We start from the raw sequence: 57,671 nt of genomic DNA, 5'->3' as shown, positions 1-57,671 counted from the left end.
GGAAGCAACAAAACAAGTTGGACTTGAAATTCCGTTAGTAGTACGTCTTGAAGGTACGAACGTTGATTTAGGTAAGAAAATATTAAACGAATCTGGCTTAAATATTACTTCAGCTGATTCAATGGCTGACGGTGCTGAAAAAATCGTTTCCATGGTGAAGTAAGTAATTGTTGATTAGAGAAAACGTATGAAGATTGCGTAGAAAGGACGGACGAAAATGAGTGTATATGTTAATAAAGATACAAAAGTAATTGTCCAAGGAATCACTGGTGGTACAGCACGATTCCACACAAAACAAATGCTTGAATATGGTACAAAAATCGTTGGTGGTGTTACTCCGAAAAAAGGCGGTACTGAGGTAGAAGGTGTACCTGTATTTAACACAGTAAAAGAAGCTGTTGATCAAACAGGTGCTACTGCATCCGTAATTTATGTTCCAGCACCATTTGCAGCAGATGCAATTCTAGAAGCTGTTGATGCAGAACTTGATCTTGCAATTTGTATTACTGAGCATATTCCAGTTATGGATATGGTTAAAGTTAAGCGCTATATGCAAGGCAAGAAAACACGTCTTGTCGGACCAAACTGTCCTGGTGTTATAACTCCAGAAGAATGTAAAATTGGTATTATGCCTGGTTATATTCATAAAAAAGGCCATATCGGTGTTGTTTCTCGTTCAGGAACATTAACATATGAAGCGGTACATCAATTATCAGAAGCAGGTTATGGTCAGTCAACTGCTGTAGGTATTGGTGGAGACCCTGTTAATGGAACAGACTTTATCGATGTATTATCTGCATTCAATGAAGATCCTGATACAGAAGCAGTTATCATGATTGGTGAAATCGGTGGTACTGCTGAGGAAGAAGCAGCTGAATGGGTTAAAGCTAACATGAAAAAGCCTGTAGTAGGATTCATCGGTGGCGCTACTGCACCTCCAGGAAAACGTATGGGTCACGCTGGTGCAATCATTTCAGGTGGTAAAGGTACTGCAGATGAAAAAATCCGTGTAATGAACGAATGCGGAATTAAAGTTGCAGAAACACCAGCTGTGATGGGTGAAACAATGATTAGCGTGTTAAAAGAAAACAATTTACAAGATAAATGTAAAACACATTAATTTTAATTGGAACTCAATAGCGATATTGAGTTCCTAATACTATATAAGGAGTGTTATTTATTGCAAGAATTACGGAAACGAATTATTCATTTACACCGTTGTAGAGGTATAACTAGGCGGACTATTTTGCGTTTACTAACGTATGACACAACACTTTCTTCCATCTACAATTTATCTTCATCTCAAATAAGCAATCGATTATCCATTCCCCAAAAACATGCTACTTCGCTTTACAATGATCTACATAACCAATCCCTCATAAATGAAATTTCACATGATATTGCCACCCAAACTATCCTAACAATAGTTGACGATATTTATCCTACTGTGTTAAAAACAATTAAAGACCCGCCAATTGTGCTTTACGCACTAGGTGACGTATCATTACTCCAACAAACACCAACTTTAAGTGTAATTGGCACAAGGTTTCCGACACGTAATGCACAGAAAAAAATGAATCTTATTTTGCCTTCTTTAATAAAAGAGGGTTGGATAATTGTAAGCGGAATGGCAAAAGGAATCGATAGCTATGCCCATCATTTTGCATTAACGAATAATGGGAAAACTATCGCTGTCTTAGGTGGTGGATTTCACCACATCTATCCAAAGCAAAACACCACTTTGTTTGACCAAATAAGTAAAAAAGGCTTAGTATTATCTGAGTACCCACCAAGTCAACCACCAACAAGATTTCACTTTCCAGAACGTAATCGTATTATAAGCGGGTTAAGTTTCGGAACACTCGTCATTGAAGCAAAAGAGAAAAGTGGTACACTTATTACCGTTGACCAAGCACTGGATCAAGGTAGGGAAGTATACGCAATACCTGATTGCCCAACTGTTCCTGAATCAATAGGATGCAATCGAATGATTCAAGATGGAGCAAAGATGGTTCTTGGACCAGACGATATTAAGGAAGACTGGAATCAATATAGACCTAGTTGGATAAAATAAACGGTTAGATATTTTTTAATAAATAAAAGTTCATTTAACCCCAAAACAGCAGCATGTATATCCAATTAGAAAAAAATAGAAATAGCATGTTTGACAAATAGACGGTATATATTTACTATTAGTGAAGATTTCTACTTAAAAACTAAAGACCTCATTTTTAGGAGGATGAATGAATGTCAGATTATCTCGTAATCGTTGAGTCGCCTGCAAAGGCAAAGACGATTGAACGATATTTAGGAAAAAAATATAAAGTAAAAGCATCAATGGGACATGTCATTGACTTACCAAAGAGCCAAATGGGTGTTGATGCAGAAGATAATTTCAAACCAAAATATATTACTATTCGTGGTAAAGGTGATGTATTAAAAACGTTAAAAACTGCAGCTAAAAAAGCAAAGAAAGTATATCTAGCAGCCGACCCCGATCGTGAGGGGGAAGCAATTGCATGGCATCTTGCACACAGTCTTAATATTGATGAAAATTCACAATGTCGAGTGGTTTTTAATGAGATTACGAAGGATGCAATAAAAGAGTCATTTAAAAACCCAAGATCCATAAATACAGATTTAGTTAATGCTCAACAAGCTAGAAGAATTTTAGACCGTTTAGTTGGATACAACATCAGTCCACTATTATGGAAAAAAGTTAAAAAAGGGCTAAGTGCAGGACGAGTTCAATCTGTAGCCGTAAAAATGATTATCGATCGTGAAAACGAAATTGAAAACTTTAAACCGGAAGAATACTGGTCTATTGAAACAAGTTTTTCGAAAGATAAAGACACTTTTGAGGGTTCTTTTTACGGAATTAATAATAAAAAGGCTGATTTGAAAAGTGAAGATGAAGTAAAGCAAGTATTAGAGAAAATCAAAGGTAAAAAGTTTTCTGTTGAAAAGGTTAACAAACGAGAACGAAAACGTAATCCTGCGTTACCATTCACCACTTCTTCTATTCAACAAGAGGCTGCAAGGAAATTGAATTTTCGTGCCAAGAAAACGATGATGGTTGCACAACAGTTATATGAAGGTATTGATTTAGGTAAAAAAGCTGGCGGAATTACTGGTTTAATTACCTATATGCGTACAGATTCAACACGTATATCTGATACAGCTAAAACAGAAGCGAAAGATTTTATAGAAGAAAACCACGGCAAAAAGTATGTTGGCCAATCAAAATCATCTAAACAAAAAAGTGGTGCACAGGACGCCCATGAGGCAATTCGCCCAACGTCTGTTATGCGCGATCCGAAATCGATAAAAACCATTTTATCGAAGGATCAATATAAGCTGTATAAATTAATTTGGGAACGTTTTGTCGCTAGTCAAATGGCTCCTGCGATAATGGATACAATGACTGTTCATTTATTGAATAATGGGATTGAGTTTAGAGCAACAGGTTCTAAAATAAAATTTAAGGGTTTTATGTCCGTTTATATAGAAGGATCAGATGATAATAAAAAAGAAGACAATAAATATTTACCAGCATTAGAAGAAGGTATGGAAGTTACGGCAAATGAAATTATTCCAAACCAGCACTTTACACAGCCACCTCCGAGGTATACGGAAGCACGTTTAGTTAAAACGATGGAGGAACAAGGAATAGGAAGACCGTCAACGTACGCTCCTACTTTAGACACAATACAACGAAGAGGGTATGTAAGTATTGACAATAAACGGTTTATCCCTACCGAATTAGGAAGTATCGTTATTGAATCTCTTCAAGAATTTTTCCCAGAAATAATTGATGTTGATTTCACAGTTAAAATGGAGGATGGTCTCGACTCAATTGAAGAGGGCGAGAATGACTGGATTTCCATTCTAGCGGATTTTTATGTAGATTTTAAGAAGCGTTTAGAAGTTGCTGAAGAAGAGATGGAAAAAATTGAAATCAAGGATGAACCAGCAGGAATTGATTGTGAAAAATGTGGTCATGAAATGGTTTATAAAATGGGACGCTACGGTAAATTTCTTGCATGCTCCAACTTTCCTGATTGCCGAAACACAAAACCGATTTTGAAAGAAATTGGTGTGAAATGTCCGAAATGTAACGAAGGAAATGTAGTGGAGCGTAAGTCCAAAAAACGTCGTACGTTCTATGGATGTGATCGTTTTCCAGAGTGTGACTTTGTATCATGGGACAAACCGATTTCTAGACCTTGTCCAAAATGTGAATCATTATTGGTTGAAAAGAAAAGTAAAAAAGAAACGCAAATACAATGTACAAATTGTGACTATAAGGAAAAAACACAAAACTAACGAATTCAAAGAGAACTGTCCGTGTAATGGCAGTTCTCTTTTTCTATCTAAACTACAAATGTTTTATCGTTTATGAAAAGGGTAGATAACCAATGTAAAGGAGGCATAAATGATGAATGAAAAACAACAGTATTTTGTAACAGTAGATACGGAAGAGATTCGTAAAATGTCTATTCCTGATAGTGGTATTGAATATGAAATAATTGCAAGTCCCGATGAAATTAAAGAGATTGAAATGTTATTTATAGAAAAGAGAAAAAATGCAAAACATGCTGTTGAATATCTTAGTAAGCCATTTGATGAATGGGGTGCTGATGATGAACGAACAGATTATGACCGCCATTTATTAAAAATTTATGAAAGAATATATCAACTTGGCACTAATCAAACAAGAGATAAATTGAAGGAAATAGGGTTATTTCACTAAAACTTTGTCAATAAATAGAAGAACTCCCTTTCACATATCGGTAATTTTTATATTTTTTTTGAATAACTGATTAGTTGTTTATTGACTAATATATTCGGAAAAGATATAATTACGATTTGGTAAGCATAATTACTTGACAGTGGTGGAGGGGAGTTAATTTATGGCCAGTTACGTGTCTCCCGCTCTTTTTAAAACATTCACTAAATGTTCACGATAAAAGATTACAGAAAATACATGAATATTTCGAAGCGTATAATACGTTTTAGAACAAAGGTCAATTCTGAATTTTATTACAATTTTGTTAAATTTATTGCGTTACAATTTAGATTGTGATATGATTTATTCGCTGATTAGCGGGGTGACGTATTGGACCTATATTCAAAACATAAAGAAGCATTTACCGAATACTTACAAATTGAAAAAAATGCATCAGCATATACTGTGAAATATTATCTGAATGATCTGGAAACTTTTTACAAATTTTTGAACAGTGAAGCGATTAAAGACTTGTCAGAAGTTGATCATCAATTAATACGAGTTTTCTTGACAAGATTATACGATCGAAAATTAAGTAGAAGAACTGTTTCGAGGTTACTTTCAAGTTTGCGAAGCTTCTATCGTTTTCTTGAGCGAGAAGGCAAGGTTGAAAACAATCCATTTTTACACGTAACACAACCAAAGACAGCTAGACCAATACCGGGATTTATCTATCAAGAAGAGCTAAAAAAATTGTTTGAGGTTAGTGACTTAAGCGATCCTTTAGGTCAGCGGAATCAGGCATTGCTTGAAACTCTATATGCTACTGGAATACGTGTTAGCGAATGCCAGGCATTAACCATTCAGGACATTGATTTTACTATTGGTACCATGCTGGTGCATGGAAAAGGTAGAAAAGAACGATATGTTCCTTTTGGACGATTTGCAGAAATTGCATTAGAAACATACTTGAATGAAGGTAGAAGTGTGTTACTAGAAAAAAGTAAGGATTCATCTAATGCTGTTTTTTTAAATGCAAGAGGAGGACCCTTAACTGTAAGAGGAGTTCGCTTAATACTGACAAAAATGGTTGAAAAGGCATCGTTAACAATACATGTGCATCCACACAAATTACGTCACACTTTTGCTACACATATGTTAAATGAGGGAGCAGATCTGAGGACCGTACAGGAACTATTAGGTCATGAAAGTCTTTCATCAACTCAAATATATACACATGTTACAAAGGATCAATTACGAAATGTGTATATGAAGGCTCACCCTAGAGCCAACAATTAATTTTTAGGTTATGAGGTGATGCAGGTGTCAAATGAGATGCATGCAACAACAATCTTTGCCGTTTCTCATAAAGGACAATGTGCAATGAGTGGAGATGGTCAAGTTACGTTAGGAAATGCAGTAGTAATGAAACATAAAGCACGCAAAGTCCGTACATTATTTAATGGTCAAGTACTAGCGGGTTTTGCTGGATCTGTAGCAGATGCTTTTACACTTTTTGAGAAATTTGAGAGTAAGCTGGAAGCTTTTAACGGTAACTTAGCAAGAGCATCAGTAGAGTTGGCAAAAGAATGGCGTAGTGACAAGGTTCTGCGTAAACTTGAGGCAATGTTAATAGTGATGAATAAGGAAAATATGTTTCTCGTTTCTGGGACTGGAGAAGTAATTGAGCCAGACGATGGAATATTAGCCATTGGATCAGGTGGAAATTATGCTTTGAGTGCAGGTCGATCATTAGTACGTTATGCTGACCATTTAACAGCTAAAGAAATTGCACATGCAGCACTCACAATTGCTGGTGAAATATGTGTTTATACGAATGATCAAATAACGCTAGAGGTACTTGAGTAGTAAGGGAGGCCTATGTTTATGGGTAATGATTTTACTCCAAGACAGATTGTTGAGCAGCTCGATCAATATATTGTTGGGCAACAGCAAGCTAAAAAATCTGTAGCAGTCGCACTGCGCAATCGTTATCGTCGGATGAAATTAGAAGATGCGATGAAAGATGAAATTGTACCGAAGAATATTTTAATGATGGGTCCTACAGGTGTAGGTAAGACAGAAATTGCTAGAAGATTAGCTAAACTAGTTGGAGCTCCTTTCGTTAAGATCGAGGCTACAAAATTTACCGAAGTTGGTTATGTCGGTCGCGATGTAGAATCAATGGTACGAGATTTAGTGGAAATGGCAATTCGAATGGTGAAAGAAGAGAAAATGCACGAGGTAAAAGAAAAAGCTGAAGAAGCAGCTAATAAAAAGCTTGTGCAGCTATTAGTACCACAAGTCAAAAAAAATTCATCAACGAAGAATCCATTTGAGATGCTTTTTTCCAATCAGACTTCTTCAGACGAAGAAGATAAAGAAGAAACCGTTGATGAGGAAATCAAAAATAAAAGGCAACGGACTGAACAGATGCTTGCTCTCGGTGAATTAGAGGATCATATCGTACAGGTGGATATTGAAGAAACACCACCATCAATGTTTGATATGTTACAAGGTTCGGGTATGGAACAGATGGGTATGAATATGCAAGATGCCTTTGGGCAATTCATGCCAAAAAAGAAGAAAAAACGTAAATTGCCCGTAGCTGAAGCAAGAAAGGTACTAACTCAACAAGAGGCGCAAAAACTAGTTGATATGGAGGAAGTCGCACAAGAAGCAATTTTACGTGCAGAACAATCCGGTATCATTTTTGTCGATGAGATCGATAAAATTGCAGCTAAACAAGATAATTCAGCTAATGTCTCACGTGAAGGTGTACAACGCGATATTTTGCCAATAGTAGAAGGATCTACAGTGGTAACAAAGCATGGACCAGTTAAAACGGATCATATGTTATTCATTGCTGCTGGAGCATTTCATATGGCAAAACCGTCAGATTTAATTCCAGAACTTCAAGGAAGATTCCCAATACGTGTAGAATTAGAAAAATTAACCATTGATGATTTCAGAAGAATTTTATTGGAACCATCCAATGCTTTGTTAAAGCAATATCAAGCAATGATGAAAACAGAAGGTATAAATGTCATCTTTACCGACGAAGCTGTAAATAAACTAGCGGAAGTTGCGTATGAGGTGAACCAAGAAACAGATAATATTGGCGCACGTCGCTTACACACGATATTAGAGAAGTTATTGGAGGATTTATCTTTTGAAGCTCCAGACATTACGATGGAAAAAATTGAAATTACGTCGGAATATGTCGATAAAAAACTAAGTTCTATTGTGAAGAATAGGGATTTAAGCCAATTTATACTATAAATTAAACCATTGAATGGAGGATTTTTATTATGGAACTTTTAAATCGTGCAAGAAAAATTAATGCTATGCTACAAAAAGCAACTGGAAAATCGGTGGATTTTAATGAAATGTCTGCATCACTTAGAGATGTAATCAAAGGTAATGTATTCATCTTGAGTCGCCGTGGTAAACTTTTAGGGTTTGCTATTAATCAGGAGATTGAAAACGATCGAATGAAGTCTATGTTGGAAGAAAGACAATTCCCGGAAGAATATACACAAGGATTATTTTCAATCTATGAAACAACTGCTAACTTAGATATTAATAGCTCGTTTACAGCATTCCCTGTTGAGAATAAGGAATTGTTCCAAAACGGTCTAACAACTATCGTTCCAATTATTGGTGGCGGAGACCGTCTAGGTACATTGATTTTAAGTAGATTGGAAGAAAGCTTTAGCGATGACGATTTACTTTTAGCTGAATACGGTGCTACAGTAGTTGGAATGGAAATTTTACATGAAAAAACGGAAGAAATTGAAATCGAAGCTCGTAGTAAAGCAGTTGTACAAATGGCAATTAGCTCATTATCTTATAGTGAACTAGAAGCTATTGATCATATTTTTGAAGAACTAAACGGTAACGAAGGATTACTCGTTGCAAGTAAAATTGCTGATCGCGTAGGTATTACACGTTCTGTTATCGTAAATGCACTTCGTAAATTAGAAAGTGCTGGTGTAATTGAATCACGTTCTTTAGGTATGAAAGGTACGTATATTAAAGTACTTAACAGTAAGTTCCTAGTTGAATTAGAAAAATTACGTTCAAGATAATAAGAGAAATAACAGCATAAAGTCCCTAGCGTGTTAGGGGTAAAACAGACTTAATAAATAATAAAAGAATCAAAAAGGGCACGATGCTCTTTTTGATTCTTTTTTTTTGTAAAGACTAACTTGCTTTAAGAGTTCCAATAGGGATAATGGAAAGTAATCTATTTGACTGCTATACAGTTGAAGTATATTTCGAACTAATGAAAATTCATGATTATGGTAACAGCAACGTTAATTTCTGCTGCGGCCAAGGCTAGTTAAAGTAACATTTTCGAGCGTACTGGATAGATTTCATGTAGGGTGTCAGCTAGCGGAGTTAACGGACACACGATTCCTTATCTAGGTAAAATAAGGGTAAATGTGGTTGTTATCGGACTCAGGATTCCTTATTTGGATAAAAATCGTTTAAAATCATGTTTTTTAACTGAATAAGGCATCGTGTGTCCGTTACCCCTCAAAATAAAGGTAAAAAAGGTAAATAAGGAATCCTCAGTCCGATACCAAGCAGTGTCCTTGGCGTACTATTCGTTCAGAATGTCTAGTTCGCAGTTTACGCATAAATAGACTTGTGACAATCAGGTTTTACTTATGTACACGAAACTCGGTTATATTTTAATGGAGTTAGTTACTAGATAGTTAATTTTTGAAAAAGATACCTGTAGAATCACTTATTCAATAGCTTTCCTGTGTTAAATATCTGAAAAAATAGGTACTAAGTCCTGAATAATATTAACTATTTTGATTTCCCAAGTCGTAATGTGTCGAAATTTCATAGACATTAGACGTACTATAATTTACAATATTCGTAAGTGGTAGTAAAAAAGTGTCCGTCACAATAATAATATTTTTATAAGGAGGGATTACATGGGTTTATTTGGAGGAACGATTCAGACATTAGAACAATCGCTAGATTATGCAACAGCTAAAAATCGGGTGATTTCAGCAAATATTGCTAATGTGGATACACCAAATTATAAAGCAAAAGAAGTTCTTTTCAAAAACGTGCTGAATGATGCCATGTCCAACTCTTTGGAAGCAAAACGAACAAACCCGAAACATCTACCTTTTTCATCTGAGCCACTGAATCAGGGGTTCAGAGTAGTATCACAAAATAATACGATGTATAACCATAATGGAAATAATGTTGATATCGATAAAGAGATGGCTGAACTTGCAAAAAACCAAATCTATTATCAAGGGTTAGTTGATAGAATAAATGGGAAATTCAGTAGCTTACAAACTGTAATTAGAGGAGGTAGATAACAGTGTCGATTTTTAGTGCCTTAAATACTAGTGCTAGTGCTTTAACTGCGCAAAGATTACGTATGGATGTTGTCGCGTCTAATATTGCAAATGCCAATACAACAAGAGCAACTGTTAATGAAAATGGTGATGTAGAACCGTACAGAAGAAAAATGGTCGTATTTGAACCAAAAGAAGGAAGCTTTCAATCTTTTCTTCATAAAGCAACCAATGAATCATCTGCAGTAAATAGCGGCGTAAAAGTAACCAAAATTGTTGAAGATGATTCCCCGTTTAAGCTAGTTTATGATCCAACGCATCCAGATGCAAACGAGGAAGGATTTGTACAATTACCAAATGTCGATCCATTAAAAGAAATGGTAGATTTAATGAGTGCTACTCGTTCATACGAAGCAAATGTTACAGCAATTAACGCAACAAAAAGTATGTTATTAAAGGCTTTAGAGATAGGAAAATAGCTTAAAGAGGTGAACACAACATGCCACAATCAATTAATGGTATAGCCAATTCTATATTACCCGTAAATTCAAATGTTAAACAAATTTCACCAGGTGAAGCGCAAGCATCATTTGCAAATACGTTAAAATCAGCAATTGAAAATGTGAACAAAACACAACTTAAATCTAGTCAAATGACGACAGCTTTTGCGAGAGGTGAAGTTGAGAACCTTCATGATGTAATGATTGCATCCCAGAAGGCAAGCATTACTCTTGAGACAACCGTCCAAGTTCAAAAAAAGGTAATTGACGCGTACAACGAAATAATGCGTATGCAAGTGTAATCATTTTTAACTGTAGGTCCTAACACGTACTATTATTTTTATTGGAGTTTGGCGGGGGAATATATGAAAGAAAAAATATTGAAATTTAGAGATTCAGCTAAATCGTTTTGGGTTAAGCGATCAAAAAGTCAAAAGGGTATTTTTTTAGGCTCACTCGCAATTATTGTTTTCTTAATGATTGGCTTGTCTTATTTATCTAGTAAATCGAATTTAGTACCATTATATAACAATTTATCTTTACAAGAAGTTGGCCAGATTAAAGCAGAATTAGATGCAAGAGGAATCGAATATGCGCTAGAAGATGGAGGAACTACAATTACTGTTCCTGAGGAACAAGTAAATAATCTTTTAGTAGATTTAGCTGGTCAGGGTATTCCAAATAGCGGTAATATCGATTATTCCTATTTTAGTCAAAATGCATCTTGGGGAATCACTGATAATGAATTTAGCATGATAAAACTAGATGCTATGCAAACTGAGCTCGCAAATTTAATTAAAGGTGTACAGGGAATTGAAGATGCAAAAGTGATGATTAATATGCCGAAGGATCCAGTTTTTGTTAGCGATTCTACACAGCAGGCAAGCGCATCCATTGTAATTAATACCCAGCCTGGTCATGAGTTTCAGGGAAATCAAATAGAAACGCTTTACCACTTAGTTTCAAAGGCTGTTCCAAAGTTACCACCGGAAAACATCGTAATTATGAACCAGTACTTTGAATACTTCGATCGTAATGCTCAAAATCCAGTCAATAATCAAGATGCTTATACATATCAACAATCGGTAAAAGAAGATATTGAAAAAGACATTAGAAGAAGATTGCAACAAATGTTAGGTACAATGGTCGGTCCTGAAAATGTGATTGTGTCCGTTACATCTGATGTTGATTTTACAAAAGAAAATCGTGTAGAAGAAATTGTGGAACCAGTCAATTTGGAAACAATGGAAGGGTTGCCTGTTAGTATCGAGACGGTTCATGAAACGTACTCGGGAAATCCAGATTTTGCCGGCGGAGTTGCTGGAACTGGTGAAGAGGAACCGCCAGGATATGTAGCTGAAGATGGTGGCAACGGTGAATACGAACTCGTAAAAGAAACCATTAACAACGAATACAACAAAATACGAAAAGAAATCGTAGAAAGTCCTTATAAAATCAGAGATTTGGGAATCCAAGTTGCTGTAAATAATGTAAAAAGTCGTGAAGGCGATGAGGTTCAATATTTATCCGCTGCCGAAGTAACAGCTGTAGAAGATGGGATTTCTTCCATCCTTAGTTCCATTATCACTACTTCTATTGATGCCGAATACGGAGAAGTTCAACCAGAAGAAAAGGTTTCAATCGTCTTCCAAGAATTTAGTGAAAGTGCAAAACTTCCTGAAACAACTACACCAGTTATTCCATTATGGATGTACATTGCAGGTGGAATTTTATTACTAATTATAATCGTTCTGATTGTAATGTTAATGCGTAATAGAAAGGAAGCTGAGGAAGAAATCGAGGAAGAAGAAAAAGTAACCGAAGAAACCATCGAGATACCAGAAATGGAAAAAGAAAAGGATTCAGAGTCAGTTATCCGTAGAAAACAATTAGAAAAAATGGCAAAAGATAAACCAGAAGAATTTGCGAAGTTATTACGCAGTTGGATAGCGGAGGATTAGGAGGAATTTATTGTGGCACGTACTAAAGGAGCACTTACTGGCAAACAAAGAGCAGCAATTTTATTAATCTCCCTCGGTCCTGATGTATCCGCGCAAGTATACAAGCACTTATCTGAGGAAGAAATAGAAAAATTAAGCTTAGAAATATCCTCAGTTAAAAAGGTAGAGTCCAAGCTTAAAGAGGATGTACTAGAACAATTTCATCAAATTGCACTAGCACAGGATTTTATTTCGCAAGGCGGTATTGGTTACGCTAAAACGGTACTGGAAAAGGCATTCGGAAAGCAAGAAGCCTCAAGCATCATTAATAGGCTTACATCGTCTGTACAAGTTAGACCATTTGACTTTGCTAGAAATGCTGATCCACAGCAAGTTTTGAACTTTATACAAAGTGAGCACCCACAGACAATTGCTCTAGTGCTATCGTACCTTGACCCTGAACAAGCTGGTCAAATACTATCTGCTTTACCACAGGAAATGCAAGCAGATATCGCCAAACGGATTGCAACAATGGATTCGACTTCACCTGAAATCATCAGTCAGGTAGAACAAGTACTTGAACGTAATATCTCTTCTTCTTTAACAGAGGATTATACGCAAACTGGTGGTATTCAATCGGTTGTAGAAGTTTTAAATGGGGTAGATCGAAGCACAGAAAGAACAATTTTGGATGCTTTAGAGATTCAAGATCCAGAACTTGCAGACGAAATTAAAAAGCGCATGTTTGTCTTTGAAGATATTGTTATTCTAGACAATCGAGCGATACAACGAGTCATTCGCGAAGTTGAGAATGAAGATTTAAGACTTTCACTTAAGGTGTCGAGTGATGAAGTGAAAGACATCGTATTTAAGAATATGTCACAGCGCATGGCAGAAACCTTCAAGGATGAAATGGAATATATGGGGCCAGTTCGATTACGTGACGTAGAAGAAGCACAATCAAGAATTGTGGCAGTGATTCGTAGGTTAGAAGAAATCGGAGAGATTGTAATTGCACGTGGTGGAGGTGACGACATCATTGTCTAGTGGATATGCACCCTATGTTAATCAAAAACAGATTAAGATTAGGCCGATTGAAAATATTCGAAAAGAACCAATTGAAGAGTTTACTACTGAAACTATTGATCTTGAATTAATAAACAAACAAACAGAGTTAAAGAAAATTAAGCAAGAATTACTCGATGTCCAGCAGGAACATGAAGCTAGTTTAAAACAAACGATGGAAAAGATTGAACTCGAAAAAAAGAAATGGGAAGAAGAAAAGAAGCAACTAATTTCAGAAACAAAGCAACAAGCATACAACGAAGGTTTTTCAGCTGGTGAAAAGGCAAGTTTAGACCACTATGCGGAACTGATAAAACAGACGAATCAAATAGTCGATTCCGCAACGGAAGATTATCATTCTACTATTGAAAATAGTGAGGATACAATCCTAACGCTTGCTATTAAATCAGCTGAGAAAATAATCCAAATAAAATTAGAAGAAAAGCCTGAATTATTTTCACAAATTGTAAAATCAGCTATAAAAGATATCAAAGAACAATCCACAATAGCCATATATTTACATCCTGAAAATTACCAGCTCGTGTTAGATCAGAAAGATGAATTAGCAAGATTACTAGATTCAAATTCAAAATTGACGATTTTTGTGAAAGAAGGCTTGGCTGAAAATAGTTGCCTCATTGAACATCCGCTTGGTCAAGTTGATGCAAGTATTGATACCCAGCTAAAGCAATTACGAGCTATTCTACATGAAGTTAATATGGAGAATAAAGAATGAATATTGAGCAATATATAGACACTATCGAAAGTGCAAATATATTTAAACGATTTGGTAAAGTATTACGTGTTGTGGGCTTAATGATTGAATCTAGAGGGCCTGAGGCAAATATCGGAGAAGTATGTTATATCCATAGTTCAACTACAACGAATAAAAAAATTCTAGCAGAGGTAGTAGGTTTTAATAATGAAAAAATTATTCTAATGCCATATTCATCTGTTAGTGAGTTAGGCCCAGGTTGTCTAGTAGAATCAACGGGAAAACCGTTAACGATAAAAATAGGTCGTGGTTTGATCGGAAAAGTGATTGATTCAATAGGAAAACCGTTGGATGAATCAAGTTTACCGAAGGGATTATCAAACTTTGCAACAGAGCAAGACCCACCTAATCCACTTACTCGTCCAAGGATAACAGAACCTATTCAAGTAGGAGTGAAAGCAATTGATTCACTTTTAACGGTGGGAAAAGGGCAACGAATTGGAATATTTGCTGGAAGCGGTGTTGGTAAAAGTACATTGCTTGGAATGATAGCACGAAATAGTGATGCTGATATCAATGTCATTGCATTAATAGGTGAACGGGGTAGAGAGGTACGAGAGTTTATTGAAAAAGATTTAGGCGAAGAAGGATTGAGGAAATCAATCGTTATCGTAGCTACATCCGATCAACCTGCATTAATGCGTATTAAAGGAGCATATACCGCTACAGCGATAAGCGAATATTTTAGAGATTTGGGTTATCAGGTTAATTTAATGATGGATTCCGTCACAAGGGTTGCGATGGCTCAACGAGAAGTAGGATTGGCTACAGGGGAACCACCAACAACAAAAGGGTACACGCCATCAGTCTTTGCTACACTACCGAAACTGCTTGAACGAACAGGTACAAGTGCAAATGGAACGACTACAGCGTTTTATACGGTTCTTGTTGATGGTGATGATATGAATGAACCGATAGCCGATACAGTTAGAGGAATACTTGATGGACATTTTGTCTTAGATCGTAAATTAGCTGAACAAGGCCAATTTCCAGCAATTAATGTTCTAAAATCTATTAGCCGTGTAATGACACAAATAGCAACTAAGGAACATTTAGCTGCAGCCCAACAAGTAAGGTCCCTGCTAGCTACTTATGAAGAAAATAGTGAACTAATTCAAATAGGTGCATATAAACGTGGTACTGACCGTGAGATTGATAGATCCATTGCTTATTTTCCAAAAATACAAGGTTTTTTAAAACAAGATATTTTGGAGGATTCATCAATAGAAGATTCTATTAATGAAATGCAAAACTTACTTGCAGGAGGCGTTGGTTAATGGCAGAAATCGCAGCTTTATCAAAAATTTTAACTGTTAGAGAAAGAGAAAAGCACGATGCCCAAAAAGACTACCATCAATCAATCGAATACTTTGAAGGACTTGCTACCAAATTGTATACCTTACTTAAAAAGAAAGAGAAAGCAGAAGAGGAGCGTGAAAGTTATTTACAACACACGATTCCTATTGACAAAATTAGAGAACAAATTGCGTATATAGAATCACTCAACAATCAAATTTTACAGTTACAGCATCAAGTACAATCTGCTAGAACTGAAATGGAATCTAAACAAGTAAAACTAACTGACGCCCATGTTGAAGTTAAAAAGTACGAGAAAATTATTACATATCGTAAAAAGGAACATGAAGAGATACGTCAAAAGCATGAAAAAATGTCAATGGATGAAATTTCTGTACAGCAATTTTTAAAAAACAGGTGAAGTTAATGGCCAAAAAACCAAATGATCAAACGAAAAAAAAATCAAACCCTATTCTTTGGTTTCTTTTTGCAATAGTTGTCCCATTAATTGTTGCAATTACCATCACAATTATTATTTTTTCTGTAGCTGGCTTCAACGTTATAGACTTTGTAAAAAATACTGGAAATAATATCCCAGTTATATCATCCGTAATTAAGACAGATAAAGAAAAAACGGATCAGCGTACAGAAGAAACATACAAGGGGAAAATTGCAAAGAAAGAAGAAGAAATTGAAAAATTAGAGACAGAGGTTGCTAACTTAGAATCAACTGTTGATGAGTTAGAACAAGAAATTGTAAAGCTGGAAAATCGAGATGAGCCAACTGAAAATAATGAACAAGCAGAAAATCAAGAAGATAAAGAGAAAAATAGTCAATTAACATCAATGATTGCCTCTTATGAACAAATGGATCCAGAGCAAACAGCTTTAATATTACAAGATCTAGAAGAAGGCGTAGCAATCGCAATATTAAAGGGGTTATCCGAAGACGTTCGGGCTGGGGTTTTTGAAGCACTAGACCCTGAAAAGGCTGCTCAATATACAAAGGCATACATAGATAGCCGTGAATAATTTAATTTTAAGGTTTAATAGTCGATACACAGCGTAAGTTATTGATGCGAACTTGAAAACGAGGATTTCTATGAAACAACCTCTTATTAAACAGTTTGAAAGGGGGTGAAAAAATGAATGTAGTAGGAATGCCAACCATATTTATGCAAGGTGGTTCGTCCATTACTCGTAAAAAAGTACCAACCGAACTAGCAAATGTGTTTCAAGGACTTATACAAAATATGACACTTGAAACTAAATCGAATAGTAACGTGGGTCAGGAAATAATTCCTGAAAACACGGAAAAGTTACTATCTGGACTTTTAGAAGAATTGCCTCCTGAATTGAAAGATCAACTGATTCTTTCGTTAAAGAAAAATGGACAAATTGACGAAGTATTGGAAGGACTAAACTTGGAGGAAGCACTGGTTCAACAACTGAAGGGTGCATTAGCAAAAATAAAGTTGTCTGAAGCTGAAAGTCCGATGCAATTTGTTTCTATCGCACACTCACCCGAAATAATTTCTACAGTTGTTACAGTAGACGAAAATATAGTGCAAACGAAAATGGCTGCTATTCAAAACAAAGGAACATCGCTCTTAGCTACAGTGACCGATCAAAAAAGTATGACAAAGGTAGCACCTGAAATTCAAAAACTGCTAGAACAATGGGTTAAACTTGAAAACAAATTGGTAGCCGGCAAGGATGGTTCTGTACAAACTAATAATGGTGATAGTGTTAAGACTACAAAAGCAGAATCAATTTGGCGTGATTTAGTTAACGCTTTTCAAAAAAGAAATCAGTTTGTAGTATCTCAACAGTATAACGTAAATGCAAAGGTAACGAGTTCAGATATAGCAAAATGGATTGGTCAATCAGTTGCTAAACAATCGTCCTTAGAAAATATTACGATTAATCAAGTAGGGCAATCAACAGTACCTATGTCTAAGGTTGAACAGTATGTTATTCATGTAAATCAAAATCAAAGCACGCAACATGCGGGTCAACAGTTGGTTGATAAATTTCAAGAAGTGATGAAAACAAGTAAATTTCTTTCCCTAAATAATGGAACTTCGCAGCTTTCAATAGCACTTAGACCAGCTAATTTAGGCGACATGATGGTTAAGCTTACCCAAGTAAATGGTGAGATGACAGTGAAAATTATCGTGGCGTCAGCTGCAGCAAGAGAAATGCTTGAATCAAACATGCATCAGTTGAAGCATATGTTTTCACCGCAACAGGTTGTAATTGAAAAACAAGATATACAAACCCAACAGCTTCAAAATATGCAACAGGAGAGAGAACAACAATCAATGAAAAATGGTGACCAACAGCAATCAGAGCATTTTGATCAAGACGAACAAAAGCAATCGAATGACGATTTTGAAAAGCAATTTCATGAGATTTTAATGAACGAGAAAGTGTAGGTGAAAAAGTTGACGAAGATAGACCCATCGTACTATTTACAGAACCTGCCCGAGACGAGACAGCCTAGCCCAAAGCTTGGGAAAGATGATTTTTTACAGATTTTAATGGTACAGCTAAAAAATCAAGACCCGACAAATCCGATGAATGATAGAGAATTTATATCACAAATGGCAACATTTTCTTCATTAGAGCAAATGATGAATATGACACAATCAATAGACACGTTGGTACAAAGTCAGTTGGTTTCTCCAGTAATTAAATACAGTCATATGATTGGAAAAGAAGTAACCTATCAAAATTATGATGAAGAAACCGGAGAAAAGCTAAACATTGAATCTAGTAAAGTTATCTCTGTAAGCCAACAGGATGGATGGGCCATTTTGGAACTAGAAAATGGTAAAAAGGTGTATGCTGATGCGATATTAGAAATTAGCGCTCCAAGTGCAGATGAAGCATCGAGTGAAACAAGCACAACAAATGGAGTTGAAGGGCCAGATAAGTCAGAAGGAAGTGAATAATATGGATCATCGTATCCATCAAACACAAGCCCATGCCTTGCAATTTCCTACTGTCAATAAGCCGACTAAACAATCTCCAGTAACTACTAACTTTAAAGATGTGTTGGCCGAAGCTCAAACAATTAAAGTAAGCAAGCATGCTAAAGAGCGATTACAGGAAAGAAACATTACGATAAACGATAAGCAATGGCAGGCTATAACAGAAAAGATGGTTGAAGCAAAGAAGAAAGGTATAACGGATTCACTTGTTATTACAAAAAATGCAGCACTACTTGTTAGTACAAAAAATCAAACAGTGGTAACTGCCATGAATCGCGATGAAGCTACGAATAAAATTTTCACGAATATTAATGGAACAATACTAATTAATGAATAGGCTGGACCCTTTTGGGAGGCCATTACAGCTGTTGACTGACAGATACAGCTAACTACTTTTAACCAATGAAGGGATGAATGATTATGTTACGTTCAATGTATGCAGGGATTTCAGGTATGAAAGGTTTTCAAACCAAATTAGATGTAATTGGTAACAATATTGCAAACGTTAATACAGTAGGTTTTAAGAAAGGTAGAGTTACATTTCAGGATATGATGAGTCAAACAATGTCAGGAGCACAGGGACCAACTGCTACTCGTGGAGGGATAAACGCTCAACAGGTAGGGCTTGGATCACAAGTTGGTTCGATTGATAATGTGCATACACAAGGATTTCGTCAAACAACAGGACGACCACTAGATTTAGCATTAGAAGGGGACGGAATGTTTGCATTAGACGCTAACGGTACAACGATGTACACCCGTGCTGGCAACTTCTATTTAGATAGCTCAGGAGATATAGTCAATGCAGATGGTTACTATTTGATGGGTACTGGTTCTGCTAAAATTAACATTCCTGAGGATGCACAAAGTTTTAACATACAAACGAATGGAACTGTAACATATATTGATGCCAATGGTGACACAGCTACTGCAGGACAGATTCAACTTGCAAACTTTTCTAATCCTGGCGGTCTTCAAAAAGCTGGTAGTAATTTATTCCTTAACTCAGAAAACGCTGGAGGTATAGATGCAGATGGTGATGGTGTGCCTGACTTAATTGCTCCTGAATCAAATGGTACTGCCTCTTTAGTAAGTGGATCACTTGAAATGTCAAACGTTGATCTTGCATCAGCATTCACTGAAATGATTGTTGCACAGCGTGGATTCCAAGCAAATACTAGAATTATCACAACATCCGATGAAATACTTCAAGAGTTAGTAAATCTAAAACGATAGATGAGGAGGTAGGGGATGTTGCACTGTGATGATTAGGGCACATCCCCCCAGCCTATTATGATTCAATTAACTAGATTAAATAATGATGTGTTTACGTTGAATGCAATAATGATTGAACAAATTCAATCACACCCTGATACCACGATTACGTTAATCAATGGGAAAAAGATTGTTGTTAAAGAGCCAGAGAAAGAAGTAGCGGGTTTAGTTACTAGCTTTTATCGTAAGTTAGGAATACGAGAATGTATAAAAGAGGTTGGTGATGTAAATGAGTAGTGGATTAGTTAAAACAATGGTCACTTCATTAGTCATTATCTTGCTTGCCGGAGTAACCGCACTTGTTATTGTGTTGAATGTATCTAGTGATGATAAAAAAGCAAATGGTCAATCTATTGATGAAATGGTGGAGCATTCCTATCAAACTTCTGAACTTACTACAGATTTAAAGGATGGAAGCTTTGTTCGTATCCAATTTCAAATTGTGACGGATAGTGAAGAGGCAAAAGAAGAAGCTGTTAAAAGAGAGTTTCAATTAAAGAATATCCTAATTAAAGAGCTTGCAACAATGAAGGCAGAAGACTTTAAATCTGGACTTGGAGATTTAGAAGATGTTGTTCAATTAAAATTAAATGAAGTAATGACTACTGGTAAGATTACGGAAGTTTATACAATTAGTAAGATATTACAATAATATCAATTACTCCATTGTGGAGGTGAGGGTTTTACGTGGAAGAGGTATTGTCACAAAATGAAATTGATGCACTACTCTCAGCAATATCATCAGGAGAGATGGACGCTGATGAATTAAAAAAAGAAGAAAAAGAGAAGAAAGTACGCGTTTATGATTTTAAACGGGCCCTTCGCTTCTCTAAGGATCAAATCAGAAGCTTGACAAGGATCCATGAAAATTACGCCCGTTTGTTAACAACTTTCTTTTCTGCTCAACTAAGGACATACGTAAATATTTCTGTTGCGTCTGTTGACCAAATACCTTATGAAGAATTTATCCGTTCTGTACCTAAGATGACGGTTTTAAATATTTACAGCGTGTCACCTTTAGAAGGTAGAATACTAATGGAAGTAAATCCAAATATTGCGTATGGCATGCTAGACAGAATCCTTGGTGGTAAAGGCAACAGTGTGAACAAAGTAGATAACCTAACAGAAATTGAAACACTACTGATGTCACAGTTATTTGAAAAGGCAATCGTAAATTTACAGGATGCATGGTCCTCGTTGGTTGAAATAGACCCCGTGCTTGAGGACTTTGAGGTTAACCCTCAATTTTTACAAATGGTTTCACCAAATGAAACAGTGGTAATTGTATCTTTAACTACGACGATCGGTGAAACTAGTGGCCTCATCAATATTTGTATTCCACATATTGTTTTAGAGCCAATTATACCGAAGCTTTCTGTTCATTATTGGATGCAAACAAAAACGAAAAATAGAGATCCAGAGACGTACAATAAGCTTACTGAAAATATTAAACTTGCAAAAGTAGAAGCAAAAACTTTACTTGGACAAGCCAATATTAATATCGAGCAATTTTTAAATCTAAAAAACAATGATATTATCGGTTTGGATCAGGCGATAGATGAACCACTGGTACTTGAAATTAACAACGAACCTAAATTCTACGTTCAGCCTGGAAAAATAAGAAACAAACTATCTGTACAAGTATTAGAAGAAATTGAGGGGGGAAACAGGGATGATGAATGATGGCATGCTTTCCCAAGATGAAATAGATGCACTATTAAAAGTAGGCTCAGACAATGATGATGTAGATTCGAACGAGGATATTGATACTTCTACTTATTTAACAACTATTGAAGAGGATACTCTTGGGGAAATTGGTAATATTTCATTTGGTAGCTCAGCAACGACTCTTTCTACTCTTTTAAATCAAAAAGTAGAGATTACAACACCATCAGTTTCCGTGATAAAAAAGGAAGACATAACCGATGAATTTACATACAATCATGTAAGTGTTGAGGTCAAATATGTAGAAGGTTTTATTGGTCAAAACGTTTTTGTTATTAAATCTGAAGATGCATCAATCATCTCAGATATTATGCTAGGTGGAGATGGAACAAATCCATCTGAGGAGTTAAATGATATCCACATTAGTGCTGTTCAAGAAGCGATGAATCAGATGATGGGTGCAGCAGCAACTAGTATGTCTACTATTTTTAATAAGAAAGTGGATATTTCACCACCGATTATTCGACAACATAGTTCGACTCATAATGAAAGTGAATTAGAAAGTAGTGATTCTGTTTTTGCAAAAGTATCCTTTCAATTAAAGGTTGGTACGTTAATTGATTCCAATATTATGCAATTAATTCCAATACCTTTTGCAAATGAGCTTGTACATGAGCTCACGAGCAATTCACAAGAGGAAACGAGCAACGAAGAGGCAGCAGCAGCCGTCGAGCAGGTAGATAAGCCGGTCGAAGTTGATCACTCCACTAGTGATGGAAATGCACATCAATCAACGCAACAGTACCTAGGAGAAAATGTAAATCAGACGTCAAACAATGTACATGAAGCTACGTTCTCGACATTCGAACAAGTCGAACTAAGTAAAAATGAGCAACGAAATCTAGATTTACTCTTGGATATTCCGCTGAAGGTTACTGTTGAACTTGGTCGTACGAAACGAACCATTAAAGATATTTTGGATTTATCATCGGGATCCATAATTGAATTGGATAAATTAGCTGGTGAGCCTGTAGATATACTGGTTAATGAAAAACTGGTCGCTAAAGGTGAAGTAGTAGTAATCGAGGAGAATTTCGGTGTTCGTGTCACAGATATTATTAGCCAATCAGAAAGACTAATGAAACTTAAATAAAAAAGTAATGGGGGATATAAAAATGGGACAACGTATTTTGATCGTAGATGATGCAGCATTTATGCGTATGATGATTAAGGATATTTTAACGAAAAACGGTTTTGAGGTAGTTGGTGAAGCACAAGATGGCGCAGAAGCAATTGAAAAGTATAACGAACTATCACCGGATTTAGTAACGATGGATATAACGATGCCAGAAATGGATGGGATCACTTCTTTAAAGAAAATTAAAGAGGCAAATCCTCAAGCTAAAATAATTATGTGTTCAGCAATGGGGCAGCAAGCTATGGTAATTGATGCGATTCAATCTGGTGCTAAAGATTTTATTGTTAAACCATTCCAGGCTGACCGAGTAATTGAAGCAATACAAAAGGCTTTAGATTAAGAAACGAGTGAATATGTTGGTAAAAAAATTATTAGTTTGTATACTCCTATTTTTTGTAGGACTTGGATTAATGACTGATACTACTTCTGCGGCACCGAACGCTAAAGAATGTATAGAAGGCAAAGTTGAATGCGATGAATTAGAAAACAACTCCAATGAATCGAATGTAGAAGCTGTCGGGAGCGACAATGGGTCTTTACTTTTTGATTTAGTGAAAATGGTATTTGCTTTGATTCTCGTTTTAGCACTTATTTATTTGCTATTAAAATTCTTAAATAAACGTAACAAACTATTTAATCAGGTTAAGGCGTTGGAAAACATCGGTGGAATTTCAGTCGGTCAAAACAAATCAATACAAATTATTCGAATTGGAAAACGAGTGTATGTAGTTGGTGTTGGTGATAGTGTTGAACTGCTACAGGAAATAACAAGTGAAGAAGAAAAGGAAGAATTATTACATATTAACCAGACAAATCAACTTTCAGCTGGTTCCTTAACTTCTTTGTTTTCACAAAAAAAAGAAGCTGATCGTACAAACCAATCAACAATGGATTTTAAAAAATTGTTTTCTACTGAGCTTGATAAACTAAAAAATGGTCGACAGAAAATAATAGATCACCATAAGCGAAAAGGTGATAAGCATGAATGAATTCGTAAATATGTTTTCAGAATCAGATCCTTCATCTGTAGCAACGTCGGTAAAATTATTATTACTACTAACCGTTCTATCATTAGCGCCAAGCATTCTAATTTTAATGACTAGTTTTACACGGATAATTATTGTACTTTCATTTGTTCGAACTTCACTGGCAACGCAACAAATGCCGCCAAACCAAGTTCTAATTGGTCTAGCTTTGTTTTTAACGTTTTTTATAATGGCACCAACGTTCCAGGAAGTTCATGAAGAGGCGTTACAACCACTCTTTAATGAAGAAATAACACTTGATGAGGCTTACGATCGTGCAAGTGCCCCAATGAAAGAATTTATGGCAGCTCATACAAGGCAAAAGGATTTAGCGCTGTTTATGAATTATGCTGAAATGGAAAAACCAGAATCAGTCCAGGATATTCCGATAACAACGCTTGTACCAGCGTATGCAATCAGTGAGCTGAAAACCGCCTTTCAAATGGGTTTTATGATTTTCGTACCATTTCTCATAATTGATATGGCTGTTGCTAGTGTCCTCATGTCGATGGGGATGATGATGTTACCACCAGTTATGATTTCATTGCCATTTAAAATATTACTTTTCGTATTAGTAGATGGCTGGTACCTTATTACTCATTCATTACTTGAGGGATTCTAATGCACAGTTTAAATTACAATTCGGAAGTTTTCTTCTTTGAAGGAGTGGTCTTATATGAGTAGTGAATTTGTATTAACATTGGCAGAAAAAGGCGTTTATACGATATTACTTATTTCTGGCCCGTTGCTTATATTAGCATTGGCAATAGGATTGTTAGTAAGTATCTTTCAGGCAACGACACAAATCCAGGAACAAACACTTGCATTTATTCCAAAGATTGTAGCAGTTTTCGTAGGATTAATATTTTTTGGTCCATGGATGCTGACCAAAATGGTAGAATTTACTGCTGATTTATTTCAAAACTTAAATCAGTTTGTTGGGTAAACCATGTTAGATATTATCAATTTAGCAAGTATACCTGTTTTTTTACTAATTTTGGTACGTGTAACAGCCTTTTTCGTAGCCTTACCACTTTTTTCGTATAAAACGATTCCGACACCGTTTAAAATAGGTTTCAGTTTTTTTCTTTCATTTATTATGTTTTATACAGTGGACACCCCAGCTATTCCAGTCGATGGTACCTATATTTTATTAGTCGCAAAGGAAGCGATAGTTGGATTATTTATCGGACTACTCGCCTATATTATTCTAGCTGCAATACAAATTGCAGGAGGATTAATCGATTTTCAAATGGGTTTTGCTATTGCAAACGTTATTGATCCCCAAACGGGGGCACAAAGCCCTTTAACCGGACAATATTTTTATATAATCGCTTTATTATTTTTATTATCGGTCAATGGACACCATTTGTTAATAGATGGAATTTTTTATAGCTATAATTTAATTCCTCTTGATACGTTTGTTCCGTTTCAGAATAGTTCGATAGCTTACTTTATTATTGACACGTTCAATCAAATGTTTTTAATTGCTTTTCAAATGGCACTTCCAATCGTAGGATGTTTATTTCTTGTTGACGTGGCCCTTGGAATTATTGCACGTACCGTACCACAACTGAATGTTTTTGTCGTAGGATTACCGTTAAAGATATTGGTTAGTTTTGTTGCCATTTTAATTTTTCTAAGTTTATATGTTGTATTGGTAAAAACCTTATTTGAAACTACTTTTGACGCCATGCACAATCTGATGAAATTAATGGGAGGAGCTTAACGTGCAATTAAAATTAGACCTTCAATTTTTTTCAGGTGAAAAAACAGAAAAAGCAACTCCCAAGAAACGACAGGATTCTAGAAAAAAGGGACAAGTAGCAAAAAGCCAAGATATTAATACCGCATTTTTATTATTTTTTTGCTTTTTATTATTATTAATATTCGGTGGCGCAATGGGGACAAGTTTAGAAGCTCTATATAAAACATCATTTACCGAATACATACATTGGGATCTTACCGAAAAAAGTGTTCATCAGGTTTTTGTTGAGGGAACAATCGAGATGGCCAAAATCATTGCACCGATTATGGGTATTGCGATGATCGCTGGAGTTGCAGCTAATTTTGCGCAAATTGGCTTCCTTTTTACAGCAGAGCCGTTGAAAATGGATCTTAAAAAACTTGATCCCATTCAAGGAGCTAAGAGGATATTCGCATTACGCGCTTTAGTTGAATTATTGAAGTCTCTATTAAAAATCGTATTTATTGGAGCAATTACATTTTGGGTAATTTGGTTTTATAAAGATGACATGATGATGCTTTCCTTCAAAACGGTAGAAAGCGGTTTAGCTTTCTTTGGCGAAATAACAGTTATTATGGGAATTGCAGCCGCATTTGCTTTGTTATTTATAGCTGTCTTTGATTATGCCTATCAAAAATATGATTTTGAAAAAAGTATTAAAATGTCAAAACAAGACATCAAAGATGAGTACAAGAATATTGAAGGTGACCCTTTAATTAAGTCAAAAATAAAAGAGAAACAACGACAAATGGCTATGCGAAGAATGATGAGTGAGGTACCGACTGCAGATGTAGTTATCACGAACCCTACGCATTATGCTATTGCGATAAAATATGATGAAAGTAAGTCTACTGCACCGATTGTTGTTGCAAAAGGTACCGATCATCTAGCACATAGAATTAAAGAAATTGCTAAAAACAATGGAGTTATTACAGTAGAGAATAGACCATTAGCTCGAGCGCTGTATGGCGCGATTGATATTGGAAACAGTATCCCTGAAGAATTTTATCAGGCGGTAGCTGAAGTTCTAGCATATGTATATCGTCTCGAGAAAAAAGTTTAGCAATTATAGGATTTAAGGAGTGACATCCATGAAAGCACGTGATTTATCTGTATTGTTAGGTGTAATTCTAATAATTGCAATGTTAGTTGTTCCATTACCTGGATGGCTATTAAGTATTCTAATTTTAATAAATATTAGTTTAGCACTTATTGTTATTTTAGTATCAATGAATACGCAAGAAGCGCTACAATTTTCTATTTTTCCATCCCTATTATTGCTACTTACTTTGTTTCGATTGGCGTTAAATGTCTCGACGACAAGAGCAATCTTGTCCGAAGGTCACGCTGGAGGAGTGGTTGAGACCTTTGGTTCATTCGTTATTGGTGGTAATCCATTGGTTGGTTTTGTTGTATTTATTATTTTGGTTATCATTCAATTTTTAGTTATTACAAAAGGGGCGGAACGTGTTTCAGAAGTTGCAGCTAGATTCTCTTTAGATGCTATGCCAGGAAAACAAATGAGTATTGACGCGGATTTAAATGCTGGGTTAATTTCCGAACATCAGGCTAAAGAACGTCGTGAAAAAGTTGAAAATGAAGCGGATTTCCATGGAGCAATGGATGGAGCTAGTAAATTCGTCAAAGGTGACGCTATTGCGGGAATCATAATCGTTATTATTAATATAATATTTGGACTAATTATAGGTATGGTTCAGATGGGGATGTCGTTTCAAGAATCGCTTAATACGTTTATGCGTTTAACAGTTGGCGATGGATTGGTATCGCAAATTCCAGCACTATTAATCGCTACTGCCACTGGGATAATTGTGACCAGGGCAACGTCAAAAGGTAATTTAGGTAGTGATGTATCTGGTCAATTATTACAATATCCAAAACTACTCTTTATTGCAGCTGGTACTATTTTCTTACTCGGATTAACACCGATAAACTTTTTACTTACTACCTCTATTGCTGGATTCTTAGCATTAAGTGGTTATTTATTGCTGAAACAAAGCGAACAACCTGAGGAACCAGATACGGAAGAACAAGAGCAGACGGAAAGCTCTGCGATGAAATCACCTGAAAATGTTGTGAATCTATTAAATATGGATCCAATCGAATTTGAGTTTGGCTATGCTTTAATCCCATTAGTCGATGCAAGTCAGGGGGGTGACCTGCTTGATCGCGTAATTATGATTCGTCGCCAGTTAGCTATTGAGCTAGGGATTGTTATTCCTGTGGTTCGGATACGAGATAACATTCAATTAAATCCGAATGAATACCGCCTAAAAATAAAAGGGAATGAAGTTGCTACAGGAGAGCTTTTACTTGATCATTATTTGGCAATGACGCCAGGGATTGACGATGATGATGGTTTAGATGGTATTGACACGAAAGAGCCGGCATTCGGACTACCTGCTAAATGGATTAGCGAAGATGTTAAAGATGAGGCAGAATTATCAGGTTTCACGGTGGTTGATCCGCCGTCAGTCGTATCGACACATGTGACGGAAGTTATTAAAAAGCATGCACATATTTTACTTGGTCGCCAAGAAACAAAACAATTAATCGATCATCTAAAAGAAAGCTATCCAATTTTAGTAGAGGAAGTGACACCAGAGCCTTTATCTTTTGGGGATGTGCAAAAAGTGTTGGGTAAATTGTTGCGAGAAAATGTATCAATTCGTAATCTACCAGTTATTTTTGAGACACTTGCGGACTTTGCAAAAATGACGAATGATACGGAATTACTAGCTGAATATGCAAGGCAAGCATTATCACCGCAAATTACAAAGCAATATATAGGCGATGATATGTCATTAAAAGTGATTACTGTATCAGGTGCAGTAGAAAAAATGATTGCAGAAAATATTCAACAGACAGAACACGGTAATTATTTAGCTTTAGACCCTGATTCTCAACAGTTGATTATTAAAATGATTCATGAGGAAGTAGAACGAATGATGCTTCAAGAGGATACAGCGATATTATTATGTTCACCTGCAATCCGAATGTATATGAAACAATTAGTTGAACGATTCTTACCGCAGGTGGTTGTGTTGTCTTATAACGAACTAGAACCGCATGTTCAGGTACAAAGTGTAGGGGTGGTGAATGTAGCATGAGAGTGAAAAAATACGTAGCAGCAACGATGCCAGAGGCAATGAATCAAATTCGAAAAGAACTTGGTAAAGATGCAGTTATTTTAAATTCCAAAGAAGTACGTAATGGGAAGTTTTTTGGCCTTTTTAAGAAAAGAAATATTGAAGTTATTGCTGCATTAGATCCTGAACCTACTAAACCTAAACCTATAAACGACAAAATAAAACGTAATGTAGAGCATCAAAAAACTGGCTCAGAACGTTCTACGATTGATACTAATGTTTTAAACGAAATTAAACAGTTAAAAAAACTAGTTGAGGTTCAAAATCGACAAGGGCAGTCTAAATTCAGTCCTCCATATGAAATTGCTTTTCAGCACCTCGTGGAACAAGAGGTAGATGAATCGTTTGCAACTGAAATTATGGAAGTTGTATTAAAGAACCATGTAGGAAAAGATGGCCAGATTGAACAGAGTACTATTTTTACTGACGTGAAAAATGAAATAGCTAAGAGATTAAAGGACCTTTCATTTGAAGGTGTATCCTTTGATAAAAGAATTATCCACTTTGTAGGTCCAACGGGTGTTGGTAAAACAACAACACTAGCAAAAATTGCTGCAGAAAGCATGCTGAAAAAGAACAAAAAAGTTGCTTTTATTACAGCAGACACGTACCGGATTGCTGCGATTGAACAGTTAAAAACGTATGCGAAAATTCTCGATGTTCCTTTAGAGGTTGCTTATAATATTGACGATTATAAAGCAGCTGTAGAAAAATTCCATCATTATGACTTGATCTTAGTAGATACAGCTGGACGAAATTTTCGAGATGAACGATATGTAACTGATTTAAAAAATAGTATCAATTTTAATGATGACATTGAAACGTACCTAGTGTTATCTCTGACTTCAAAACCAAAAGATTTACAAAAAATTAGTGACCAATTTAAACATATTCCAATAAAAGAATTTATTTTCACCAAAATTGATGAAACGCGTCAATACGGTAGTATGTTAAATCTAGCATTATTGAATCAACGAGGAATTGCTTATATGACTAATGGTCAAGATGTACCGGATGATTTAGTAAAACCATCACCCGAGAAAATTAGTGAATTTATAGTTGGTGAATACCGAGATGAATGATCAAGCTATGAGTCTTCGTCGGAAATTACAGGTATCGAAGGATCCTAGGCAGGCTAAAACGATAGCGGTGGTCAGTGGAAAAGGCGGGGTTGGTAAATCTAATTTTGCTTTAAATTTTTCACTTGAACTAGTAAAGACTGATAAAAAGGTATTGTTAATTGACTTAGATGTAGGAATGGGGAATATTGATATTCTGCTCGGTCTTAACGCTTCTAAAACAATTGTAGACATGTTTGAACATCGATATAAAATACATGAAATTGTTGAAAAAGGCCCTAATGGTCTAGCATATATTGCTGCTGGAAGCGGGCTCTCCAATTTATTTACGATGGATTCAACGCACAGGGAGTATTTCTTGGATCAGTATAACGAATTGGTTCAAGAATATGATTATATTATTTTTGATATGGGAGCCGGGGCAACTCAAGAGAGTTTGTTTTTCATCATATCTTCGGATGAATGTATCGTTATTACTACTCCAGAGCCGACTTCAATAACAGATGCATATGGAATGATTAAACATATCGTAAACAATCACGGAAAAATGCCGATATATGTAGTAATGAATCGTACACTTTCCTACAAAAGTGGAAAAAAATCCTTAGACCGATTTCAGCGTGTTATTTCACAGTTTTTACAAATAGAAGTGAAACATATGGGTGTCTTGCCTGATGACCGTTTAGTATCAACAGCTGTAATCAGACAAATACCATATACACTCTTAAATGAACACGCGGCAATATCAAAGGGTATGAAGCAAATCGTTAAAGACTATTTACAGCATAAAGAAGTGAATAGTGGAAAACCATCATCATTTGTGCAGAAATTAAAGCAATTATTTATTGAGAGGTGAACCAGATGTCCCCAATCAGAGTTCTAGTAATAGATGATTCAGCTTTTATGCGCAAAATGATTTCTGATTTATTGTCTAGTCATTCTCAAATAGATGTAATTGCCACTGCTAGAAATGGTGAAGAAGGACTAAGAAAAATAGAAGCGCTAAAGCCAGATCTAGTAACACTGGACGTCGAAATGCCTGTTATGGATGGCATTTCAACTTTGCAAAAAGTTATGGAAATAAATCCAATACCAGTAATAATGTTGTCTAGTGTTACAGCAGAAGGCTCGTCTAAAACGATCCAAGCAATATCAAATGGGGCAGTTGATTTTGTACAAAAACCATCAGGCTCTATTTCATTGGATATAGAAAAAATTAAGGACGAATTAATATCCAAAGTTATAGTTGCCTCGGAAGCATTAATTTCTAAAAATGTAAATCAGCCGATTTCTAGTAGACCACTAAAAATGGAACAACCAAACAAACTTCGGCACGCTCATTCCTTAATTGCAATCGGAACCTCAACTGGTGGGCCAAGAGCTTTACAGCGAGTTCTGACGGACTTGCCAGATGATTTTACCACACCGATTGTTGTGGTTCAGCATATGCCCCCGGGATTTACTAAATCACTAGCTGACCGGCTAAATACATTGACAAAAATACATATTAAAGAAGCGGTACATGGAGAAATTATTCAAAAATCTACTGTGTATATTGCACCAGGTAACTATCATTTGAAAGTAAGAAGAGTTGGCACCTCTCTTGCAATAGAACTTACACAAGAAACTGAACGTAACGGTCACAGACCATCAGTTGATGTATTACTTGAATCAGTTGCTGAAGTAACAAATGTCAATAAGACCGCTGTTATATTAACGGGTATGGGAAGTGACGGGGCCAAAGGACTTACATACCTAAAAGAAAAAGATCCAAATTCAATGGTTATAGCGGAAAATGAAAAATCTTCAATTGTATTCGGGATGCCGAAAGCTGCAGTGAAGACAAACACCGTAAATCATATTGTTCATTTACATCAGGTAGGAGAAATGATTTCTTTTTTAGATAAAAATTCAGGGGGGAAGTAAAATGGATACAACACAATATCTTGATGTTTTTATTGACGAAAGTAACGAACATCTTGAATCCATGTATAAGCAGTTATTGGCACTAGAGAAAAATCCAACCGAAAAGGCCATAATTGGTGAGATTTTTCGTTCAGCGCATACACTTAAAGGTATGTCTGCAACAATGGGTTTTTCAGATTTAGCGAACTTAACACATCAATTGGAAAACGTATTTGATGGGATTAGATACGACAAAATTAACATCAAAACAGAAACCATGGATGTACTATTCGAAGCAGTCGATCATCTCAACGCTATTGTCGAGAGTATCGGAGGAGGCGGTGACGGGAAACGAGATGTTGCTGCAGTTATCAACAGTTTAATTCAAATCGAGAATGGTGATCAGGTAACGCTTAATGAACAATCAGAAACACCGAACAAATCTATGAATAATGCACTTTTATCAATAGAATCACTGGATGAATTTGAATTATCCATTTTAGGAGAGTCTGCCGAAAGAGGTTTTTCAAATTATGAAATAACGGTCCAATTAAGAGAAGATTGTTTACTAAAAGGCGCTCGAGTATTTATGATATTTGAAGTACTAGAAAAACTAGGAGAAGTAATCAAATCGGAACCAGCTGTTAGTGATTTAGAAGAAGAGAATTTCGAATATTCTTTCACTCTTATGTTTATTTCAAGATCCAAGCAAGAAGATATCGAAGCAAGTATTAATAAAGTATCAGAAGTAGAGAAAATTATCGTTAACCCGTTTTCTGTTAAGGAATTTAAAGAAAAACAACAAGAAATAAGTAATTCCAAACCAGAGGCTCAAAATAGCGCTAGTTCATCTACTGAGAAGTCTGAATCAACTACTGTTGCTAAAAAGAACGGTTCGAATAAAACTATTCGAGTAAATATTGAACGCTTGGATATTCTGATGAATTTATTTGAAGAACTCGTTATTGATCGGGGTAGACTAGAACAGATTTCTTCTGAGTTACATCATAATGATTTACAAGATACAGTGGAAAGAATGTCAAGGGTTTCGAGTGATTTACAAAATATAATTTTGACAATGCGAATGGTTCCTGTAGATCAAGTGTTTAACCGTTTTCCTAGAATGATTAGACAGCTAGCTCGTGATCTTGGAAAAGACGTAGAAATAGACATAATTGGAGCGGAAACTGAATTGGACCGCACTGTTATCGACGAGATTGGTGATCCATTAGTACATCTAATTAGGAATGCGATGGACCATGGTATCGAAATGCCAAATGATCGAAAGAAAAAAGGAAAGCCAGAACAAGGAACCATCAAATTGCAAGCATATCATAGTGGGAATCATGTATTTATTGAAATATCAGATGATGGTGCGGGTATTAATAAAGAAAAAGTATTACAGAAAGCTATCTCTAACGGGGTTATTACAGAAAATCAAGCAGAGTCGTTAACCAATCAACAAGTATACGAACTGATTATGGCCAGTGGTTTTTCCACAGCCGAAACAATTTCAGACCTCTCTGGTCGTGGCGTAGGGTTAGATGTCGTAAAAAACACAATTGAATCGCTTGGGGGAAATATTTCAATTGATGCACAGCTAGATAAAGGTTCTACATTTTCTATTCAACTACCATTAACTTTATCCATTATGTCTGTTCTTCTAGTTGAATTACGAAATGAAAAATATGCAATACCATTATCTTCAATTATCGAAACAGCAATCATTCATAAGGATCAAATCATGCAAGCCCACAATAAAAAAGTTATTGATTTTCGCGGACGAGTTGTTCCATTAGCATTTTTGAACAATGTATTTGAAGTTCCAAACGAAGATCAAAATGATACAGACTATTATTCAATAGTTATTGTGAAAAAAGGTGACAAAACGGCTGGATTAGTTGTTGATTCATTTATTGGTCAACAAGAAGTAGTTTTAAAATCTTTGGGTAACTATTTATCAAATGTATTTGCGATTTCTGGAGCAACAATTCTAGGAGACGGGCAAGTTGCACTTATTATTGATAGTAATGCGCTAGTTAAATAAAAGTTGTTAGACGTTCTCAGTTGAAGGAAATTGCGAAATAGTGAAAATTAAGTTTAGCGACGACCGCTACGGAAAAACACTGCGCTTTCCGTGGGCAGCTGATGAGCCTCCTCGAGCTTACGCTCTGCGGGGTCTCATCTAGGCTTCTGCTCCCACAGGAGTCTCCGTGTTTTTCCTCCGCTGGGGTTGTGCTACATAACTCTTAATTCTTTTGTATGGAGCTTGATAAAATGTTATAATTATCCGCTGTTTCGGCAGTTGATTGGAGCGGAGGGCAGTCGACTCCTGCGGGATTAATAGGCATAGGTGAGACCCCGCAGGACGTCAGTCCGAGGAGGCTCACCAGCCGCCCGCGGAAATCAACGTTGCTGTTACCCTAACATGAATTTTCACTAGTTCGCACTTTACGGATACTAAGAAAGTAGCGAAATTAAAATATGCGGACATCAGATACCTTATTTGAACAAAATTATAGTGAAAGTTGTTGTTTGCGGACACAGGAGACCTTATTTAGTAAAAAAAGCCTGATTTTAACCTGTTTTTACTTAAATAAGGCATCCTCAGTCCGTTTAGCCAATATAACGCACCCGAAAAGTAAAAATAAGGGCATCTGAGTCCGCGACAGAGTAATGACCGGCCAACATGTTACGCCGCAATTCTAGTCAACTGCTAATAGAATCAATTAAATTTAAGAGCAAAATAAAATAATTAATTCCAGGAGGTAAAAGATATGGAAAATCAAACGGTAGTGGATAAAAAGGTAATTGTGTTTCAGTTAAATGATGAAGAATATGCAGTATCAGTTCAACAAGTAGGTTCAATTGAGCGGATGCAGCCGATTACTCGGGTGCCGCAAACAGCGGATTTTGTAAAAGGTGTTATTAATTTGCGCGGAGTTGTTACGCCAATAATCGATTTACGTGTTCGTTTTGGAATAGAACCAATAGGTTTTCAAGATTCAACACGAATTATTATTGTTTATTTAGGTGATTTGGAAGTAGGGTTAATTGTAGATGCTGCAAATGACGTAATTGATATACCAGAATCATCAATCGAGCCTGCTCCTGAAGTTGTAGGAACAGTGGATGTTGATTACATTGAAGGAGTTGCGAAGCTAGAAAACCGCTTACTCATATTGTTAGATCTTCAAAAGGTTTTATCTCATGAGGAAGTTGATGCGTTACGTAGTGTGGAAGGATAATTAACATGGATTTTAAAAATGGTTTATCCAGTGTTCAAATGGATGTATTACGGGAGATTGGAAATATTGGTGCTGGCAATGCTGCTACCTCCATGTCCAAACTTCTGAATAAGAAAATAGATATGCACGTTCCATCAGTGAAAATAATCCCTTTTGATGAAGTGATGGATATGATCGGTGGACCAGAAAACTTAATTGTTGCTGTCATGATACGTATTCAAGGTAATGCTCCTGGCACCGTATTTTTCATCTTAACCATTAAAGAAGCAGAAAACTTAGTAAGGCAAATTATTTCAGATTCTGATTTCTCGTTCTTTGGACCTGAACCTCCAAACGATCTTGCAATATCTGCATTACAAGAGATAGGAAATATTCTGGCAGGAACTTACTTGTCTGCGTTATCTGATTTTACCAATATTAATATGCAACCTTCCGTACCATCATTAAGTGTGGATATGGCGGGAGCTATTTTAACATTTGGATTACTAGAACTTTCACAAGTTATGGATTATGCAATTATCATCGATACTACAATTAATGAGATAGACTCATCTACTGGTGTGAACGGAAAGTTCTTCTTACTCCCTGATCCAGAGTCGTTTGAACAAATATTTCAAGCATTAGGAATAAAAGACAATGAATGAAGTACAAACAATTATAAAAGTTGGTATAGCAGATCTGAAATTAGTAAAAGCACCTGATAGTATTCGTACGTCAGGTTTGGGTTCATGTGTTGGCGTAGTGATCTATGATCTTCATAAAAAGCTTGCTGGTCTTGCACATGTCATGTTGCCGGACTCAGCTTTAGGTAAAAAAGATTCGTTAAATATATACAAGTATGCTGATACAGCCGTAGATAGTTTAGTGCTTCAGCTATGTAATGCCGGAGGTAGAAAAAATTCCTTTCAAGCAAAAATGGCAGGGGGAGCACAAATGTTTGAATTTACAACATCCTCTAACATGATGCGAATTGGACCGAGAAATGTTGAAGCAGTAGAGTCTAAATTAAAATTTCATGGAATTCCAATTATTTCATCGGATGTTGGTGGTAATTCCGGGAGAACCATTGAATTTGATCCTGTTTCAGGTAAACTAAAAGTAAGGACGATTCATCAAGGAGAGTCTTTTATTTAATCGTAAAACAGCTAATGATAAGGTTAGACATTTCTTGAAATTGAACTAGGAGAGGAGCACATAATATGAATACTGATAATTCTCCTCTAGAGGAACAGTTATGGGAAAATTGGTTAACAAATCAAGATCGTGAAGCTGCTAATGAACTTATTAAGAATTACTTATATTTGGTAAACTTTCATCTTGAACGTATCGCAAGTCACTTGCCTAAAAATGTAAGTAAAGACGACTTACGAAGTTTTGGGCTAATGGGTTTGTATGATGCCCTTAAAAAGTTCGAACCCTCACGTGATTTAAAATTTGATACGTATGCGTCATTTCGTATTAGGGGTGCTATTATTGATGGACTCAGAAAAGAAGATTGGCTACCTCGTTCTATTCGTGAAAAAACGAAAAAAATAGAACAAGCTACACAGCTCCTAGAACAAAAACACCAACGAAAGCCAACTTCAAGTGAAATTGCTGGGAAGGTGAATATGACAGCACAAGAAGTGGAAACGCATATTAAAGATTCACTTTTTGCAAATATACTATCGATAGAAGAAAAACCAAAAGACGGATTTAGTGACCATAAGGAAGGAATAGGATATTCGATTGCAGATGATACAACAGTATCGCCTGATGGTCATCTATTATCAAATGAACTAAATAAAGAATTAGCTACTAGTATCAAATCGTTAAACGAAAATGAGCAAATGGTGATTAGTTTATTTTATAATGAAGAATTAACGCTGACCGAAATTGGACAAGTCCTTAACCTAACAACGTCACGGATTTCGCAAATACATAAGAAAGCAATATTTAAACTTAAAAATACATTAGAAAAAATCCAGGCGTAGTACAGGAACTGGATACTAAAAGGGGAATTAACATGGAACAATTACAAACGTTTTTTCACACCAAAGTTAGTGATGACAATTTGGTTGCTCGTTTGTATTGTTCATCCGAATATACAGAGGACGCCCAAATAAACGAGAAAGAGTTCTACCAGTTTTTATTGAAAAATAAGATTGATTTTGGAATTGATCAAGAAATGGTTCAACTAGTTTTAACCAATCCAGATAAATCACTATTTCCGATTACTATAGCTAAGGGAACTTCGCCAATTCATGGTGTTGATGGCTGGGTTGAATATGCATTAAATTTTAGTAATGAAATCGTTCGAACCCCAGATTGGAACTTTCGTGATGTTATGAAGATACCATCCGTCATAACCGGACAAAAGATTGCAACAATTCATTTACCGACAAAAGGGCAATCAGGGAAAAGCGTATTTGGGAAGGAAATTCCGGCTCAATCAGGAAAGCCAGTACCAATGAGGTATGGTAAAAATGTCGTATTTAACAAAGATGATAATTCCGTATACGCGACTACAGATGGTCAAATTAGTGTAGCTAATGGTGCAATTCAAGTTCATGCTATTTTTGAAGTAAATGATAGTCTTTCTATGAAGGATGGTAACCTTGATTTTATAGGAACTATCATTATCAAAGGTGATGTTCCAACCGGATATAAAGTAAAGGCTGTTGGTGATATTAAAATATTTGGAATGGTAGAAGCAGCAACAATTGAAGCAGGCGGATCGATTTTCATATCAGAAGGCTTAGCTGGTATGCAAAAAGGTTTTTTAAAAGCTGAAGAGAATATTCATATAGGCTATATTAATCAAGGAAATGTTAATGTTGGAAAAGATTTATATGTGGAAAACTCAATCTTACATAGTAAATGTAACGTTGGTAGCCACGTATTCTGTCAACGAGGAAGTATAATAGGTGGAAATTTATCGATTGGTAAGACAGCTGAAGCTAAAGATGTAGGTAACCGGTTAAATAGCAAAACGGAAATAGCTTTCGGAATAAATAAAACTTTAGACGATAAAGCTATTCAGCTTAAACATAAAAAGGATGAACTAGAAGCTACATTAGCTAAATTGATAATTCTTGGTGATAAACTAAATAACGAGAATCAACAAAATCCTGCAATTAAGAAAACGTTAGTAAAGCAGCGTACATCTTATGAAAAAACGCGTGCTGAATTAAAGATAATCGATCAGCAACTTTCGCTTATTGATTCTAAAATAGGGGAAATAGAAGAAGCATCTCTAAAAGTAAATCGACAACTTTATCCGAGTGTTACAATTTCATTCGGTAAATATCAAAGAAATATTGACAGTACACACAACTACGTCCAGGCTAAATTAGAAAAAAATGAAATTGTTATTCATTCACTATAAATTTTATTTATGAGGGATGTGGGGCTAGTGAGTTGGAAATCAATAGAAATGCAAGTTGCTTTACCACGCACACAAGACGCTGGTAAGATACAAGATCAAATGATGAAACAAAATCAAACACTACAAGAAGCTCTAGCCACCAATCAAATAAAAGAGATGGATAAAAACCGTAAACGAGTTAATGAGTCAGATGAAACCACACATGTAAACAACTCCAAGGATGAAAATCAATCAAGTAACAACAGTGAAAAACAACGGTCAAAGAAGGAGAAAGAACCAGCAATTGACCACCCATACCTCGGTAATCATATCGATTTTAACGGATAGAAGGGATTAAATGACATCATTTTTATTAATCATTAGTTTTCTATTACACATAGTTGCTTTCGTTGCAATTTATCAATTATACAAACAATCTCAACTTCCTAAACAGGAAGATTCCTCACAGGATATGATTGAAATTTTTGAAATGTACTTGAATGAACTAAAAGAAGAAAACAAAAGATTGGAAAGAGTTTTACTTGAAAGAGAAGAAAAAAAGCAAGTTTTTAAACCCGAACCAGTAAATGTGGAAGTGGAACAAGAACCGTCTGTGAAAGAATACCAGGCTCCAACTGCCACTGATGAAGTTCAGTATGAAACCTCATTACAAGCCCAAATTCTTCAATTGCACAGTCAAGGTCTATCTAATGAAGAAATTGCTCGTAAATTAGATAGTGGAAAAACGGAAGTGGACTTAATTGTCAAATTACATGCAAAAAAATAGTATTAACACTTGCTACCAATTAAGGCTTATGATATATTTATTGATGGTGAAAATACTGTGCTCACCGTTTAGGTGAGTAAGTCTAACCACGCACGTTTGTCGATTTATATAGGTGGTGCCATTTGGTCCTTGTATAAAAATGACACAAACGGAGGAAAAAAACCATTAGGAGGAATTTAGAATGTCAGTAATTTCTATGAAGCAATTACTAGAAGCTGGTGTACATTTCGGACATCAGACTCGCCGTTGGAATCCAAAGATGAAAAAATACATCTTTACAGAGCGTAACGGCATTTATATCATCGACCTACAGAAAACCGTTAAGAAGGTTGATGAAGCGTACAAGTATGTGAAAGAGATCGCAGCTGACGGAGGTACAGTACTTTTCGTTGGAACGAAAAAGCAAGCACAAGATTCTGTTCGTGACGAAGCAACTCGTTCTGGTATGTACTACGTAAACCAACGTTGGTTAGGTGGTACACTAACAAACTTCCAAACAATCCGTAAACGTATTCAACGTCTAAAAGACATTGAGCGTATGGAAGAGGATGGAACATTTGATGTTCTTCCAAAAAAAGAAGTTGTTAACCTATTAAAAGAAAAAGATCGCTTAATGAAATTCTTGGGTGGTATTAAAGAAATGAAGAAGCTACCTGATGCAATGTTCGTTATCGATCCACGTAAAGAGCGTATCGCAATCGCTGAAGCGCATAAATTAAACATCCCTATCATCGGAATTGTAGATACTAACTGTGATCCAGATGAAATTGATTACGTTATCCCTGCAAACGATGATGCAATCCGTGCTGTTAAACTTCTTACATCTAAAATGGCAGATGCTATCTTAGAAGTTAAGCAAGGTGAAGAAACAGAGGCTGCAGCAGAAGAAGAAAAAGCTTTAGAAACGGTAGAAGCAGATAAAGAATAGGCATGTATAAACGAGGTGATAAGGGGATAAGCCTTTTATCACCTTTTTTTCAGAGATATTTTTGAATAACTATTTTTTAGGAGGATTAAAATGGCAATTACTGCTCAATTAGTTAAAGAGTTACGTGAAAAAACAGGTGCTGGTATGATGGATTGTAAAAAAGCACTTACTGAAACTGATGGTAATATTGAACAAGCAATCGACTACCTTCGTGAAAAAGGTGTAGCTAAGGCTGCTAAAAAATCAGATCGTATTGCTGCTGAAGGTTTAACACATATTGAAGTGGACAACAATACTGCAGTACTTATCGAAGTGAACTGTGAGACTGACTTCGTTACAAAGAACGATCAATTTAAAGCACTATTGTCGAAACTAGGAAAACATATCATTTCGCAAAATCCTGCTAACGTAGAAGAAGCATTACAACAGAATATGGATGGCGAAACCGATACTGTTGAATCATATATTAATGGTGTTGTAGCTAAAATTGGCGAAAAAATATCATTACGTCGTTTCGCATTGCTTTCTAAGACAGATAACGATGCATTTGGCGAATACCTTCACATGGGTGGCCGCATTGGCGTTTTAACATTACTTGAGGGCACGACTGATGAACAGGCAGCTAAAGATGTAGCTATGCATGTTGCTGCTGTAAACCCACGTTATGTTTCACGTGATGCTGTTTCTGAGGAAGAAGTTAGCCGTGAGCGTGAAGTACTAAAAACACAAGCTTTAAACGAAGGAAAGCCTGAAAACATCGTAGAAAAAATGGTAGAAGGTCGTTTAGGCAAATTCTTTGAAGAAATTTGTTTACTAGAGCAAAACTTTGTTAAAGACCCAGATCAAAAAATTAAAAAGTTTGTTGCTGATAAAGGCGCTACTGTTCAAACTTTCGTACGATATGAAGTTGGCGAAGGTATGGAAAAGCGTGAAGATAACTTTGCAGAAGAAGTTAGAAACCAAATCAATAATAAATAGTGAAACTAGATAGGGGACACATGTTGTTCCCTTTTTCTCGAGAATTTTGATAAGGTTAAAAAAATTAATTTCCTATGGAGGTTATTATGACAGCAGCTCGTTACAGTAGAATTGTATTGAAATTAAGCGGTGAAGCCTTAAGTGGTGAACAAGGTTATGGACTGGACCCGAAAGTAGTTCAATCCATAGCGGAACAAATTAAAGAAGTCGCTGATCTAGGTGTTGAAGTTGCTGTGGTCGTAGGTGGCGGAAACATCTGGCGTGGTAAGGTCGGAAGTGAAATGGGCATGGATCGTGCTAATGCCGATTACATGGGAATGTTGGCAACAGTAATGAATTCATTGGCGCTTCAAGATAGTTTAGAGAATATCGGAATTCAAACGAGAGTTCAAACTTCAATTGAAATGCGTCAGGTAGCAGAGCCTTATATTCGCAGAAAGGCAATACGTCATTTAGAGAAAAAGCGTGTAGTAATCTTTGCGGCGGGTACAGGTAATCCGTATTTTTCAACTGACACTACCGCAGCGTTACGTGCAGCAGAGATTGAAGCTGAAGTTATATTAATGGCAAAAAATAATGTAGATGGCGTATATAATGATGATCCTAAGCTAAATAAGGCTGCAACTAAATATGAGAACCTATCCTATTTAGATATGTTAAACGAAGGATTAGGTGTAATGGATTCTACTGCTTCTTCGCTTTGTATGGATAACGATATACCACTTGTGGTATTCTCAATAACAGAAGAGGGTAATATTAAACGAGTTGTTCAAGGTGAAGTAATTGGAACTACAATAAGGGGGAAATAAGCATGTCAGATGCGATTATGAATCAAACACGTGAAAAAATGACACAAGCTGTACAAGCATTTTCAAAAAATTTAGCTACTGTAAGAGCTGGAAGAGCAAATCCATCATTACTTGACAGTGTTTATGTTGAATACTATGGTGCTTCTACTCCATTGAATCAGTTAGCAACAGTATCTGCACCAGAAGCTAGAATGTTAGTAATTACACCATTTGATAAATCTTCAGTAGGGGATATCGAAAAAGCAATCCAAAAGGCTGACTTAGGTGTATCACCTTCCAACGATGGTAATATTATTCGTATTGCAATTCCTGCACTTACAGAAGAACGTCGTAAGGATTTAGTTAAGGTTGTAGGAAAATATGCGGAAGAAGCTCGTGTACAAGTTAGAAATATTCGCCGTGATGCTAATGATCAATTAAAAAAAGCGGAAAAAAATGGTGAATTAACAGAAGACGAACTCCGAAATGCGCAAGATAGCGTTCAAAAAGAAACAGATTCAAGCATTAACGAAGTAGATCAAATAGCTAAAAACAAAGAAAAAGAAATATTAGAAGTGTAACAGCCGAGAGTTATTGATTAACGAAAAAGCCCGTTTGTAGTCGGTCATCATTTAGTAATGCAGGTTTCCTGAACTTGATCTACGAAGGCAGGGAAGTTGCACTAAATGCTGTTTGCAGCAACGGGCGTAACTTCGGGTATCACCCCCTAAATTTTAGGGGGTTTTTGTTTTTTCCCTAAATCGGTATAATATTATATAGATAATCATGATATAATGGAAACTTAGCATATATATACTTGAGACAATCATATAATTCTTTTATCCGACATATTGATGAAAATGGAAAGGATTGTATATACACAATCAATCGTATTCGGAGGACAAATTATGTCAATGAAACTTCCTTTTTTTAAAAATAAACAAGAAGATACAGATCATTCGATAGAAATTGAAACAACGAATGTACCAAAACATGTAGCAATCATAATGGATGGTAATGGACGATGGGCAAAGAAACGTGGCCTCCCAAGAATTGCCGGACATAAGGAAGGCATGAATGTTGTTAAGGAAATAGTGCGGTCTGCTACTAATTTTAAGGTAGAAATCCTTACACTTTACGCTTTCTCAACCGAAAATTGGAAACGACCTAAATCCGAAGTAGAATTTTTGATGAAATTGCCGAAGGAGTTTTTACATACCTTTTTACCAGAACTCATTGAGAAAAATGTTCGAATTGAAACGATTGGAGAATTTAATGGCTTACCAGTTCATACAAAAGAAGCCATCCAATACGCCAAAGAACAAACAAAGGATAATGATGGCTTATTATTAAACTTTGCTTTAAACTATGGTAGTAGATTTGAAATTATGCGAGCAATGAAACAAGTGTATCAAGATATGGAAAACGACGAGATATCGATTGATCAATTGGATGAAGAAGCCTTTTCAAAATACTTATATACGAATGGCTTATCAGATCCTGATTTGTTAATTCGTACTAGTGGTGAGCAACGACTAAGCAACTTTTTGTTATGGCAATTGGCTTATGCGGAATTTTGGTTTACGGATGTATTATGGCCAGATTTTAGTGAAGAAATATTTAAGAGAGCCCTCCATGATTATCAACAGCGAAAAAGACGCTACGGAGGTATTTAAGGTGTTGAACAATAGATGAAGCAACGAATTCAAACAGCAATTTTAGCATTAATTGTTTTTGTACCATTAGTTTATATTGGTGGTATACCATTTTCTATTTTGGTTTATATAATGGCTACTTTAGCGTTAATTGAACTACTTAGGATGAGAAAAGTAGGAAAATATTCAATACCGGCAGTATTAGCAATTGGTGTATTATGGCTATTGCTACCATCATTTGATTTTGATATTGTACCAATTGTTTGGTTTTCGAAATCCGAAATTGTGATGATGTTCGTGATGGTTTTATTATCTTATACTGTACTAGTTAAGAATAAGTTCACGTTCGAAGATGCCGGGTTTATCTTATTATCAACATTATTTGTCGCAATGGGTTTCTTTTATTTAATTGAGACAAGAGATGGAAGTGACTTACCGGGACTAATAAACATTCTATATGTCTTATTGATCATTTGGGCAACTGATACTGGCGCTTACTTTTGTGGACGAGCATTTGGAAAAAGAAAACTATGGCCAATGATTAGCCCTAATAAAACAATTGAAGGAGCACTTGGAGGAATATTACTTTCAGTTGTAATAGGTGTAATTTTTCAACTTGTTACTGACTTTCGGGATTCAACGCTAATCGTAATCGTAGTAACCGTACTCGTTTCGATTTTTGGTCAAATTGGTGACTTAGTTGAATCAGCATTTAAACGACATTATGGTGTAAAGGATTCAGGTGATATTCTTCCAGGTCACGGGGGAATTTTAGATAGGTTAGATAGTTTAATATTTGTGTTACCATTACTCCACTTCATTACATTTTATCAGTAACAGTAACACATTCTCTTTTACTGAATGAAAGACTAATTAAAAGTTAATTTTAACTGACGTAGGAAATTTGGAAAATAAATCAACCTATTTACTTAAAGGAAGGTGCTTTATTTGACCACGGTTATAGCGTTTATATTTATGTTTGGATTACTTGTGTTCATTCACGAGTTAGGTCATTTAATATTTGCAAAACGAGCGGGGATGTTGGCACGTGAATTTGCAATTGGTTTTGGACCGAAGATTTTTGCTTTCACAAAAAATGAAACGGTATATACGATACGATTACTTCCAATCGGTGGATATGTTCGGGTGGCTGGTGAGGATCCTGAAATAGTCGAACTAAAACCAGGTCATCATATCGGTCTTGAGTTTAACAATGAAGGAAACGTAAATAAAATTATTGTTAACAATAAGTCAAAACATCCTAACGCACGTGTAATTGAAGTAGAACGTGCTGATTTAGACCACGATTTAATAATTGAAGGTTATGAAATTGATGAAGAAGAACGTCTACAGTTTTCTGTGGATAGAAAAGCATTTTTCGTAATGGATGAAAAAGAAACACAGATAGCACCATATGACCGCCAGTTTGCATCAAAAAGTATTGGAAAGCGAGCAATGCAACTATTTGCAGGTCCAATGATGAACTTCGCTTTAGCCATAGTTATCTTTTTTCTACTGGGCTTAATACAAGGTGTCCCTGTTAAAGAGGCTTTGATTGACGAGGTAGTCCCGAATAGCCCTGCGGCAGAAGCCGGTTTTCAAGACGGTGATGAAGTAGTTGAAATCGAAGGAAATTCTATAAGTACATGGGAAGAGTTTACAATGGTTGTCCGCAAAAATCCGGAAGATTCTCTCTCAATGAATGTTGAAAGAAATGGTGAGATTGTAAACATCACGGTTGTTCCAGCTGAACAAAAAACGCGCCAAGGCACAATAGGACAAATTGGTGTAAGTCACGCTTTTGAGAAGAACTTCATGAGTATCGCTAAATATGGATTTACACAAACCTATGAGTTCACCAAACTCATCTTGACGAACTTAGGAATGTTAGTAACTGGTCAGTTATCAATGGATGCATTGTCTGGACCAGTCGGTATATATAGTGCAACAGATCAGGTTGTCCAAACAGGCATAATGAATTTCTTCATGTGGACAGCGATACTAAGTATTAACCTTGGGATTGTCAATTTAGTTCCATTACCTGCTTTAGATGGTGGACGCCTACTTTTTGTAGGAATTGAAGCAGTTCGTGGAAAACCAATTGATCCACAAAAAGAGGGTATTGTTCATTTTATTGGCTTCGCGTTACTAATGTTATTAATGATTGTCGTAACATGGAACGATATTCAACGTTTATTTTTATAACATCAGAAGGTATAAATTATGGTAGACCTTATAAGTGCAACTAAGGCTTTCGCCATAAATACTTGACGATAAGCCAAGTTTTCTAATAGATTTCAATGAAAGCAAGCCTATAGGAAAACGAAATCCCTTGTCGTTATCAGGCAAGGGATTTCCGTTACAAAAATTTGTATGCTGTACTAGGGGGAGTCGACATGGATATTTCAAAAAAAGAAAAGATGAGCGTATTATTAAAACAGCTACAAATATCTGATGATGATATAACTAATTATTTTAAGGAAAGTCAGTTGCTTCGTCTTGAAGTATTTAAACAAACAAAGAAATGGCATTTTCATATACAACTTGAAAAGATGCTACCAGTAGAAGTTTATCAAGTATTAACTACAAAACTAAAGGAATCTTTCCGTCAAATTGCTGAAGTTGATTGGACGATTTATACCAATAATAAAGAAACAACAGATACATATATTTGTGCTTATTGGCAAGATTTTCTACATTCGATAGTTAATATTTCACCTGCCTATAAAGACCTTATTCACAATCAAATGCCTACTATAAAAAACAATAAGTTAGTAATCAATGCTAGGAATGAAGCCGAGGCTGCTGCATTGCGGAAACGATTAGAATCTGCCTTTCAGACATATTGCAGTAAAATTGGTAGTAGAGGATATCAGTTAGACATCATTGTTAAAACAGAAGATAAGGATTTGCAGGAATTTCGTAATCAAAAAGCAAAAGAAGATCAGGAATTAATACTGAAAACGGTAATGGAAAAAGAGAAACGCGCGAAAAAAGAGTTGGAGAGTGCTCAAGCGAAACCATTTGCAATCGGCTACAACATACCGGACGAACCAATGGAAATGGAATTAATTCAAGAAGAGGAAAGAAGAGTTACTGTACAAGGTTATGTGTTTTTTGTCGAAATCCGTAAGTTGCGTTCAGGACGCAGTTTATTGATCGCAAAAGCAACAGATTATACCGACTCTTTATCAATCAAAATGTTCTCTAAAAATGATGAAGATGTTGAGAAGTTTGAACAATTGAAAAAGGGTATGTGGGTGAAAGCACGGGGAAGTATTCAAACGGATATGTATACGAACGAGCTTGGAATGATGGCTAATGATATCTTAGAGGTGAAGGTTGAAACTAAAGTAGATACAGCGCCTGCGGATGAAAAACGTGTCGAATTGCATGCCCATACAACAATGAGTCAAATGGATGCAGTAGTTTCTCCGAGTAGATTGGTTGAACAAGCAGCTAAATGGGGACATAAAGCTATTGCGATTACTGATCATGCTGGTGTACAAGCTTATCCTGATGCTCATGCTGCAGGTAAAAAGAATGGTATTAAAATAATTTATGGTGTTGAGGCAAACTTAGTAGATGATGGTGTACCGATTGCATACAATGAACGCGATCTTGAATTAGAGGATGCAACATATGTCGTATTTGACGTTGAGACAACTGGATTATCTGCCGTTTATGATACAATCATCGAACTTGCTGGTGTGAAAATTAAAAATGGAGAAATCATCGATCGGTTTGAATCGTTTGCTAATCCACATCATCCATTATCTGAAACAACCATTGAACTTACAGGTATAACCGATGATATGGTTCGAAATGCTCCAGAAGTTGATGATGTATTAAAAGATTTCAGCGAATGGGCCAAAGACGATATATTAGTTGCCCATAATGCAAGCTTTGATATGGGATTTTTGAATGAAGGCTATAAAAAAATTAATATGGATAAGGCATCAAATCCAGTTGTTGATACACTTGAATTAGCGCGATTTTTGTTTCCTGAACTTAAGAATCATCGATTAAATACACTTTGTAAAAAGCTCGATATTGAGTTAACACAACATCACCGTGCGATTTATGATGCGGAAGCAACTAGTTATTTACTATGGAAAATGGTTCAGGAACTGTTGAAAAAAGACATTACGAATCATAATCATTTAAATAAGCATATGGGTGAAGGTAATGCATATCAGCGTTCTCGCCCACAACATTGTATTTTACTTGCGAAAAATCAGGAAGGCTTAAAAAACATATACAAATTAGTATCACATGCGCACGTAGATTATTTTTATCGTGTACCGAGAATACCTAGATCTAAGCTTCAAAAGTTACGAGAAGGAATATTGGTTGGTTCTGCCTGTGATAAGGGTGAAGTATTTGAAACAATGATGCAAAAGTCAAAAGAAGAAGCGGAAAAAGTTGCGGAATTCTATGATTACATTGAGGTTCAACCACCTTCTAATTATTATCATTTGATTGAAAAAGAGCTCGTACAAAACGAAGCACAAATTTTTGATATTATTTCAAATCTGGTTGAAATGGGAAATCGAATGGGTAAGCCAGTCGTTGCCACCGGAAATGTTCATTACGTAAATGAGCACGAAAAGTTGTATCGACAAATACTTATTTCTTCACAGAATGGTAATCCATTAGCTAGACAAACTTTACCAGATACGCCATTTAGAACGACCAACGAGATGATGGATTGTTTTCATTTCTTAAATGATGAAACAAAGCATGCTATTGTTGTTGAAAATACAAATAAATTGGCCGATTCAATTGATGAACTATCACCAGTAAAGGATGATTTGTTCACACCAACCATTGAGGGTGCAGATCAAGAAATTAGAGACCTAAGCTACAATCGAGCAAAATCAATCTATGGTGATGATTTACCAGAAATTGTAGTGGAAAGGCTAGAAAAAGAGCTAACCAGTATTATTGGACATGGTTTCGCTGTTATCTATCTCATTTCTCACAAACTAGTAAAAAAATCATTAGACGATGGATACCTAGTAGGTTCAAGGGGTTCAGTTGGATCATCTTTTGTAGCAACGATGACTGAAATTACCGAGGTGAATCCTTTACCACCACACTATGTTTGTAAAGAATGTTATTATCATGAATTCATTACCGATGGATCCGCGGGTAGTGGGTTTGATTTACCAGATAAATTTTGTCCACATTGTCAAACGGAGTTGACAAAAGATGGTCAAGATATTCCGTTTGAAACATTTTTAGGTTTCAAAGGAGATAAAGTACCTGATATTGACTTGAACTTCTCAGGTGAATACCAACCAAAGGCACATAATTATACGAAGGAATTGTTTGGAGAAGATAATGTATATCGTGCAGGAACAATTGGAACGATTGCGGAAAAAACAGCATATGGCTATGTAAAAGGATATGCTTCAGATAAACAACTAGTTTATAAAAACGCCGAAGTTGATCGATTGGTGCAAGGTTGTACTGGTGTCAAGCGGACAACGGGTCAGCATCCTGGTGGAATTATCGTAGTTCCTGATGACAAAGAAATATTTGATTTTACACCAATTCAATTCCCTGCAGATGATCGTAATAGCGAATGGCGAACAACACACTTTGATTTCCATTCCATTCACGATAATTTATTGAAGCTTGATATACTAGGACACGATGATCCAACCGTAATACGCATGTTGCAGGATTTGAGTGGCATTGATCCAAAAACAATACCAACCGATGATGAAGGTGTTATGAAATTATTTTCTGGTACTGAATCTATTGGTGTTAGCGAAGAACAAATTAACTGTAAAACCGGTACACTCGGAGTTCCGGAGTTTGGTACCAAGTTTGTTAGACAAATGCTTGAAGATACAAAACCAAAGACATTCGCTGAGCTCGTAATTATTTCTGGATTATCTCACGGAACAGATGTATGGCTAGGCAATGCACAAGAGCTCATTAATGATGGTATCTGTACGCTTCCGGATGTTATTGGCTGTCGAGATGATATTATGGTTTACTTGATGCATAAAGGTTTAGACGCGTCATTAGCATTTAAAATTATGGAGTTCGTTCGTAAAGGTAAAGGTTTGCAAGATGAATGGATTTCTGAAATGAAAAAACATGGTGTGCCTGATTGGTATATCGAGTCATGTAAAAAAATTAAGTATATGTTCCCTAAAGCACATGCTGCTGCTTACGTGCTGATGGCAGTTAGAATCGCATATTTTAAAGTTCATTATCCAATATTTTTCTACGCAGCTTACTTTACTGTACGTGCTGGCGACTTTGACCTAGATACGATGGTAAAAGGATCTGAAGCAATTCGTAAACGAGTTGAGGGAATTGCCGTAAAAGGCAACGATGCAAGTCCAAAAGAAAAAGGGTTAATGACCGTACTTGAAATTGCTTTAGAAATGAATGAACGTGGACTGAAATTTCAACGGGTTGATTTATATAAATCTAGCGCAACTGAATTTATTGTTGATGGTGATACCCTCATTCCGCCATTTAACGCTGTGGATGGCTTAGGTACGAACGCAGCGATAAATATTGTGAAGGCTCGAGAACAAGGAGAGTTTTTGTCAAAAGAAGATCTAAGAGAACGAAGCAAAATTTCAAAGACAGTACTAGAATACCTTGATAATCACGGCTGCTTAGAAGGCATGGCCGAAAAAAATCAGTTATCATTATTTTAGGTTTTGCTTGTTAATCTCGTAATTGAAGTAAACTGCGAACTAGTGAAAATTTAAGATTAGCGCCGACCGCTACGGAAAAACACTGCGCTTTCCGTGGGCAGCTGATGAGCCTCCTCGAGCTTACGCTCTGCGGGGTCTCATCTAGGCTTCTGCTCCCACAGGACAAGGAAAGCTGCCCCGAATAGGCATCGCACGAAGAAAAAGCGCTTTTCTTTTTCGAGGAGTCTCCGTGTTTTTCCTCCGCTAATGTAGTGCTGTAAATTCCCCTTAGTTTTACGTACTATTTGATTAAATACAATACACTTACTAATTGGATTTTTGATTGGAGCGTAGGACAGTCGACTCCTGCGGGAAAAGCACGAGTCTGAAGGCCCCGCAGAGTGGTTTTCTCGAGGAGACTGAAGCCGTGCCCTAAGGTGCGCGACTGTCCGGAGCGGAAATCAATATAGCACTAACTTAGTTCGCAGTATACTTACATTGTGTCAAAAACAATATTGCTTTCGCATCATTTTTGTCATATGGGAAGAACAACCTAAGCTCAATAAATGAAACGTACGATTCTTGCGTAATGTAATAAGATGTGGTATAGTTTTAATTGGTAAGAAATACGAACGGTGAAAAGAGTGGGAGATTCCCACTCTTTCTTCATACTACCAACCCGCTTTTAGAAATCCCCTTGCCTTGTTTAATGGCAAGGGGTTTGTTTTGAACTAGTTAAAATGAAAATTGGTAGAATGGTTCATAATAAGTACTACTACAACTGAATAGAGGAGGATTGTTTTGAGTTCCCAAGTTATTAAAAATACAGAAGAATTATTACAACCAATACTTGAAGAGAAAAACCTAGAATTAGTTGATGTAGAATATGTAAAGGAAGGTAAGAATTGGTTCCTACGAGTCTACATTGATAAAGAGGGTGGCATTGATATTGCTGAGTGTGGAGAAGTTTCGGAACGTCTGAGTGAAAAGTTGGACGAAGCAGATCCCATTAAGGACGCTTATTTCCTTGAGGTTTCCTCACCAGGAGTAGAACGACCACTAAAAACAGAAGCAGATTTTGAAAAAAATGTACAAAAAAATGTGTATGTTAAGCTATATGAACCTATAGATGGCGAGAAGGAATATGAAGGTACCTTAACAAACTTCGTAGATCATGTAGCCCATATCGAGTACAAGATAAAAACTCGAAAGAAAATTGTTGAAATACCGTTCAGTAAAATAGCAAAAGCAAGAATTGCTGTTACGTTATAAAGGGGGAAAAGAATAGTGAACAGTCAGTTGTTTGACGCGATTGATTACTTAGAGAAGGAAAAAGGTATCAATAAAGAAGTACTATTAGAGGCGTTAGAAGCAGCGTTGATTTCAGCATATAAGAAAAATTTTAAGTCTGCATCAAACGTAAGAGTTGATTTAGATGAGAAAGCAGGAACAATGCGGGTATTTTCACGAAAAACCGTTGTAGAAGAAGTTGAAGATATTCAAGAAGAAATTTCAATCGATGAGGCAAAAGAAATTGACCCTAATTACGAAATAGAAGATGTAATAGAATTAGAAGTCACGCCAAAAGATTTTGGGAGAATTGCTGCCCAAGCTGCTAAGCAAGTAGTAACACAACGCGTGCGTGAAGCAGAACGAGGCGTTATTTTTAGTGAATATGCTGACCGTGAAGAAGATGTGATGACTGGTATTATTCAGCGTATTGATCCACGGTTCGTCTATGTCAACCTTGGAAAAATTGAAGCAAAATTGCCTGAATCAGAACAAATGTCTGTAGAAGAATACTATGTTCATGATCGCCTAAAAGTTTTTGTTACAAAGGTTGAGAATACAAGTAAAGGACCACAAATCTATATTTCTAGATCGCATCCAGGTCTCTTAAAGCGTTTGTTTGAAATGGAAGTACCTGAAATTTATGATGGAACGGTTGAAATTAAATCTGTTGCTCGTGAAGCTGGTGATCGCTCAAAGATTTCTGTATTTGCAAGTGATCCCGAAATAGATCCAGTTGGTTCTTGTGTTGGTCAGCGAGGGCAACGTGTTCAAGCAATTGTAAATGAATTAAAAGGTGAAAAAATTGATGTTGTGGAATGGTCAGAGGACCCAGTGGTTTACGTTTCAAATGCACTAAGTCCTTCTAAGGTTGTAAAAGTTCTCGTTGACGAAGAGGCGAAAGCTACAACTGTAATTGTTCCTGATTATCAATTGTCACTTGCGATCGGTAAACGTGGACAAAATGCCCGGTTAGCTGCAAAACTTACTGGATGGAAAATTGATATAAAAAGTGAGTCTGAAGCAATTGAAGAAGGCTTGCTGAATAACGAAACAGAAACGAGCAGTACTTATTCTGACGAAGATGAAGACTTGTTTGAATAAGGAGGATATCCAATGGCTCAAACTAGAAAAATTCCTTTACGTAAATGTGTCGTAACAAATGAAATGAAACCTAAAAAAGAATTAATTCGTGTCGTTCGAAACAAAGACGGGGAAGTTTTTGTTGACGAAACTGGAAAGAAAAATGGTCGCGGGGCATATTTATCGAAAGATCTATCTGTAATTGAGAAAGCAGAAAAAAATAATGTGCTAAACCGTCACCTTAACACCCAGGTTGATACAGCAGTATTTGATCAACTGAAGGATGTTGTAACAGGAAAAAGAAATGAAAAATAATTATTTAAATATGATAGGTCTAGCTTATAATGCTAGAAAATGCTCGCTTGGTGAAGAAGTAATTAAAGATATTAAAAAAAAGCGGGCAAAATTAGTATTAATGGCAAATGATACTGGACCGCAAACACGAAAAAAAATTACGGACAAATGTATCACTTATAATGTACCTTTACGAATAGTAGATGATCGCGAAGTGTTATCACATGCTATTGGTAAATCAGAAAGAGTAGCTATTGCAATTTTAGATGCAGGTTTTGCCGCTAAGATAAAGTCGTTACTCGATAATTAAATTCGGGGGTGAACGTATGACTAAAATGCGCGTATATGAATATGCAAAAGAAAAAAATACATCAAGCAAAGAAGTCATTCAAAAATTAAAGGAATTAAACGTAGAAGTATCTAATCACATGTCAACAATTTCTGATGATGTGAAAGTAAAGTTAGATGAAATGTTTAATCCTAAAAAAGAATCTACATCTGTGAAAAACAACAACACTGAGAATAAAAATAATAAAAAGCAAGAGAATAAAGGAAAACCTTCAAACAAGCAATCAAATCAAAAGAATAACCGAAACAATCAAAATAAACAGCGAAATAAAAAAGGTAACACGAATAAACCAGCTCCTAAACAACAGCCTGTAGCTGCGAAAGAAACTCCTAAAGAGATTAAATACAGTGAAACACTCACAGTTAATGACCTTGCAGAGAAACTGAACAAGGAAGCTGCAGAGATTATTAAGAAATTAATGGGTCTTGGGGTTATGGCAACAAAAAATCAAGATCTAGACGATGATGCTGTTGAGTTGATTTGCGAAGAATTCGGAGTTTCGGTTGAAAAAGAAATCATCCTAGAGGATACTGATTTTGATAAGTATATTCAGGAAGATAATGAATCAGAATTAGTGGAACGTCCGGCAGTTGTTACCATCATGGGCCACGTTGACCACGGTAAAACTACTCTACTTGATTCCATTCGCCATACAAAAGTGACAGAAGGCGAAGCTGGTGGGATTACACAGCATATTGGTGCATACCAAGTAGAAAACGAAGGAAAAAGAGTAACATTCCTTGACACTCCTGGTCACGCTGCTTTCACTAGTATGCGATCAAGAGGAGCACAGGTTACCGATATAGCTGTCTTAGTGGTTGCAGCCGACGATGGGGTAATGCCTCAAACTGTAGAAGCAATTAATCATGCAAAGGCAGCGGAAGTACCAATTATTATTGCGGTAAATAAGATGGATAAAGAAGGTGCAAATCCTGATCGTGTTATGCAAGAGTTAACGGAATATCAACTTGTTCCTGAGGATTGGGGAGGAGACACGATTTTTGTTCAACTCTCTGCTGTAAAACGTGAGGGTATCGATGATTTATTGGAAATGATCTTACTTGTATCAGAAGTAGAGGAATTGAAAGCAAATCCAAAAAGAAATGCATTTGGTACAGTTATCGAAGCACAATTGGATAAAGGGCGCGGCTCAGTTGCCACTTTATTAGTACAAAACGGTACTTTACGTGTTGGGGATTCTATCGTTGTCGGAAATACCTTTGGTCGTATTCGTGCAATGGTAAATGATCTAGGAAAACGTGTTAAAGAAGCTGGTCCTTCAACTCCTGTAGAAGTTACCGGATTAAATGATGTTCCTCAAGCTGGTGATCAATTTCTTGTGTTTGACGATGAGAAAAAATCACGTCAAATTGGAGAAGCACGTCAGCAAAAGCAAATACAAGAAAATCGTGGTGAGCAAACGAAAGTTAGCTTAGATGATCTGTTCGAGCAAATCAAACAAGGCGAAATGAAAGAAATTAATGTCATTCTCAAGGCAGATGTTCAAGGATCTGTTGAAGCATTGGCAGGATCACTACGAAAAATTGAAGTTGAAGGTGTAAAGATCAAGATTATCCATACAGGTGTAGGTGCGATTACAGAATCAGATATTATTCTTGCGTCCGCATCTAACGCAATTGTGATTGGGTTTAACGTTCGTCCTGATGCTAACGCCAAAAAGACAGCAGAATCTGAGAAAGTGGATGTTCGCTTACACCGTGTCATTTATAAAGCAATTGAGGAAGTAGAAGCTGCAATGAAAGGTATGCTTGATCCAGAATTCGAGGAAAAAGTAATTGGTCAAGCCGAAGTACGCGAGATCTTTAAAGTGTCAAAAATAGGAACTATTGCTGGTAGCTATGTGACTGATGGTAAAATTACACGCGATTCAGGCGTACGTGTGATTCGTGATGGTGTTGTACAATTCGAAGGTGAGTTGGATACACTTAAGCGTTACAAAGATGATGCAAAAGAAGTTGCACAAGGTTACGAATGTGGTATTACAGTTAAGAACTTTAACGATATTAAAGAAGGTGACGTAATCGAAGCTTACGTCATGCAAGAAATCGAACGTAAATGATTGTCGTTGCTGAAATAGAATGTATGTTGTACAACACACATTCATTGAAAGATAAACGTTCTGTACTAAAAAAATTGATGAATCGGTTGAGAACTGATTTTAATATCGCAATTACGGAATTGGAATACCATGATTTATGGCAACGAACAAAATTTGGAATTGTAACGATTTCTACAAGCTATACGCATGCTGAACAAGTGATCCAAGAAGTGCTGCGTGTTATGGATGAGTATGGTGAATTAGAACGGACTATTACCGATGTAGAACGATTATAATTTCCTAGCAAACAATGAAACGGCAAGTAATAGTTCGTTTCATAATTAAGAGGTGACTTTAATGAGTGAAGTTCGCGCAAATCGTGTTGCAGAACAAATGAAAAAAGAGCTTGGAGAAATCATAAGTAAGAAATTAAAAGATCCACGCGTTGGTTTTGTTACTGTAACAGATGTTGAAGTATCTGGTGACTTGCAACAAGCTAAGGTTTTTATTTCTGTTCTTGGAGATGAAAAACAAAAACACGACACATTAGTTGGTCTAGCAAAAGCTAAAGGGTTCATCCGGTCAGAAATTGGTCAACGAATTCGGCTACGTAAGACCCCGGAGCTTGTTTTTGAATTTGATGAAGCGTTAGAATACGGTAATCGAATTGAAGGCATTTTACGTGATCTAAATAAAAAATAAGCAGAAATATAATGGAAATCTGGCACCTGTTTGTTGCAGGGTCAGATTTTCCCATGTAAAAATGGGGGCATTTTTTTATGAATGGTATTTTACCTTTATGGAAGCCAAAAGGATTGACATCACATGATTGTGTAAGTAAAATTCGGCGGTTATATAAGACTAAAAAAGTAGGTCATACAGGGACACTAGACCCAGAAGTTGAAGGTGTTCTTCCAATTTGTATTGGACAAGCTACTAAGATTGTTCCATATTTAACTGATACGAAAAAAGTTTACATAGCTGAACTATTCCTAGGTACTTCCACCGAAACGGAAGATGCTCATGGAAATATTGTAGAGACGAAGGAATTTACCAATACTCCTTCTATTGATGAAATTGAAGAGATGTTAAAGAGTTTTAAAGGCAATATCGTTCAAATTCCACCAATGTATTCAGCAGTCAAAGTAAACGGTAAAAAATTGTATGAATATGCCCGTGCAAATCAAGAAGTAGTCCGACCGACACGTAATGTTACAATACATGATATCGAATTGCAATCGGTGGATGGTAATCGAATCCAGTTAAAAGTTGTTTGCTCAAAAGGAACTTATATTCGAACACTATGTGTAGATATTGGACAAGCATTAGGTTATCCAGCACATATGTCGGCATTAGAAAGAATAGAAACTGGTTCATTATCAAAAGAAGATACATTTACATTTGAACAAATTGAAGAAAATGTTCAACAGAACAAGCATTACCAATTATTACTTCCAATGATTAAAGGGTTAAATCATTTGGATTCAATTTCTGTTGATAACGATACATGTAAAAAGGTTCTTTATGGTCAAAAATTACCGAAACCTATGGTAGAATTAAAAACGAATCCATTTATTATTTTATATAAGAAGGAAATACTAGCGATCTATCAAATTCACCCAGATAAACCAGACCAAATAAAACCTGTCCGCGTTTTTCCTTTAGATATAGAGAAGTGTAGGTGAAAACATGAGAACGATTGAATTAACATATCCACATTCATTAGGTATAAAGGAGCTTCAAGAAACAGTCGCAGCAATTGGTTTCTTTGACGGTATTCATAAGGGACATCAAAAGGTAATAGAAACAGCAGTCAAAAAAGCTAAAGAATCTGATATGGAAAGTGCAGTCATTACATTCCACCCGCATCCATCGGTTGTATTAAAAAAAGAAAAAGTTCATGTTCAGTACATTACACCAATTCGTGATAAACAAGAAATACTGCAAAAAATGAATGTAGATCGATTATATATTATTACGTTTTCAAAAGAATTGGCGTCACTTAGCCCACAAGAATTCATTGATCATTTTATTATCGGCCTAAATATTAAACATGTTGTAGCTGGATTCGATTTTTCATACGGCCACAAAGGTGAAGGAAATATGCGTATCATTGGTTCGCATACAAGAGAAAAATTCACTTATACAACAATTGATAAAGTGGAACTTGAAGATGAAAAAGTGAGCTCAACAAAAATTCGCTCTCTTCTATCGAGTGGTAATGTTGAAAAAGTTTCCGAACTTTTAGGTAGAAAGCTAGCGGTCTATGGAACAGTTATCGACGGGGAGAAACGAGGTAGAACAATTGGATTTCCTACCGCAAATTTAAAGGTAAATGAAGATGCATTGTTACCAAAAATTGGCGTGTACGCAGTAAAGGTGTTGTATAAAGGTGAGGTGTACGAAGGAATGGCAAGCTTAGGCTATAAACCTACGTTTCACGCAAACGAATCGAAACCAACACTTGAGGTAAATATCTTTGACTATTCCAACGATCTTTATGGAG

The 57,671-nt window shown here is 36.1% G+C and carries 61 protein-coding genes (2 of these 61 cut by a window edge); all 61 read left to right on the top strand.

Annotation, left to right across the window (positions count from 1 at the left end):
• Window positions 1-163, top strand: the end of a protein-coding gene (sucC, locus tag ACY9Z2_RS05610; RefSeq protein WP_463608636.1) for an ADP-forming succinate--CoA ligase subunit beta. 998 nt of this gene lie to the left of the window's left edge; only the last 163 of its 1,161 coding nucleotides appear in the window; its start codon lies off the left edge, out of view; it ends in the stop codon at window positions 161-163.
• 54 nt (window positions 164-217) lie between these two features.
• On the top strand, window positions 218-1,120 hold the full coding sequence (gene sucD / locus ACY9Z2_RS05605) for a succinate--CoA ligase subunit alpha (RefSeq protein ID WP_463608635.1): 903 nt from the start codon (window positions 218-220) through the stop codon (window positions 1,118-1,120).
• Window positions 1,121-1,180: 60 nt separating this feature from the next.
• Window positions 1,181-2,074: a DNA-processing protein DprA gene (gene dprA / locus ACY9Z2_RS05600; RefSeq protein WP_463608634.1), complete on the top strand. Its 894-nt coding sequence runs from the start codon at window positions 1,181-1,183 to the stop codon at window positions 2,072-2,074.
• 173 nt (window positions 2,075-2,247) lie between these two features.
• Complete coding sequence (topA, locus tag ACY9Z2_RS05595; RefSeq protein WP_463608633.1) at window positions 2,248-4,326, top strand: type I DNA topoisomerase; 2,079 nt, start codon at window positions 2,248-2,250, stop codon at window positions 4,324-4,326.
• Between the two features lie 112 nt (window positions 4,327-4,438).
• The gene (locus ACY9Z2_RS05590; RefSeq protein ID WP_463608632.1) at window positions 4,439-4,753 is read left to right on the top strand and encodes a hypothetical protein; all 315 of its coding nucleotides are present in this window, start codon (window positions 4,439-4,441) and stop codon (window positions 4,751-4,753) included.
• A 366-nt stretch (window positions 4,754-5,119) separates the two neighbouring features.
• Window positions 5,120-6,028, top strand: coding sequence for a tyrosine recombinase XerC (gene xerC, locus ACY9Z2_RS05585; RefSeq protein WP_463608631.1), 909 nt, complete (start codon window positions 5,120-5,122; stop codon window positions 6,026-6,028).
• A 24-nt stretch (window positions 6,029-6,052) separates the two neighbouring features.
• Complete coding sequence (hslV, locus tag ACY9Z2_RS05580; protein ID WP_463608630.1) at window positions 6,053-6,598, top strand: ATP-dependent protease subunit HslV; 546 nt, start codon at window positions 6,053-6,055, stop codon at window positions 6,596-6,598.
• 18 nt (window positions 6,599-6,616) lie between these two features.
• A complete protein-coding gene (hslU, locus tag ACY9Z2_RS05575) occupies window positions 6,617-8,011 on the top strand; it encodes an ATP-dependent protease ATPase subunit HslU (RefSeq protein WP_463608629.1) in 1,395 nt (464 codons plus the stop codon).
• Between the two features lie 29 nt (window positions 8,012-8,040).
• The gene (codY, locus tag ACY9Z2_RS05570; RefSeq protein WP_463608628.1) at window positions 8,041-8,820 is read left to right on the top strand and encodes a GTP-sensing pleiotropic transcriptional regulator CodY; all 780 of its coding nucleotides are present in this window, start codon (window positions 8,041-8,043) and stop codon (window positions 8,818-8,820) included.
• A gap of 861 nt (window positions 8,821-9,681) precedes the next feature.
• Complete coding sequence (gene flgB / locus ACY9Z2_RS05565) at window positions 9,682-10,080, top strand: flagellar basal body rod protein FlgB (protein ID WP_463608627.1); 399 nt, start codon at window positions 9,682-9,684, stop codon at window positions 10,078-10,080.
• Between the two features lie 2 nt (window positions 10,081-10,082).
• Entirely contained in the window at window positions 10,083-10,538 is a 456-nt protein-coding gene (gene flgC, locus ACY9Z2_RS05560) for a flagellar basal body rod protein FlgC (RefSeq protein WP_463608626.1), read from the top strand.
• 20 nt (window positions 10,539-10,558) lie between these two features.
• Window positions 10,559-10,861, top strand: coding sequence for a flagellar hook-basal body complex protein FliE (gene fliE / locus ACY9Z2_RS05555; protein ID WP_463608625.1), 303 nt, complete (start codon window positions 10,559-10,561; stop codon window positions 10,859-10,861).
• Between the two features lie 63 nt (window positions 10,862-10,924).
• Window positions 10,925-12,520 carry a flagellar basal-body MS-ring/collar protein FliF gene (gene fliF, locus ACY9Z2_RS05550; RefSeq protein ID WP_463608624.1) on the top strand — a complete coding sequence of 532 codons (1,596 nt, stop codon included), beginning with the start codon at window positions 10,925-10,927 and terminating at the stop codon, window positions 12,518-12,520.
• A 12-nt stretch (window positions 12,521-12,532) separates the two neighbouring features.
• Complete coding sequence (fliG, locus tag ACY9Z2_RS05545; RefSeq protein ID WP_463608623.1) at window positions 12,533-13,546, top strand: flagellar motor switch protein FliG; 1,014 nt, start codon at window positions 12,533-12,535, stop codon at window positions 13,544-13,546.
• Entirely contained in the window at window positions 13,539-14,300 is a 762-nt protein-coding gene (gene fliH / locus ACY9Z2_RS05540) for a flagellar assembly protein FliH (protein ID WP_463608622.1), read from the top strand. The genes fliG and fliH overlap by 8 nt, the downstream gene beginning before the upstream one ends.
• Entirely contained in the window at window positions 14,297-15,616 is a 1,320-nt protein-coding gene (fliI, locus tag ACY9Z2_RS05535; RefSeq protein ID WP_463608621.1) for a flagellar protein export ATPase FliI, read from the top strand. Before fliH ends, fliI begins: the two co-directional genes overlap by 4 nt.
• The gene (fliJ, locus tag ACY9Z2_RS05530) at window positions 15,616-16,056 is read left to right on the top strand and encodes a flagellar export protein FliJ (RefSeq protein WP_463608620.1); all 441 of its coding nucleotides are present in this window, start codon (window positions 15,616-15,618) and stop codon (window positions 16,054-16,056) included. The genes fliI and fliJ overlap by 1 nt, the downstream gene beginning before the upstream one ends.
• A 5-nt stretch (window positions 16,057-16,061) precedes the next feature.
• On the top strand, window positions 16,062-16,667 hold the full coding sequence (locus ACY9Z2_RS05525) for a MotE family protein (RefSeq protein ID WP_463608619.1): 606 nt from the start codon (window positions 16,062-16,064) through the stop codon (window positions 16,665-16,667).
• Window positions 16,668-16,780: 113 nt separating this feature from the next.
• The gene (locus ACY9Z2_RS05520; RefSeq protein WP_463608618.1) at window positions 16,781-18,073 is read left to right on the top strand and encodes a flagellar hook-length control protein FliK; all 1,293 of its coding nucleotides are present in this window, start codon (window positions 16,781-16,783) and stop codon (window positions 18,071-18,073) included.
• Window positions 18,074-18,592 carry a flagellar hook assembly protein FlgD gene (gene flgD, locus ACY9Z2_RS05515; protein WP_463608617.1) on the top strand — a complete coding sequence of 173 codons (519 nt, stop codon included), beginning with the start codon at window positions 18,074-18,076 and terminating at the stop codon, window positions 18,590-18,592.
• 1 nt (window position 18,593) lies between these two features.
• Window positions 18,594-18,968, top strand: a complete 375-nt coding sequence (locus ACY9Z2_RS05510) for a TIGR02530 family flagellar biosynthesis protein (RefSeq protein WP_463608616.1) — start codon at window positions 18,594-18,596, stop codon at window positions 18,966-18,968.
• An 83-nt stretch (window positions 18,969-19,051) separates the two neighbouring features.
• Window positions 19,052-19,867: a flagellar basal body rod protein FlgG gene (gene flgG, locus ACY9Z2_RS05505; RefSeq protein WP_463608615.1), complete on the top strand. Its 816-nt coding sequence runs from the start codon at window positions 19,052-19,054 to the stop codon at window positions 19,865-19,867.
• Between the two features lie 57 nt (window positions 19,868-19,924).
• Window positions 19,925-20,143, top strand: a complete 219-nt coding sequence (locus ACY9Z2_RS05500; RefSeq protein ID WP_463608614.1) for a flagellar FlbD family protein — start codon at window positions 19,925-19,927, stop codon at window positions 20,141-20,143.
• A complete protein-coding gene (gene fliL, locus ACY9Z2_RS05495) occupies window positions 20,136-20,558 on the top strand; it encodes a flagellar basal body-associated protein FliL (RefSeq protein WP_463608613.1) in 423 nt (140 codons plus the stop codon). Before ACY9Z2_RS05500 ends, fliL begins: the two co-directional genes overlap by 8 nt.
• Window positions 20,559-20,593: 35 nt before the next feature.
• Window positions 20,594-21,589, top strand: coding sequence for a flagellar motor switch protein FliM (fliM, locus tag ACY9Z2_RS05490; RefSeq protein ID WP_463608612.1), 996 nt, complete (start codon window positions 20,594-20,596; stop codon window positions 21,587-21,589).
• Complete coding sequence (gene fliY / locus ACY9Z2_RS05485) at window positions 21,579-22,724, top strand: flagellar motor switch phosphatase FliY (RefSeq protein WP_463608611.1); 1,146 nt, start codon at window positions 21,579-21,581, stop codon at window positions 22,722-22,724. The genes fliM and fliY overlap by 11 nt, the downstream gene beginning before the upstream one ends.
• A 22-nt stretch (window positions 22,725-22,746) precedes the next feature.
• Entirely contained in the window at window positions 22,747-23,109 is a 363-nt protein-coding gene (locus ACY9Z2_RS05480) for a response regulator (RefSeq protein WP_463608610.1), read from the top strand.
• Window positions 23,110-23,125: 16 nt separating this feature from the next.
• Window positions 23,126-23,758, top strand: coding sequence for a flagellar biosynthetic protein FliO (locus ACY9Z2_RS05475; protein ID WP_463608609.1), 633 nt, complete (start codon window positions 23,126-23,128; stop codon window positions 23,756-23,758).
• The gene (fliP, locus tag ACY9Z2_RS05470; RefSeq protein ID WP_463608608.1) at window positions 23,751-24,416 is read left to right on the top strand and encodes a flagellar type III secretion system pore protein FliP; all 666 of its coding nucleotides are present in this window, start codon (window positions 23,751-23,753) and stop codon (window positions 24,414-24,416) included. Before ACY9Z2_RS05475 ends, fliP begins: the two co-directional genes overlap by 8 nt.
• A gap of 54 nt (window positions 24,417-24,470) precedes the next feature.
• Window positions 24,471-24,740 carry a flagellar biosynthesis protein FliQ gene (gene fliQ, locus ACY9Z2_RS05465; protein ID WP_463608607.1) on the top strand — a complete coding sequence of 90 codons (270 nt, stop codon included), beginning with the start codon at window positions 24,471-24,473 and terminating at the stop codon, window positions 24,738-24,740.
• A 3-nt stretch (window positions 24,741-24,743) separates the two neighbouring features.
• Window positions 24,744-25,523: a flagellar biosynthetic protein FliR gene (gene fliR / locus ACY9Z2_RS05460; protein ID WP_463608606.1), complete on the top strand. Its 780-nt coding sequence runs from the start codon at window positions 24,744-24,746 to the stop codon at window positions 25,521-25,523.
• Window position 25,524: 1 nt separating this feature from the next.
• Window positions 25,525-26,604 carry a flagellar biosynthesis protein FlhB gene (flhB, locus tag ACY9Z2_RS05455; protein WP_463608605.1) on the top strand — a complete coding sequence of 360 codons (1,080 nt, stop codon included), beginning with the start codon at window positions 25,525-25,527 and terminating at the stop codon, window positions 26,602-26,604.
• 28 nt (window positions 26,605-26,632) lie between these two features.
• Complete coding sequence (gene flhA, locus ACY9Z2_RS05450; protein ID WP_463608604.1) at window positions 26,633-28,669, top strand: flagellar biosynthesis protein FlhA; 2,037 nt, start codon at window positions 26,633-26,635, stop codon at window positions 28,667-28,669.
• Window positions 28,666-29,790, top strand: a complete 1,125-nt coding sequence (gene flhF / locus ACY9Z2_RS05445) for a flagellar biosynthesis GTPase FlhF (protein ID WP_463608603.1) — start codon at window positions 28,666-28,668, stop codon at window positions 29,788-29,790. The genes flhA and flhF overlap by 4 nt, the downstream gene beginning before the upstream one ends.
• Complete coding sequence (locus ACY9Z2_RS05440; RefSeq protein WP_463608602.1) at window positions 29,783-30,643, top strand: MinD/ParA family protein; 861 nt, start codon at window positions 29,783-29,785, stop codon at window positions 30,641-30,643. Before flhF ends, ACY9Z2_RS05440 begins: the two co-directional genes overlap by 8 nt.
• Before the next feature lie 5 nt (window positions 30,644-30,648).
• Window positions 30,649-31,713 (top strand): protein-glutamate methylesterase/protein-glutamine glutaminase, encoded by a 1,065-nt coding sequence (locus tag ACY9Z2_RS05435; RefSeq protein ID WP_463608601.1) that lies wholly within the window; start codon window positions 30,649-30,651, stop codon window positions 31,711-31,713.
• A 1-nt stretch (window position 31,714) separates the two neighbouring features.
• Window positions 31,715-33,739 carry a chemotaxis protein CheW gene (locus ACY9Z2_RS05430; RefSeq protein WP_463608600.1) on the top strand — a complete coding sequence of 675 codons (2,025 nt, stop codon included), beginning with the start codon at window positions 31,715-31,717 and terminating at the stop codon, window positions 33,737-33,739.
• Between the two features lie 730 nt (window positions 33,740-34,469).
• A complete protein-coding gene (locus ACY9Z2_RS05425) occupies window positions 34,470-34,940 on the top strand; it encodes a chemotaxis protein CheW (protein ID WP_463608599.1) in 471 nt (156 codons plus the stop codon).
• A 5-nt stretch (window positions 34,941-34,945) separates the two neighbouring features.
• Window positions 34,946-35,584: a chemotaxis protein CheC gene (locus tag ACY9Z2_RS05420; protein ID WP_463608598.1), complete on the top strand. Its 639-nt coding sequence runs from the start codon at window positions 34,946-34,948 to the stop codon at window positions 35,582-35,584.
• On the top strand, window positions 35,577-36,074 hold the full coding sequence (locus tag ACY9Z2_RS05415) for a chemotaxis protein CheD (protein WP_463608597.1): 498 nt from the start codon (window positions 35,577-35,579) through the stop codon (window positions 36,072-36,074). Before ACY9Z2_RS05420 ends, ACY9Z2_RS05415 begins: the two co-directional genes overlap by 8 nt.
• Window positions 36,075-36,139: 65 nt before the next feature.
• Window positions 36,140-36,913: a FliA/WhiG family RNA polymerase sigma factor gene (locus tag ACY9Z2_RS05410; RefSeq protein WP_463608596.1), complete on the top strand. Its 774-nt coding sequence runs from the start codon at window positions 36,140-36,142 to the stop codon at window positions 36,911-36,913.
• A 32-nt stretch (window positions 36,914-36,945) separates the two neighbouring features.
• Window positions 36,946-38,307 carry a flagellar assembly protein A gene (locus ACY9Z2_RS05405; RefSeq protein WP_463608595.1) on the top strand — a complete coding sequence of 454 codons (1,362 nt, stop codon included), beginning with the start codon at window positions 36,946-36,948 and terminating at the stop codon, window positions 38,305-38,307.
• A gap of 27 nt (window positions 38,308-38,334) precedes the next feature.
• On the top strand, window positions 38,335-38,634 hold the full coding sequence (locus tag ACY9Z2_RS05400; RefSeq protein ID WP_463608594.1) for a hypothetical protein: 300 nt from the start codon (window positions 38,335-38,337) through the stop codon (window positions 38,632-38,634).
• A gap of 10 nt (window positions 38,635-38,644) precedes the next feature.
• Window positions 38,645-39,073: a DUF6115 domain-containing protein gene (locus ACY9Z2_RS05395; protein ID WP_463608593.1), complete on the top strand. Its 429-nt coding sequence runs from the start codon at window positions 38,645-38,647 to the stop codon at window positions 39,071-39,073.
• A 181-nt stretch (window positions 39,074-39,254) separates the two neighbouring features.
• Window positions 39,255-40,001: a 30S ribosomal protein S2 gene (gene rpsB / locus ACY9Z2_RS05390; protein ID WP_463608592.1), complete on the top strand. Its 747-nt coding sequence runs from the start codon at window positions 39,255-39,257 to the stop codon at window positions 39,999-40,001.
• Window positions 40,002-40,091: 90 nt separating this feature from the next.
• Window positions 40,092-40,979 (top strand): translation elongation factor Ts, encoded by an 888-nt coding sequence (tsf, locus tag ACY9Z2_RS05385; protein WP_463608591.1) that lies wholly within the window; start codon window positions 40,092-40,094, stop codon window positions 40,977-40,979.
• 86 nt (window positions 40,980-41,065) lie between these two features.
• Window positions 41,066-41,788 carry a UMP kinase gene (pyrH, locus tag ACY9Z2_RS05380; protein WP_463608590.1) on the top strand — a complete coding sequence of 241 codons (723 nt, stop codon included), beginning with the start codon at window positions 41,066-41,068 and terminating at the stop codon, window positions 41,786-41,788.
• 2 nt (window positions 41,789-41,790) lie between these two features.
• The gene (frr, locus tag ACY9Z2_RS05375) at window positions 41,791-42,348 is read left to right on the top strand and encodes a ribosome recycling factor (RefSeq protein ID WP_463608589.1); all 558 of its coding nucleotides are present in this window, start codon (window positions 41,791-41,793) and stop codon (window positions 42,346-42,348) included.
• 327 nt (window positions 42,349-42,675) lie between these two features.
• The gene (uppS, locus tag ACY9Z2_RS05370) at window positions 42,676-43,443 is read left to right on the top strand and encodes an undecaprenyl pyrophosphate synthase (RefSeq protein WP_463608588.1); all 768 of its coding nucleotides are present in this window, start codon (window positions 42,676-42,678) and stop codon (window positions 43,441-43,443) included.
• A gap of 15 nt (window positions 43,444-43,458) precedes the next feature.
• On the top strand, window positions 43,459-44,259 hold the full coding sequence (locus tag ACY9Z2_RS05365; RefSeq protein WP_463608587.1) for a phosphatidate cytidylyltransferase: 801 nt from the start codon (window positions 43,459-43,461) through the stop codon (window positions 44,257-44,259).
• Window positions 44,260-44,370: 111 nt separating this feature from the next.
• On the top strand, window positions 44,371-45,627 hold the full coding sequence (rseP, locus tag ACY9Z2_RS05360) for an RIP metalloprotease RseP (RefSeq protein ID WP_463608586.1): 1,257 nt from the start codon (window positions 44,371-44,373) through the stop codon (window positions 45,625-45,627).
• Between the two features lie 191 nt (window positions 45,628-45,818).
• Window positions 45,819-50,111, top strand: a complete 4,293-nt coding sequence (locus ACY9Z2_RS05355) for a PolC-type DNA polymerase III (protein ID WP_463608585.1) — start codon at window positions 45,819-45,821, stop codon at window positions 50,109-50,111.
• A 780-nt stretch (window positions 50,112-50,891) separates the two neighbouring features.
• On the top strand, window positions 50,892-51,362 hold the full coding sequence (gene rimP / locus ACY9Z2_RS05350; protein WP_463608584.1) for a ribosome maturation factor RimP: 471 nt from the start codon (window positions 50,892-50,894) through the stop codon (window positions 51,360-51,362).
• A gap of 15 nt (window positions 51,363-51,377) precedes the next feature.
• A complete protein-coding gene (nusA, locus tag ACY9Z2_RS05345) occupies window positions 51,378-52,484 on the top strand; it encodes a transcription termination factor NusA (RefSeq protein WP_463608583.1) in 1,107 nt (368 codons plus the stop codon).
• Between the two features lie 12 nt (window positions 52,485-52,496).
• Window positions 52,497-52,778, top strand: a complete 282-nt coding sequence (gene rnpM, locus ACY9Z2_RS05340) for an RNase P modulator RnpM (RefSeq protein WP_463608582.1) — start codon at window positions 52,497-52,499, stop codon at window positions 52,776-52,778.
• A complete protein-coding gene (locus ACY9Z2_RS05335) occupies window positions 52,768-53,067 on the top strand; it encodes a YlxQ family RNA-binding protein (RefSeq protein ID WP_463608581.1) in 300 nt (99 codons plus the stop codon). The genes rnpM and ACY9Z2_RS05335 overlap by 11 nt, the downstream gene beginning before the upstream one ends.
• Before the next feature lie 16 nt (window positions 53,068-53,083).
• A complete protein-coding gene (infB, locus tag ACY9Z2_RS05330; protein WP_463608580.1) occupies window positions 53,084-55,186 on the top strand; it encodes a translation initiation factor IF-2 in 2,103 nt (700 codons plus the stop codon).
• The gene (locus ACY9Z2_RS05325) at window positions 55,183-55,461 is read left to right on the top strand and encodes a DUF503 domain-containing protein (RefSeq protein ID WP_463608579.1); all 279 of its coding nucleotides are present in this window, start codon (window positions 55,183-55,185) and stop codon (window positions 55,459-55,461) included. Before infB ends, ACY9Z2_RS05325 begins: the two co-directional genes overlap by 4 nt.
• 61 nt (window positions 55,462-55,522) lie before the next feature.
• Complete coding sequence (rbfA, locus tag ACY9Z2_RS05320; RefSeq protein ID WP_463608578.1) at window positions 55,523-55,867, top strand: 30S ribosome-binding factor RbfA; 345 nt, start codon at window positions 55,523-55,525, stop codon at window positions 55,865-55,867.
• 77 nt (window positions 55,868-55,944) lie between these two features.
• A complete protein-coding gene (gene truB / locus ACY9Z2_RS05315; RefSeq protein ID WP_463608577.1) occupies window positions 55,945-56,850 on the top strand; it encodes a tRNA pseudouridine(55) synthase TruB in 906 nt (301 codons plus the stop codon).
• Window positions 56,851-56,854: 4 nt separating this feature from the next.
• A protein-coding gene (locus ACY9Z2_RS05310) for a bifunctional riboflavin kinase/FAD synthetase (RefSeq protein ID WP_463608576.1) crosses the window boundary here: on the top strand, window positions 56,855-57,671 show its 5' portion. The gene runs 125 nt beyond the window's last position; the window shows 817 of its 942 coding nt (coding positions 1-817); it begins with the start codon at window positions 56,855-56,857; its stop codon lies off the right edge, out of view.

It is taken from the genome of Virgibacillus sp. GM2-2, from assembly GCF_055329585.1.
Note: the sequence above shows the minus strand (reverse complement) of the source record. Positions and strands in the feature narration are given on the sequence as shown.

Bases quoted from the DNA above. Each gene is read 5' to 3' on its own strand.
- sucD (WP_463608635.1), top strand. From the start codon at position 218: ATGAGTGTATATGTTAATAAAGATACAAAAGTAATTGTCCAAGGAATC.
- topA (WP_463608633.1), top strand. From the start codon at position 2,248: ATGTCAGATTATCTCGTAATCGTTGAGTCGCCTGCAAAGGCAAAGACG.
- ACY9Z2_RS05590 (WP_463608632.1), top strand. From the start codon at position 4,439: ATGAATGAAAAACAACAGTATTTTGTAACAGTAGATACGGAAGAGATT.
- hslU (WP_463608629.1), top strand. From the start codon at position 6,617: ATGGGTAATGATTTTACTCCAAGACAGATTGTTGAGCAGCTCGATCAA.
- codY (WP_463608628.1), top strand. From the start codon at position 8,041: ATGGAACTTTTAAATCGTGCAAGAAAAATTAATGCTATGCTACAAAAA.
- flgB (WP_463608627.1), top strand. From the start codon at position 9,682: ATGGGTTTATTTGGAGGAACGATTCAGACATTAGAACAATCGCTAGAT.
- fliE (WP_463608625.1), top strand. From the start codon at position 10,559: ATGCCACAATCAATTAATGGTATAGCCAATTCTATATTACCCGTAAAT.
- fliF (WP_463608624.1), top strand. From the start codon at position 10,925: ATGAAAGAAAAAATATTGAAATTTAGAGATTCAGCTAAATCGTTTTGG.
- fliI (WP_463608621.1), top strand. From the start codon at position 14,297: ATGAATATTGAGCAATATATAGACACTATCGAAAGTGCAAATATATTT.
- fliJ (WP_463608620.1), top strand. From the start codon at position 15,616: ATGGCAGAAATCGCAGCTTTATCAAAAATTTTAACTGTTAGAGAAAGA.
- ACY9Z2_RS05525 (WP_463608619.1), top strand. From the start codon at position 16,062: ATGGCCAAAAAACCAAATGATCAAACGAAAAAAAAATCAAACCCTATT.
- ACY9Z2_RS05520 (WP_463608618.1), top strand. From the start codon at position 16,781: ATGAATGTAGTAGGAATGCCAACCATATTTATGCAAGGTGGTTCGTCC.
- ACY9Z2_RS05510 (WP_463608616.1), top strand. From the start codon at position 18,594: ATGGATCATCGTATCCATCAAACACAAGCCCATGCCTTGCAATTTCCT.
- flgG (WP_463608615.1), top strand. From the start codon at position 19,052: ATGTTACGTTCAATGTATGCAGGGATTTCAGGTATGAAAGGTTTTCAA.
- ACY9Z2_RS05500 (WP_463608614.1), top strand. From the start codon at position 19,925: ATGATTCAATTAACTAGATTAAATAATGATGTGTTTACGTTGAATGCA.
- fliL (WP_463608613.1), top strand. From the start codon at position 20,136: ATGAGTAGTGGATTAGTTAAAACAATGGTCACTTCATTAGTCATTATC.
- fliY (WP_463608611.1), top strand. From the start codon at position 21,579: ATGATGAATGATGGCATGCTTTCCCAAGATGAAATAGATGCACTATTA.
- ACY9Z2_RS05480 (WP_463608610.1), top strand. From the start codon at position 22,747: ATGGGACAACGTATTTTGATCGTAGATGATGCAGCATTTATGCGTATG.
- fliP (WP_463608608.1), top strand. From the start codon at position 23,751: ATGAATGAATTCGTAAATATGTTTTCAGAATCAGATCCTTCATCTGTA.
- fliQ (WP_463608607.1), top strand. From the start codon at position 24,471: ATGAGTAGTGAATTTGTATTAACATTGGCAGAAAAAGGCGTTTATACG.
- fliR (WP_463608606.1), top strand. From the start codon at position 24,744: ATGTTAGATATTATCAATTTAGCAAGTATACCTGTTTTTTTACTAATT.
- flhA (WP_463608604.1), top strand. From the start codon at position 26,633: ATGAAAGCACGTGATTTATCTGTATTGTTAGGTGTAATTCTAATAATT.
- flhF (WP_463608603.1), top strand. From the start codon at position 28,666: ATGAGAGTGAAAAAATACGTAGCAGCAACGATGCCAGAGGCAATGAAT.
- ACY9Z2_RS05440 (WP_463608602.1), top strand. From the start codon at position 29,783: ATGAATGATCAAGCTATGAGTCTTCGTCGGAAATTACAGGTATCGAAG.
- ACY9Z2_RS05435 (WP_463608601.1), top strand. From the start codon at position 30,649: ATGTCCCCAATCAGAGTTCTAGTAATAGATGATTCAGCTTTTATGCGC.
- ACY9Z2_RS05430 (WP_463608600.1), top strand. From the start codon at position 31,715: ATGGATACAACACAATATCTTGATGTTTTTATTGACGAAAGTAACGAA.
- ACY9Z2_RS05425 (WP_463608599.1), top strand. From the start codon at position 34,470: ATGGAAAATCAAACGGTAGTGGATAAAAAGGTAATTGTGTTTCAGTTA.
- ACY9Z2_RS05420 (WP_463608598.1), top strand. From the start codon at position 34,946: ATGGATTTTAAAAATGGTTTATCCAGTGTTCAAATGGATGTATTACGG.
- ACY9Z2_RS05415 (WP_463608597.1), top strand. From the start codon at position 35,577: ATGAATGAAGTACAAACAATTATAAAAGTTGGTATAGCAGATCTGAAA.
- ACY9Z2_RS05410 (WP_463608596.1), top strand. From the start codon at position 36,140: ATGAATACTGATAATTCTCCTCTAGAGGAACAGTTATGGGAAAATTGG.
- ACY9Z2_RS05405 (WP_463608595.1), top strand. From the start codon at position 36,946: ATGGAACAATTACAAACGTTTTTTCACACCAAAGTTAGTGATGACAAT.
- ACY9Z2_RS05395 (WP_463608593.1), top strand. From the start codon at position 38,645: ATGACATCATTTTTATTAATCATTAGTTTTCTATTACACATAGTTGCT.
- rpsB (WP_463608592.1), top strand. From the start codon at position 39,255: ATGTCAGTAATTTCTATGAAGCAATTACTAGAAGCTGGTGTACATTTC.
- tsf (WP_463608591.1), top strand. From the start codon at position 40,092: ATGGCAATTACTGCTCAATTAGTTAAAGAGTTACGTGAAAAAACAGGT.
- pyrH (WP_463608590.1), top strand. From the start codon at position 41,066: ATGACAGCAGCTCGTTACAGTAGAATTGTATTGAAATTAAGCGGTGAA.
- frr (WP_463608589.1), top strand. From the start codon at position 41,791: ATGTCAGATGCGATTATGAATCAAACACGTGAAAAAATGACACAAGCT.
- uppS (WP_463608588.1), top strand. From the start codon at position 42,676: ATGTCAATGAAACTTCCTTTTTTTAAAAATAAACAAGAAGATACAGAT.
- ACY9Z2_RS05365 (WP_463608587.1), top strand. From the start codon at position 43,459: ATGAAGCAACGAATTCAAACAGCAATTTTAGCATTAATTGTTTTTGTA.
- ACY9Z2_RS05355 (WP_463608585.1), top strand. From the start codon at position 45,819: ATGGATATTTCAAAAAAAGAAAAGATGAGCGTATTATTAAAACAGCTA.
- rnpM (WP_463608582.1), top strand. From the start codon at position 52,497: ATGGCTCAAACTAGAAAAATTCCTTTACGTAAATGTGTCGTAACAAAT.
- ACY9Z2_RS05335 (WP_463608581.1), top strand. From the start codon at position 52,768: ATGAAAAATAATTATTTAAATATGATAGGTCTAGCTTATAATGCTAGA.
- infB (WP_463608580.1), top strand. From the start codon at position 53,084: ATGACTAAAATGCGCGTATATGAATATGCAAAAGAAAAAAATACATCA.
- ACY9Z2_RS05325 (WP_463608579.1), top strand. From the start codon at position 55,183: ATGATTGTCGTTGCTGAAATAGAATGTATGTTGTACAACACACATTCA.
- rbfA (WP_463608578.1), top strand. From the start codon at position 55,523: ATGAGTGAAGTTCGCGCAAATCGTGTTGCAGAACAAATGAAAAAAGAG.
- truB (WP_463608577.1), top strand. From the start codon at position 55,945: ATGAATGGTATTTTACCTTTATGGAAGCCAAAAGGATTGACATCACAT.